Source organism: Limnospira indica PCC 8005 (assembly GCF_000973065.1).
In the GTDB taxonomy this organism is placed as follows: Bacteria; Cyanobacteriota; Cyanobacteriia; order Cyanobacteriales; family Microcoleaceae; genus Limnospira; species Limnospira fusiformis.
Map to the genome: position 1 here is coordinate 6136945 of NZ_FO818640.1, position 57671 is coordinate 6194615.

The 57671-nt window shown below is 44.8% G+C and carries 53 protein-coding genes and 2 pseudogenes (2 of these 55 only partly in view); 30 read left to right on the forward strand and 25 right to left on the reverse strand.

Features of this window, described 5'->3' with window-relative positions; translation table 11 throughout:
- On the reverse strand, positions 1-571 hold the start of the coding sequence (groL, locus tag XZ46_RS27225) for a chaperonin GroEL (RefSeq protein ID WP_006622402.1). Its footprint begins 1067 nt before the window's first position; the window shows 571 of its 1638 coding nt (coding positions 1-571); it begins with the start codon at positions 569-571; its stop codon lies beyond the left edge, outside the window.
- 110 nt (positions 572-681) lie between these two features.
- On the reverse strand, positions 682-993 hold the full coding sequence (groES, locus tag XZ46_RS27230; protein WP_006618364.1) for a co-chaperone GroES: 312 nt from the start codon (positions 991-993) through the stop codon (positions 682-684).
- A gap of 327 nt (positions 994-1320) precedes the next feature.
- Between groES and XZ46_RS27235 the strand changes: the two genes are divergently transcribed.
- From XZ46_RS27235 to XZ46_RS27255, 5 genes are all read left to right on the forward strand, one after another.
- Entirely contained in the window at positions 1321-1773 is a 453-nt protein-coding gene (locus tag XZ46_RS27235) for a (2Fe-2S) ferredoxin domain-containing protein (protein WP_008056470.1), read from the forward strand.
- A gap of 137 nt (positions 1774-1910) precedes the next feature.
- Positions 1911-2561 (forward strand): response regulator transcription factor, encoded by a 651-nt coding sequence (locus XZ46_RS27240; protein ID WP_008056468.1) that lies wholly within the window; start codon positions 1911-1913, stop codon positions 2559-2561.
- A gap of 682 nt (positions 2562-3243) precedes the next feature.
- A complete protein-coding gene (locus XZ46_RS27245) occupies positions 3244-3765 on the forward strand; it encodes a LabA-like NYN domain-containing protein (protein ID WP_006618367.1) in 522 nt (173 codons plus the stop codon).
- 33 nt (positions 3766-3798) lie between these two features.
- Complete coding sequence (locus XZ46_RS27250; protein ID WP_006622399.1) at positions 3799-5415, forward strand: 2-isopropylmalate synthase; 1617 nt, start codon at positions 3799-3801, stop codon at positions 5413-5415.
- A 137-nt stretch (positions 5416-5552) separates the two neighbouring features.
- The gene (locus XZ46_RS27255; RefSeq protein ID WP_008056464.1) at positions 5553-5942 is read left to right on the forward strand and encodes a hypothetical protein; all 390 of its coding nucleotides are present in this window, start codon (positions 5553-5555) and stop codon (positions 5940-5942) included.
- 593 nt (positions 5943-6535) lie between these two features.
- On the opposite strand, the gene XZ46_RS27265 is transcribed toward XZ46_RS27255, so the two are convergent.
- A complete protein-coding gene (locus tag XZ46_RS27265; RefSeq protein WP_008056460.1) occupies positions 6536-7576 on the reverse strand; it encodes a glycosyltransferase family 2 protein in 1041 nt (346 codons plus the stop codon).
- Between the two features lie 101 nt (positions 7577-7677).
- Here XZ46_RS27265 and tilS point away from each other — a divergent pair, with 101 nt between their 5' ends.
- The 9 genes from tilS to XZ46_RS27310 all read left to right on the forward strand — a co-directional run bounded on the left by tilS (position 7678) and on the right by XZ46_RS27310 (position 22313).
- Positions 7678-8712, forward strand: coding sequence for a tRNA lysidine(34) synthetase TilS (gene tilS, locus XZ46_RS27270; protein ID WP_008056458.1), 1035 nt, complete (start codon positions 7678-7680; stop codon positions 8710-8712).
- 25 nt (positions 8713-8737) lie between these two features.
- Positions 8738-10861 (forward strand): glycogen debranching protein GlgX, encoded by a 2124-nt coding sequence (glgX, locus tag XZ46_RS27275; protein WP_008056456.1) that lies wholly within the window; start codon positions 8738-8740, stop codon positions 10859-10861.
- A 31-nt stretch (positions 10862-10892) separates the two neighbouring features.
- Positions 10893-12176, forward strand: coding sequence for a MarR family transcriptional regulator (locus tag XZ46_RS27280; protein ID WP_008056454.1), 1284 nt, complete (start codon positions 10893-10895; stop codon positions 12174-12176).
- Positions 12170-13021 carry a mechanosensitive ion channel family protein gene (locus tag XZ46_RS27285; RefSeq protein WP_006622391.1) on the forward strand — a complete coding sequence of 284 codons (852 nt, stop codon included), beginning with the start codon at positions 12170-12172 and terminating at the stop codon, positions 13019-13021. Before XZ46_RS27280 ends, XZ46_RS27285 begins: the two co-directional genes overlap by 7 nt.
- A 117-nt stretch (positions 13022-13138) precedes the next feature.
- Positions 13139-14542, forward strand: coding sequence for a protein adenylyltransferase SelO (locus XZ46_RS27290; protein ID WP_008056451.1), 1404 nt, complete (start codon positions 13139-13141; stop codon positions 14540-14542).
- A 625-nt stretch (positions 14543-15167) separates the two neighbouring features.
- Entirely contained in the window at positions 15168-15584 is a 417-nt protein-coding gene (locus tag XZ46_RS27295; protein ID WP_008056450.1) for an AbrB family transcriptional regulator, read from the forward strand.
- A gap of 450 nt (positions 15585-16034) precedes the next feature.
- Entirely contained in the window at positions 16035-17747 is a 1713-nt protein-coding gene (locus XZ46_RS27300; RefSeq protein WP_008056449.1) for a CocE/NonD family hydrolase, read from the forward strand.
- Positions 17748-17766: 19 nt separating this feature from the next.
- Positions 17767-19029, forward strand: coding sequence for an L-lactate MFS transporter (locus XZ46_RS27305; protein ID WP_008056448.1), 1263 nt, complete (start codon positions 17767-17769; stop codon positions 19027-19029).
- 230 nt (positions 19030-19259) lie between these two features.
- Complete coding sequence (locus XZ46_RS27310) at positions 19260-22313, forward strand: HEAT repeat domain-containing protein (RefSeq protein WP_008056444.1); 3054 nt, start codon at positions 19260-19262, stop codon at positions 22311-22313.
- A 51-nt stretch (positions 22314-22364) separates the two neighbouring features.
- On the opposite strand, the gene sfsA is transcribed toward XZ46_RS27310, so the two are convergent.
- On the reverse strand, positions 22365-23096 hold the full coding sequence (gene sfsA, locus XZ46_RS27315; RefSeq protein WP_006622385.1) for a DNA/RNA nuclease SfsA: 732 nt from the start codon (positions 23094-23096) through the stop codon (positions 22365-22367).
- Between the two features lie 73 nt (positions 23097-23169).
- Between sfsA and XZ46_RS27320 the strand changes: the two genes are divergently transcribed.
- Positions 23170-24675 carry a polysaccharide deacetylase family protein gene (locus XZ46_RS27320; protein ID WP_006670740.1) on the forward strand — a complete coding sequence of 502 codons (1506 nt, stop codon included), beginning with the start codon at positions 23170-23172 and terminating at the stop codon, positions 24673-24675.
- Positions 24676-25345: 670 nt separating this feature from the next.
- Here XZ46_RS27320 and XZ46_RS27325 read toward each other — a convergent pair.
- The 8 genes from XZ46_RS27325 to XZ46_RS27360 form a co-directional block, all read right to left on the reverse strand.
- A complete protein-coding gene (locus tag XZ46_RS27325) occupies positions 25346-25996 on the reverse strand; it encodes a PEP-CTERM sorting domain-containing protein (RefSeq protein WP_008056436.1) in 651 nt (216 codons plus the stop codon).
- 268 nt (positions 25997-26264) lie between these two features.
- Complete coding sequence (locus XZ46_RS27330) at positions 26265-26915, reverse strand: hypothetical protein (RefSeq protein ID WP_008056435.1); 651 nt, start codon at positions 26913-26915, stop codon at positions 26265-26267.
- A 231-nt stretch (positions 26916-27146) separates the two neighbouring features.
- On the reverse strand, positions 27147-27935 hold the full coding sequence (locus tag XZ46_RS27335; protein WP_008056434.1) for a cistern family PEP-CTERM protein: 789 nt from the start codon (positions 27933-27935) through the stop codon (positions 27147-27149).
- Between the two features lie 228 nt (positions 27936-28163).
- On the reverse strand, positions 28164-29081 hold the full coding sequence (locus tag XZ46_RS27340) for a S66 peptidase family protein (RefSeq protein ID WP_008056433.1): 918 nt from the start codon (positions 29079-29081) through the stop codon (positions 28164-28166).
- The gene (locus tag XZ46_RS27345; RefSeq protein ID WP_006622376.1) at positions 29068-30234 is read right to left on the reverse strand and encodes an AI-2E family transporter; all 1167 of its coding nucleotides are present in this window, start codon (positions 30232-30234) and stop codon (positions 29068-29070) included. The genes XZ46_RS27340 and XZ46_RS27345 overlap by 14 nt, the downstream gene beginning before the upstream one ends.
- A gap of 29 nt (positions 30235-30263) precedes the next feature.
- The gene (locus XZ46_RS27350) at positions 30264-30836 is read right to left on the reverse strand and encodes a CPBP family glutamic-type intramembrane protease (protein ID WP_006622375.1); all 573 of its coding nucleotides are present in this window, start codon (positions 30834-30836) and stop codon (positions 30264-30266) included.
- A gap of 49 nt (positions 30837-30885) precedes the next feature.
- Positions 30886-33129 carry a protein-arginine deiminase family protein gene (locus XZ46_RS27355; RefSeq protein WP_228116434.1) on the reverse strand — a complete coding sequence of 748 codons (2244 nt, stop codon included), beginning with the start codon at positions 33127-33129 and terminating at the stop codon, positions 30886-30888.
- A gap of 74 nt (positions 33130-33203) precedes the next feature.
- On the reverse strand, positions 33204-33539 hold the full coding sequence (locus tag XZ46_RS27360) for an STAS domain-containing protein (RefSeq protein WP_006622372.1): 336 nt from the start codon (positions 33537-33539) through the stop codon (positions 33204-33206).
- Between the two features lie 301 nt (positions 33540-33840).
- Between XZ46_RS27360 and XZ46_RS27370 the strand changes: the two genes are divergently transcribed.
- The gene (locus XZ46_RS27370) at positions 33841-34461 is read left to right on the forward strand and encodes a DedA family protein (RefSeq protein ID WP_006622369.1); all 621 of its coding nucleotides are present in this window, start codon (positions 33841-33843) and stop codon (positions 34459-34461) included.
- A gap of 72 nt (positions 34462-34533) precedes the next feature.
- On the opposite strand, the gene XZ46_RS27375 is transcribed toward XZ46_RS27370, so the two are convergent.
- Positions 34534-37278, reverse strand: coding sequence for a phycobilisome rod-core linker polypeptide (locus XZ46_RS27375; protein ID WP_006622367.1), 2745 nt, complete (start codon positions 37276-37278; stop codon positions 34534-34536).
- Positions 37279-37419: 141 nt separating this feature from the next.
- Positions 37420-37812 (reverse strand): annotated as a pseudogene (locus XZ46_RS31180) (zinc ribbon domain-containing protein); the annotation flags it as partial.
- A 424-nt stretch (positions 37813-38236) separates the two neighbouring features.
- Here XZ46_RS31180 and XZ46_RS27380 point away from each other — a divergent pair.
- Positions 38237-39457 (forward strand): class I SAM-dependent methyltransferase, encoded by a 1221-nt coding sequence (locus tag XZ46_RS27380; RefSeq protein WP_008052208.1) that lies wholly within the window; start codon positions 38237-38239, stop codon positions 39455-39457.
- Positions 39458-39469: 12 nt separating this feature from the next.
- On the opposite strand, the pseudogene XZ46_RS27385 reads toward XZ46_RS27380, so the two are convergent.
- From XZ46_RS27385 to XZ46_RS27425, 9 genes and pseudogenes are all read right to left on the reverse strand, one after another.
- Positions 39470-40234: pseudogene (locus XZ46_RS27385) on the reverse strand (M28 family peptidase); the annotation flags it as partial.
- An 85-nt stretch (positions 40235-40319) separates the two neighbouring features.
- Positions 40320-41600 (reverse strand): IS110 family transposase, encoded by a 1281-nt coding sequence (locus XZ46_RS27390; RefSeq protein ID WP_048895332.1) that lies wholly within the window; start codon positions 41598-41600, stop codon positions 40320-40322.
- A gap of 273 nt (positions 41601-41873) precedes the next feature.
- Complete coding sequence (locus tag XZ46_RS27395) at positions 41874-42365, reverse strand: hypothetical protein (protein ID WP_228116400.1); 492 nt, start codon at positions 42363-42365, stop codon at positions 41874-41876.
- Positions 42355-42621, reverse strand: a complete 267-nt coding sequence (locus tag XZ46_RS27400; RefSeq protein ID WP_006623245.1) for a hypothetical protein — start codon at positions 42619-42621, stop codon at positions 42355-42357. Before XZ46_RS27400 ends, XZ46_RS27395 begins: the two co-directional genes overlap by 11 nt.
- Entirely contained in the window at positions 42618-42818 is a 201-nt protein-coding gene (locus tag XZ46_RS27405) for a hypothetical protein (RefSeq protein WP_006623244.1), read from the reverse strand. Before XZ46_RS27405 ends, XZ46_RS27400 begins: the two co-directional genes overlap by 4 nt.
- Positions 42799-43200: a hypothetical protein gene (locus XZ46_RS27410; RefSeq protein WP_008054202.1), complete on the reverse strand. Its 402-nt coding sequence runs from the start codon at positions 43198-43200 to the stop codon at positions 42799-42801. The genes XZ46_RS27405 and XZ46_RS27410 overlap by 20 nt, the downstream gene beginning before the upstream one ends.
- A 263-nt stretch (positions 43201-43463) precedes the next feature.
- Positions 43464-43685: a hypothetical protein gene (locus XZ46_RS27415; protein WP_008054200.1), complete on the reverse strand. Its 222-nt coding sequence runs from the start codon at positions 43683-43685 to the stop codon at positions 43464-43466.
- Positions 43675-43944 (reverse strand): hypothetical protein, encoded by a 270-nt coding sequence (locus XZ46_RS27420; RefSeq protein ID WP_006669629.1) that lies wholly within the window; start codon positions 43942-43944, stop codon positions 43675-43677. Before XZ46_RS27420 ends, XZ46_RS27415 begins: the two co-directional genes overlap by 11 nt.
- Before the next feature lie 235 nt (positions 43945-44179).
- On the reverse strand, positions 44180-44476 hold the full coding sequence (locus XZ46_RS27425; protein WP_048895333.1) for a hypothetical protein: 297 nt from the start codon (positions 44474-44476) through the stop codon (positions 44180-44182).
- A 341-nt stretch (positions 44477-44817) separates the two neighbouring features.
- Here XZ46_RS27425 and XZ46_RS27430 point away from each other — a divergent pair, with 341 nt between their 5' ends.
- The 4 genes from XZ46_RS27430 to XZ46_RS27445 all read left to right on the forward strand — a co-directional run bounded on the left by XZ46_RS27430 (position 44818) and on the right by XZ46_RS27445 (position 48847).
- Positions 44818-45210: a hypothetical protein gene (locus XZ46_RS27430; protein WP_006623237.1), complete on the forward strand. Its 393-nt coding sequence runs from the start codon at positions 44818-44820 to the stop codon at positions 45208-45210.
- A gap of 780 nt (positions 45211-45990) precedes the next feature.
- The gene (ltrA, locus tag XZ46_RS27435; RefSeq protein ID WP_048895012.1) at positions 45991-47802 is read left to right on the forward strand and encodes a group II intron reverse transcriptase/maturase; all 1812 of its coding nucleotides are present in this window, start codon (positions 45991-45993) and stop codon (positions 47800-47802) included.
- 47 nt (positions 47803-47849) lie between these two features.
- Complete coding sequence (locus XZ46_RS27440) at positions 47850-48305, forward strand: hypothetical protein (RefSeq protein WP_048895334.1); 456 nt, start codon at positions 47850-47852, stop codon at positions 48303-48305.
- Positions 48302-48847 (forward strand): winged helix-turn-helix domain-containing protein, encoded by a 546-nt coding sequence (locus XZ46_RS27445; protein ID WP_174447148.1) that lies wholly within the window; start codon positions 48302-48304, stop codon positions 48845-48847. The genes XZ46_RS27440 and XZ46_RS27445 overlap by 4 nt, the downstream gene beginning before the upstream one ends.
- 275 nt (positions 48848-49122) lie before the next feature.
- Here the strand turns inward: XZ46_RS27445 and XZ46_RS27450 are convergent, their stop codons facing one another.
- On the reverse strand, positions 49123-49710 hold the full coding sequence (locus tag XZ46_RS27450) for a tyrosine-type recombinase/integrase (RefSeq protein WP_008053265.1): 588 nt from the start codon (positions 49708-49710) through the stop codon (positions 49123-49125).
- A 39-nt stretch (positions 49711-49749) separates the two neighbouring features.
- Here XZ46_RS27450 and XZ46_RS35680 point away from each other — a divergent pair, with 39 nt between their 5' ends.
- Entirely contained in the window at positions 49750-49914 is a 165-nt protein-coding gene (locus tag XZ46_RS35680; protein WP_164468734.1) for a hypothetical protein, read from the forward strand.
- Positions 49915-49942: 28 nt separating this feature from the next.
- On the opposite strand, the gene XZ46_RS27455 is transcribed toward XZ46_RS35680, so the two are convergent.
- Positions 49943-50875 carry a hypothetical protein gene (locus XZ46_RS27455; RefSeq protein ID WP_048895335.1) on the reverse strand — a complete coding sequence of 311 codons (933 nt, stop codon included), beginning with the start codon at positions 50873-50875 and terminating at the stop codon, positions 49943-49945.
- A gap of 38 nt (positions 50876-50913) precedes the next feature.
- On the opposite strand from XZ46_RS27455, the gene XZ46_RS27460 reads away from it, so the two are divergent.
- The 8 genes from XZ46_RS27460 to XZ46_RS27495 all read left to right on the forward strand — a co-directional run.
- Positions 50914-51426: a hypothetical protein gene (locus XZ46_RS27460; protein ID WP_048895336.1), complete on the forward strand. Its 513-nt coding sequence runs from the start codon at positions 50914-50916 to the stop codon at positions 51424-51426.
- Positions 51427-51429: 3 nt separating this feature from the next.
- The gene (locus XZ46_RS27465; RefSeq protein WP_048895337.1) at positions 51430-52305 is read left to right on the forward strand and encodes a hypothetical protein; all 876 of its coding nucleotides are present in this window, start codon (positions 51430-51432) and stop codon (positions 52303-52305) included.
- The gene (locus XZ46_RS27470; RefSeq protein ID WP_048895338.1) at positions 52302-52883 is read left to right on the forward strand and encodes a hypothetical protein; all 582 of its coding nucleotides are present in this window, start codon (positions 52302-52304) and stop codon (positions 52881-52883) included. Before XZ46_RS27465 ends, XZ46_RS27470 begins: the two co-directional genes overlap by 4 nt.
- Entirely contained in the window at positions 52871-54715 is a 1845-nt protein-coding gene (locus XZ46_RS27475) for a hypothetical protein (protein WP_048895339.1), read from the forward strand. Before XZ46_RS27470 ends, XZ46_RS27475 begins: the two co-directional genes overlap by 13 nt.
- A gap of 7 nt (positions 54716-54722) precedes the next feature.
- On the forward strand, positions 54723-55160 hold the full coding sequence (locus XZ46_RS27480) for a hypothetical protein (RefSeq protein ID WP_006623227.1): 438 nt from the start codon (positions 54723-54725) through the stop codon (positions 55158-55160).
- A 6-nt stretch (positions 55161-55166) separates the two neighbouring features.
- Entirely contained in the window at positions 55167-56141 is a 975-nt protein-coding gene (locus XZ46_RS27485) for a hypothetical protein (protein WP_048895340.1), read from the forward strand.
- Positions 56142-56168: 27 nt separating this feature from the next.
- Positions 56169-57368, forward strand: a complete 1200-nt coding sequence (locus XZ46_RS27490; RefSeq protein WP_006623225.1) for a hypothetical protein — start codon at positions 56169-56171, stop codon at positions 57366-57368.
- A gap of 146 nt (positions 57369-57514) precedes the next feature.
- Positions 57515-57671, forward strand: the start of a protein-coding gene (locus XZ46_RS27495) for a hypothetical protein (protein ID WP_046319112.1). The gene runs 212 nt beyond the window's last position; the window shows 157 of its 369 coding nt (coding positions 1-157); it begins with the start codon at positions 57515-57517; its stop codon lies off the right edge, out of view.

Here is a 57671-nt window from a genome sequence, read left to right on the forward strand (position 1 = left end):
CTTCGGTGATTTCCAGTTCGGTAGTCATGGACTTACCTTCTTCGAGGGAAATCACACCCTCTTTACCCACTTTGTCCATGGCTTCAGCGATCATCTGACCAACTTCTTCGTCGTTACCAGCAGAGATGGTACCAACTTGAGCGATCGCTTTAGAATCTTCCACAGGGCGAGCGTGTTCAGCAATTCTGTCTACCAAGAAAGCTGTCGCCTTATCAATTCCCCGTTTCAGTTCAATGGGGTTAGCTCCGGCTGCTACGTTCCGCAGTCCTTCTTTAACCATGGCATGAGCTAGAACTGTTGCAGTGGTGGTTCCATCTCCCGCCGCATCATTGGTTTTAGAAGCCGCTTGACGAATCAGGGCTACACCAGTATTCTCAATGTTATCTTCGAGTTCGATTTCTTTGGCGATCGTCACCCCGTCGTTAACGATTTGGGGTGCGCCAAATTTCTTTTCTAGGACTACGTTACGGCCTTTGGGTCCGAGAGTAACGGCTACGGACTCAGCCAAGATGTCCATACCACGTTCGAGGGCGCGACGAGCATTTTCGTTGTATATAATACGTTTTGCCATAGGTTCCTATTTCAGTTGCTATTCGGATACTACAAAGGACTGTCAATCAGTTTTGACACGCTAGCGACCCACAGAAGAGTCAAAATGTGGGATAATGATTAGTTATCGGTTTAGTTGACGATCGCCAGGATGTCTTTTTCAGCCAACAGGACGTATTCATCGCCGCCGAGTTTGATGTCAGTTCCGGCGTATTTGGAATACAGAACTTTGTCCCCGACTTTGACTTCCATTTCGCAGCGGGAGCCATCATCATTGCGTCGTCCCGGTCCAGCGGCTACGATTTCGCCAACCTGGGGTTTTTCTTTAGCGGTGTCCGGCAGCAGAATTCCGCCTGCAGTTTTTTCTTCTGAAGCACTGACCTTAACGAACACACGCTCGCCAAGGGGTTTAACCGTAGAAACACTAAGAGAGACAGCAGCCATTCAATTACCTCCTATTTTCAAACACTGTGCTGAGAGTTAACAGCATTTAGACCCCACTTAGGGAAACTGTCTCAAGTTTGCCCATCTCGGTCGGATGTCCATCTGATGTTTTTAGCACTCTCAACCTCTGAGTGCTAATTTACCTAATCGAGTAAGGCGATCGCAACAGCATCAACTGTACGGGTTTCCGAACCGATCCGGTAGTGAAAAGTGAAAATAGCCAAAAACTTATGGGTGAGTGTGAACTTGCCAATGTTTCCCGTGTCTTCGGTATAATGGATGATTGGGTCTCAGGTATCATTATCCAAGCATATTATCCGTAACTTTATGATTGAACATCCCCAAAACCCAGAACCGGAAACTAACAACCCCGAGTATTGCGAGGGAGGGTCTCTAGCAGTCACGGTTAAGAACCTAGGTTTATCGCAAATTCAACGTCACATATTCCTATGCGCTGACCAAACCAACCCGAAATGCTGCTCGAAGCCAGCCAGTATCGAATCTTGGAATTATCTCAAAAATCGGCTCAAAGAACTAAACCTAGACCGTCCCACAGCGGACCATCCCGGTTGTATATTTAGAACCAAAGCCAATTGTTTGCGGGTGTGTTGTCAAGGGCCAATTTTAGTAGTATATCCAGATGGTGTTTGGTACAGATCCGCCACTCCCGAAGTGATTGAACGAATTATTCAAGAACACCTAATCGGGTCTACTGTTGTAGAGGAGTACGCCTTTCTCACCCACCCATTAAGTTTATCGGAATTAGAATCATCAACTTGATCATGATTATCGGGTCAGGAGTCCCATTCTAACTATAGTGGTTGAATTGTCGGATTTTATAAGTAAAAACACCTAAAAAGTTTGACTTAATTGTTAACAGTACCCCAACTAGATCAGATCTCCAAGGAAACAGTCAGATGAACGAAAATACTGTCGCACCGGAACCAAGGCGACTTATGCTAGTAGACGATGATCCTAACCTCGTGATTTTGATCAGCGATTATCTGGAATTGCGAGGATATCAAGTCACCATTGCCGAAAATGGTCAAAAAGCCCTCGAAAAACTGGAAGAGGAAGTGCCAGAATTAATAATTTGTGACATTATGATGCCGGAGATGGATGGCTATACCCTAGTCAAGCTAATCCGGGAAAATGCCCAATTTGGTTGGATTCCGGTAATTTTCCTATCTGCGAAAGGACAAAGCGAAGACCGGGTTAAAGGCCTGAATACCGGGGCTGATGTGTATATGGTCAAGCCTTTTGATCCAGAAGAACTAATGGCTCAGGTAGAGTCATCTCTGCGACAAACTGAACGTCTAACCCGATATCGTAAATCCGTAATCGAAGCCTCGCAAAAAATTAGAGTTCGCGAGGGGGTGGAGTTGACCCCAACTGAGTTAAGGGTGGTTGAGTTGGTAGCCAAGGGGAAGGGAAACCGGGAAATCTCCAAAATTATGGAAGTCAGCCAGCGGACTATTGAAAGCCATATCAGTAATATGTTAGGTAAAACTGGACTTCATAACCGCACCCAACTAGCTCGCTGGGCTTTGGAGAGTCAAGAAATGTAGGGGTTTTCTGCTTAGTAGGGCGATCGCCCGCGCCAGGAAAGCACACAACACTGTATACTATTATGAGGGTCATAATCGGACTTCTATATTTTAAATTGAGACCAGAAAACACTACTATTAGTCAGTTTCAGCCAAAGCGCCGCCCATGCTACGAATGTACCAGTTAGGTATTTCGTCAGTTAGTGGCGTTTGTGGTGTCCAGTCATCAGTCCAGTATGGCATTATTACCTACCACAGAAATCACTCGGTCGCACTGGCTATATCTTAGACCTTGATGGCTCGCTGACTAACTTTAGCAGTAAGATACTACTGTGGCTCGCTGTTGGTCTGGCTTTAACTAAACTCCTGAAGATCATAACCGTCATTGAAAGGAGGGTAAGATCGGCTAGTAGTGATTTCAATTGCAGCTAATATAATCAAAGGTGAAACTCAGGTAAAACTATCGTGAAATTAGGATATTGAACAGCCAATATGATATTTTTATATGGTTCTGACAACTCGAAAATTAGGGTTTTGTTAGCCTATTGGAGGATAGTAAAACCTAGGCATAGGTTGGATTATAGGCTCTGATATGACATATCAATTTTGTCATAAATTCGGGTTAAACTTAGTGAGTATTCACGTGCTAAGATAAAGTATCTAGTTTAAATTCTTTACTACAAATATTAGGTCTTTAGTTTGTATGCCTAACTTGAGAAACCGTCTATCTATTTTTGTGGACGGTAACAATATGTTCTACGCTCAACAAAAAAACGGCTGGTTTTTTGATCCCCGAAGGGTTTTGGACTATTTTAAACATGAACAAGCCGATCTGATTTTTATTAATGCTTTCTGGTACACGGGACTCAAAGACCCTCAAGACCAAAGGGGGTTTCGGGATGCCTTGATTAGCCTAGGATATACAGTCCGCACCAAAATCTTAAAAGAATACTATGATGATAGTTCAGGTAGGTATTCTCAAAAGGCAAATCTGGACATTGAAATTGTGGTCGATATGTTTAATACGGTAGATCAATACGATCGCGTAGTGTTGTTTAGCGGAGATGGTGATTTTGAGCGAGCTATTGAGTTGCTACGTTCTAAAAATACTCATATCACCGTAGTTTCCACAGAAGGAATGATTGCGAGGGAACTACGCAACGCTACCGATCGCTATATAGATCTTAACGACATCCGAGACCAGATTGAGAAAATCGACTATTAAGTTAAACTGTTGACTATGGGAGGATTTACACCAATGACCATTCAACCTCACCCAGATCGGGTAATTATTTTTGATACTACCCTACGGGACGGAGAACAATGCCCAGGAGCCACCTTAAACGTTGATGAAAAGCTAGTAATTGCTCGACAACTAGCGCGTTTAGGAGTAGATGTTATTGAAGCCGGGTTTGCGATCGCCAGTAGCGGAGACTTTGAAGCTGTACAACGCATTGCGGAAACCGTAGGAACCGAAAACGGTCCGATTATATGTAGTCTCGCTCGGTCTGTCAAAGCTGATATTGAAGCGGCGGCTAAGGCTCTGAAACCGGCGGCTCATCCCCGCATTCATACTTTTATTGCTACCTCTGATATTCACCTGAAATACAAACTCAAAAAAACTCGCCAGGAAGTCCTAGACATCACCAGCGAGATGGTAGCCTATGCTAAATCGTTATGTCAGGATATCGAATTTTCTCCAGAGGACGCTGGACGGTCTGACCCCGAATTTCTCTATCAAGTTTTAGAAAGAGCGATCGCGGCTGGTGCGACAACAGTTAATATTCCCGATACCGTTGGCTACACCACCCCCTCAGAATTTGGAGGTTTAATTCGCGGAATTAAGGAAAACGTCCCCAATATTGATCAAGCCATCATTTCCGTCCACGGTCACAACGACCTAGGGTTAGCGGTGGCTAACTTCCTAGAAGCCGTTAAAAATGGCGCACGACAACTCGAATGCACCATTAATGGTATCGGAGAACGCGCCGGAAATGCAGCCCTAGAAGAGCTAGTTATGGCCCTCCATGTGCGCCGACAATTCTTTAACCCCTTCTTTGGTCGTCCGGCTGACTCAGAAGCTCCCATCACCAATATTAATACCCGTGAGATTTACAAAACTTCCCGTTTGGTATCTAACCTAACGGGGATGTTAGTACAACCTAATAAGGCCATTGTCGGTGCTAATGCCTTCGCTCACGAGTCGGGAATTCACCAAGATGGGGTTCTCAAAAATAAGCTAACCTATGAAATCATGGATGCTCAATCCATTGGATTGAATGATAACCTGATTGTCTTAGGTAAACATTCCGGCCGCCATGCCTTCCAAAATCGTCTACAGGAGTTGGGTTTTGACCTGTCTGATGATGAGATTAATAAGGCTTTTGTCCGATTTAAAGATGTGGCTGACAAGAAAAAAGAAGTCACTAACTGGGATATTGAAGCCATTGTTAATGATGAAATTCAACAAACCCCGGAATTGTTCCGCCTGGAGTTAGTACAGGTATCCTGTGGAAATAATGCTCGTCCGACTGCGACTGTTACCCTCAGAACTCCTCAAGGCCAAGAGTTGACTGACGCGGCTACGGGAACTGGTCCGGTGGATGCGGTTTATAAAGCTATTAACCGCGTGGTTAATGTTCCTAATGAGTTGATTGAGTTTTCTGTACAGTCAGTAACTGCGGGAATTGATGCGATCGGAGAGGTTACTATTCGCTTACGCTATCAAGGACGAGTCTTTTCTGGTCATGCTGCTAATACGGATATTATCGTAGCTTCTGCTCAGGCCTACATTAATGCTCTCAACCGCCTACAATCTTCCCTAGAACCCAACGCTAATCAGGTGGGCGATCGCCAATCTGTTGTTAGTGTTTAAAGGGCTAATTTCCATGGGAGAGGGCTGGGGATTTGTCCCCAGCCCCCCTTCCTGTCTGAAATACATTTCGGCAGTCCGTAAGTAAATGTTAATCTAGTCAAAGTTCATTTATTGAAGTTGATATCGAAGAATCTAATATGTTATCTCAACCCATATTTGACGATCGCTCTCTCAGTCAGTCCTTTTATCAAACTCTGATTAAACGCTTCCCTAACTCTCTACACCAGTCAATTCAGGATATTTTAACCGAATGTCGCTTAGGTATGGCTCCGAGTCCAACGGGAGTTAAAACCTTTTTTATTATTGCTCCCTCTGTGTTAATTGGCGATCGACTTCTCCATCAAATTGATACTATTATCGACCGTGTGGCTGACCTCATGGGAGGTGTCGGACAAGTTGCTATTTGCATTCATCCCCCACAAGATATTAGCGATCAACCTACCACAGAAGTTAACTGCGATCGCTCTCCCCACACTCACCCACAATACATGATGTGTAAAATTTTCCCCGTCTTTATTAATAGTTAATAGGGAGGTCATGTAGGGGCGGGTTCCACCGTTAACTACATCTGGGGGTGAGAGTATTAATCAACCCGCCCTTAACCCAGGGTTTCAGTATTAACTAGGTCTGGGGGTGAGAGTATTAATCAACCCGCCCTCCGGCTATAGCCAAATCATCAATTTTGGCATTAAGAAAAGGAACCATCATAGCATCAGCTTATCAGGTTTTGGTTAAATCTGTCAACTGGCTGCTGAAAAATTCTCGAAAATTCCCCGATTTAGATAAGTTATACAAATATTTTTCCCCGAATAATTTTGATATTCAAAAAATTGTTAATAATTGTTGCAAAATTTATGACAAATTATTCTCAATACTTGACGAGAGAATGGGGGTTCTGGTAGTTTTAGGGGAATAATAATCCAGGGGTTATTATGCAAAATTCGCAAAATATCGGCTAGAACCATGATTATCTCGTGATTTTGGGTAAGTTTCTGGGGTAAATTGGAGTTAGCCGATGCACGGGTTTTGGGGTAAATTAACCCCAGCCCCGCAGCCTGGTATTGACAAAAATGACTTTTTGTGTATAGAGGTTTTGCCAAGGATAGGGGCTATGATGGTGTTATAGGTCAGGCCGACCCAAAGTAGGAGTATCAGGGGACTCAATTAACTCTCGTACTCGATAAATAGGGCGATCCTGAGACTCATGATAGGTCCGCATAAGTAACTCAGCCAATAGTCCAAAACACAATAATTGAATACCAGTTAATGTGAGCAAAACAGCCAACATTAATAGAGGTCTGTGTCCGATACTAGCGCCCAATACTAAGCGAAGGAAACTGAGATACCCTCCGGCGGTGATACCAAATAGTAAAAGCACAAAACCCAGCAGCCCAAAAACGTGCATAGGTCGGGTGAGAAAGGTTTTGATGAAAGCAATGGTAAATAAATCCATTAATACGCGAAAGGTGCGACCTAAACCGTACTTACTGCGACCATAGCGGCGAGGATGATGTCGCACAGGTAATTCAGTGACTCGCGCGCCTTCGATAAAAGCCAAAACGGGTAAAAAGCGGTGTAATTCTCCATAGAGTTTCAGATCATGGACGACTTCGGAACGATAGGCTTTGAGAGAACAGCCATAATCATGAAGTTGGACTCCGGTAATTTTACCGATTAACCAGTTGGCAATTTTGGAGGGAAGTAGGCGAGTTAAGAAGTCATCTTGACGATGTTTGCGCCAGCCACTTACTACGTCGTAACCCTTAGATAATTCTGTTAATAAATGGGGGATATCAGCGGGATCATTTTGTAGGTCTCCGTCTAGGGTGACAATGACTTGACCTTTGGCGTGGTTAAAACCGGCAGACATAGCGGGAGTTTGACCGTAGTTGCGACGGAGGATAATTACCCGTAGGTGAGGATTGGTTAAAACCTGTTGTTTGAGTAATTCGGCGGAACCGTCTGTAGAACCATCATCGATGCAAATTAATTCATAGGCGATCGCCGCATCGGTGAAACTCTGGTGAATAGAACTGATGAGAGTCGGTAAACTTTCCAATTCGTTATAAACAGGTACGACTACGGAAACGGTGAAGCTGGTGTGCTTGTCCGACCTATCATCAACCCTGACGCTGCCAGATTTTCCTGGTAAAATATCCATTGGGTATATATGAGCGTTTAGCAATTCCTAGAAATCCTACAACATTCGGGGTATAGTTGACAGGGGAGTAAACCAATTGGTGCGGCTTCGTGGTTCGGTTGATGGCTAGTCAAACACCCTGGACTGATGTTCATGCTAAGGTACATATATCTCTGAGAAGCAGAAATCTTTTACCGTCTGGAGAGGGCCTGTTGGTGGCTGTGTCTGGGGGTCAAGATTCGATGTGTTTAATCAGACTATTATTAGACTTGCAAGAGAAATGGAATTGGCGAATTGCGATCGCTCATTGTGATCATCAGTGGCGGCGCGACTCGGTAGCTAATGCTGATTATATAGAACAGTTGGGGAAAATTTGGCAAGTCCCCTGTTACCGATTAACAGCCCCACAGATCCCAAAAACAGAAGCGGCGGCGCGGGAGTGGCGTTATCAAGTGTTGGGGGAAATTGCCCAAACTGATAATTATGGTTATGTAGTAACAGGTCATACGAAAAGCGATCGGGCGGAGACGTTATTATATAATCTAATTCGTGGTAGTGGTGCCGATGGATTAAGTTCTTTGGTGTGGAGTCGTCCTATATTCGGGAGGGAGACAGAAACAAAGCCAATATTAGTGCGTCCTTTACTAGAGATAACTCGTAAGGAAACGGGAGAATTTTGTCAACAGCGAAATTTGCCAATTTGGGAAGATAGCACTAATACAGATGTGAGTTATGCTAGAAACCGTATTCGACATCAACTGATACCAGAGTTGGAAAATAAGTTTAACCCCAAGGTTGAACAAGCCCTAGCCCAAACGGCGGAATTATTGCGGGCTGATGTAGAATATTTGGAACAACAAGCGGATGAATTATATAGGGTGGCTATAGCATCTGCACCGTGTAATAATGGCTATAGAGTAAATCGCCACCAATTAAAATCAGCCCCCTTAGCCCTGCAACGTCGGGTGATGAGAAGGCTTTTAGAGGAGGTACTGAGAAAAGGGACTAACTTTGAACAAATTGAAAAGCTGACCCGCTTAATTTCTGCCCCAAACCGATCGCAAAGTGATCCTTTTCCTGGTGGTGCGATCGCTCAAGTTGAGGGAGAATGGATCTGGTTAAAATTTCCGCCCCAAGTGGGTGATGAAGCTAATTAATCATTCACAACAGGAATTTTTCACGATGTATATACCTATTTGGCCGGGTAATGCTAAGACTAATGGTGCTACCTGGGACGGTAAAGGGACTAACTTTGCATTATTCAGTGAAAATGCCACAGCAGTTGAACTGTGCTTATTTGATAGTAAAGACCAAGAGACTCGCATTCCCCTAACCGAAGTAGAAAACTTTGTCTGGCATGGTTATGTACCGGGAATAGCCCCCGGTCAACGATATGGTTTCCGGGTGCATGGTCCTTTTGCACCGAATGAAGGGCATCGTTTTAATCCTCATAAACTGCTGATTGATCCCTATGCCAAAGCCTTGGATGGTGAAATTGGTTATGGTGAGGAGATTTTTGGCTATCGATGGGAAGATCCCGAATTAGATTTAGGCTATTCGGAATTGGATGATGCTCATTTAGTGCCGAAAGCAGTGGTTGTAGATGAGTCCTTCGACTGGGAAGATGATCAGCCCCTGGATATTCCCCAACATGAGACAATTATTTATGAAATGCACGTGCGGGGATTTACCAAACTACACCCGGATATCCCGGAAGAGTTACGGGGAACTTATGCGGGTTTGGGACATCCGGCGGCGATCGCCTATTTACAATCCCTAGGAATTACAGCAGTCGAATTGATGCCTGTTCATCATTTCCTATCTCAACCGGGACACTTGGTAGATAAGGGGTTAAGAAATTATTGGGGTTATGACTCAATTGGCTATTTTGCGCCACAGTATAACTATAGTGCTGACCCCACCCCTGGCAACCAAGTCCGGGAATTTAAGGAAATGGTAAAAGCCCTCCATGCTGGGGGTATCGAGGTCATCTTAGATGTTGTCTATAACCACACCGGAGAAGGCAACCATTGCGGTCCTACTCTATCCCTGCGGGGGATTGATAATGCTAGTTATTATCGGTTAGTGGAAGACGATCGCCGCTATTATATGGACTTTACTGGCTGCGGTAATTCCCTCAATGTTAGCCACCCCCAAGTTCTGAAACTGATTATGGATAGCCTCCGCTATTGGGTTTTGGAAATGCACGTTGATGGCTTCCGCTTTGACTTGGCCTCCGCTTTGGCGCGAGAACTCTATGAGGTCAATAGTCTCGCCGCCTTTTTTGATATTATCCACCAAGATCCGGTGCTTTCTAATGTGAAGTTGATCGCCGAACCTTGGGACGTGGGAGAAGGTGGCTATCAGGTGGGTAAATTCCCCCTGTTATGGTCTGAATGGAATGGCAAATATAGGGATACAGTCAGGGACTTCTGGCGCGGTGAGGATAGTTCTTTGGCGGAATTTGCTTATCGGTTAACTGGGAGTTCTGACCTGTACGAGGATAATGGACGACAACCCCACGCTAGTATTAATTTTGTTACCGCCCATGATGGATTTACTCTCAATGACTTGGTGAGTTACAACGAAAAACACAACGAAGAGAATGGGGAGGATAACAACGACGGGGAAAGCCATAACCGATCTTGGAATTGTGGGGAAGAAGGCGAAACAGATGATCCTGATATTTTGGAGTTGCGAAACCGCCAACGCCGTAATTTCTTGGTGACATTAATGTTATCCCAAGGAGTGCCCATGATGGTGAGTGGTGATGAGTTGGGACGCACTCAAAAAGGGAATAATAATGCCTACTGTCAAGATAATGAGATTTCTTGGCTAGATTGGGATCTACCTAAGTCTAATGCGACTCTTTTGGATTTTACCCGCCAGTTGATTTATTTCCGTCGCCAACATCCTATTTTCCGCCGCCGTAAGTGGTTTCAAGGACAAGCTATTCACGGATCTGGGGTTAATGATCTGGGCTGGTTTAATCCAGACGGCGGCGAAATGACTGAGGAACAATGGAATGCTGGATATGCTAAGGCGATCGCTGTTTTTCTTAATGGTGAGGAAATTCCCGCCCGTGGTCCCCAGGGTGAACGGGTGATGGATGATAGCTTTATACTATTATTTAATGCTCACTATGAGGAAATCGAATTTTTGTTACCAGAAGGTTTACAGGCTCGACATTGGCAAGTTATTATTGATACCAAAGAATCTTTATTGCTGCCAGAAGGACCCTATTACTCTGGTAATCAACCTATCCTAACTGAAGCGCGATCGGTGATCGTTATGCAAATGCGTTAGGAGTTGATGGAAAATTCGGGAGGGACAATTGATGATTGATGATTGTCAATTGTCTTTTCCTTGTCTATTAGTCTGTTCCCGATTTACTAAACTACTCCTAATGGCGATCGCTCAAATTCTTAAACAGTTTGGGGCTTGGTTTCCCAGCGCACATCAAAAAATTAAAGCGCAGGCTGACGAGTTGGGGGACAAATTGAAGGGAATAGAACTTGACCCAATTCCACCTACCAATTTATTACGCCTCAAACAAGCTGTGGCTGAGTTGAAGACACCATTACCTCACCAGGAGTTATTGCACGCACAATTGTCAAAAGCGATTAATTCCTGGTCGGAGGGGGCAGAATGTGATAATGCTATGGTGGTTTTGGCGAGTCCAGTAGAAGCTATATCGACCGTGTTTTGGGATACTTTGAGTTCCTCAGAACCGATTGAGGGTTTGACTCGCCAATGGCTGCCTTGGTCAGAGCGATCTAAGAATTATACTATTATATCACAACTAGAAGAGAGTATTTTGCAGCCAAGTCAGGGTGAGCGATCGCTGGTGGTAATTCCTGATTTGAGTTGGTGTTTTTTGCGTTGTGTGGATGGTTTGCAGGGAATTGAAAGGCTAGGAGATGCGATTTTTAGCGATCGCTCAAGGTTTTGGCTGATTGGTTGTAACCATTGGACTTGGCTATATTTAGATCGAGTTTGTCAACTGGGAAATTTGGTCGGTGTGAAAACATCAATTCCGCCTCTCAGTGCGATCGAACTCAAGGAATGGTTAACTCCCGTATGGGAAACGGTAGATATACAATGGCGTGAAAAATCCGAGGGTGAGGAAGAAGAACCCCAGGAAAACTGGTGTTGTAGTGAGGAAAAACGATATTTTGAGCAGCTAGAAGATGTGTCTGAGGGTAATCGTGCGATCGCTGCTGAGGCTTGGCTAAATTCTTTGGGTATTTCCCCGCCGCCAGAAGAGGAAGAGGAGGAAGAAGGGGAAAACCAGACGCGAGAAAATCCTGATCAACCTTGGTTGGTCGATCGCCCTAGCATACCAGAATTGCCCAGTTTGACTAAAAGCGATCGCTTTTTGCTGTTTTCCTTAATATTACATGGTTCCATCTCTTTGCCTAACTTGTGTCTGACTTTAGGGGAGGGAGAGAGTGCAACTCAAACTCAGGTTCAGAAACTCATCCGTGATGGCTTAATTATCCGCCGTCCGGGAAACAGTGGCGCTGCGCCACGGTTTGCGATCAATGGTATTTACTACCCTCGTCTCAAGCGAGATCTCGATAACAATAAATTTCTGGTGGGTGGGGAGTATAAATGTTAATCGACATTTGGCTATATCAGTTATTGGCCGAAACTAACGGCGAAGCCGCCACTAACCCTAATCAAATTTTGGCCGATATCACCTTTGGGAAAATTATCTGGGGGGTCGTGATTGTTCTGCTGACCTATGGCGGTATTATACTTACCGAAAAGTCTCTTTACTGGCTTTCCGAACAGGTCCCGCTGCGGTTTCGTTTGGCGTTTAAACAGTCTGTACCCTTCTGGCGAGCCTTTATTTTTGGGTTAGCGGGGGTGATCTTGATTAATTTGTTTCTGGACTTATCCTCCACTAATCTGTTGGCGATAACTGGGACTGCTGCTGTGGCGGTAGGTTTTGCCTTTAAAGATTATGCCAGTTCTGTGATCTCTGGGATGATTGCTTTATTTGAAAGACCTTATCAAGTCGGCGATCGCGTCACTATTGATGGTCAGTATGGGGAAATCATCAGCTATGGACTGCGTGCGATCCAACTGCAAACCCCTGATGATGATATTGTCACCATTCCCCATAATAAAATGTGGACAGAGCCGATCATCAATGCTAATAAGGGTGAAGTAGAAGCACAGACCGCCGTTGATTTTTATTTTGCCCATGATGCCGATATCGATCGCATTATCCTTATACTATATAGAGTCGCTCAGACCAGCAAATATACACAACTTAACCTCCCCATTCTGGTTGTGGTAAATGAGAAGCCTTGGGGAACTTTGGTCAAGCTGAGATGCTATCCCATGGATGTTAGGGATGAGTTTATTTTTAAAACTGACCTAATTCGCCGCGCTAAAAAGACTTTTGGGGAGTTAGGCATTCCTTACCCGGTCTTACCCCCTAGAATCACTGATTAATCCCCAAATAGCCATCAGGCTGGAAAATTGGCGATCGCGATTATGCGATCGGATTAAGGGGGTTGTCAATTCCAATTTTTACCTATAAAATAATCGAGAATTGGAATTTTAGCCTTCATGTCCAATCCTTTTCTGTTTCTCGAATATGAACCCGCTTTTGAGAGCTTGGGGGATGATTATTATGATGTCGTAGCGGCCGCCTCCTTCCCGCTGCATATTTTGCGTTTCCGTAATGATGAATTGCTGCTCAAATTGGGAATTGACCCACAACCAACTCAGGATCAGGATTTTATAGAGGCTTTTGGTAAATTTGAAAGTGTGACGCAGTTTTTGGCGATGCGTTACCACGGCTATCAGTTTGGAGAATATAATCCCGGTTTAGGAGATGGTCGTGGGTTTCTGTATGGACAGATGCGCGGCCTAGATGGGGAATTGTATGATTTTGGTACTAAAGGATCTGGTACAACTCCTTACTCTCGCCATGCCGATGGCCGACTGACTTTAAAGGGGGGAGTCCGGGAAGTATTAGCAGCAGAAGCACTCCACAGACAAGGGGTGAGGACTTCTCGATGTTTAAGTTTAATTGAAACCGGAGAAAAGTTATGGCGGGGGGATGAACCTTCCCCTACCCGGTCTTCGGTAATGGTGCGAATGAGTCGATCGCATATTCGGTTCGGAACTTTTGAGCGATTGCACTATTTTGGTCGCGCAGATCTGATCAAAAAACTCTTAGATCATGTGGTTGAGATTTATTACCCCCATTTATTAGACTCTGGCGATCGCTTCGTCGCCTTTTATCGGGAATTGGTGCAACGGGTAGCCACTTTAGCCGCTCAGTGGATGGCTGCTGGGTTTTGTCATGGTGTCTTAAATACCGATAATATGTCGATTACAGGGGAAAGTTTTGATTATGGTCCTTACGCATTTATGCCGACTTATGATCGGACTTTCACCGCTGCCTATTTTGACTATGGTAGGCTTTACTGCTATGGTAATCAGCCTTTGATTTGTCGGGGTAATCTGGAATTGCTGCAAAGACCTCTATCTATGGTGGCAGACTCAGATAGCCTCAAACAGGCTTTAGACAATTTCTTTGACTACTATCGTCAGGCTTACCAGGAATTGATCTTAAAAAAATTGGGCTTTGCAGAAGGACAGGTCTCTGAACCGGAAGAATTGATTAAGTTGACTATTGATTTGCTCAAAGACAATACAGTGGGATATCATGACTTCTTCTCCCAACTCAGGGAAGGCTTTACTCCCCTCTGGCGAGATGATGAAACTGAGATTCTCAAGAATATAGGAGATCTCAAACACCTAGTCCCCTGGCGACATCTGTACTGTCACCATTTGCAGTCTTTGTCTGGGGCCGAAATGGAACAGATGAAACAGACCCTCCAACAATATAACCCCACTACCGTTTTGCTCAGAACAGCTATTGAGGCGGTTTGGGAACCCATTGCGGCCGCTGATGATTGGGAACCGTTTTATCAATTACTCAATCAGATTAGATCAGAGTGATTTGCTGGCAGGTGCGATCGCTTTTTAAGCTATAGCATTTCCCGACCGGAAAACAGTCAAAGGTATTGCTCCTGTCAGGCTGTCTATGATACTCTGATAGCCTGTCGCCTGAAATGGCTGTTTTCCGCTATTAGGTTTGGTTCATCATACCCCCATTGGCGATCGCTTAATTGTGGGAGTCGGGAATGCTCACAACCACCGGATATGGCATTTTGATCCTGGGTTTTGGTCTAGTTTATGTCAAATCTTGTCAAGTGGAGTTCCTAGAGACCACAGATGCCTTCTCCGTACTCTGATCATATCCACGGTAACTGTATTATTTCAAAGTAATATATTCTGCCTTGATTTGTGGGACAATATTTATTTTGTGGCGGGATCTTAGCAGTCAAATCTACCTAGATTCTGTTATGGATGGCTTCCCCAGGGAAAAGGAAAGATTTGGGAATTTGCTTTGTCCATTTTTAGGGGATTTTCAGTCCACTGGTTCTGATTTGAACTGTTTGACCAAGTCGATGTCAGGAGTTGCCATAAAAAAAATTACCCCGCCGCGACATTTAAGTTATATGATCTATAAAATATCCAACAAATATGTTAGGATTGACTAAATTAGAAATGGAGTACATCAATGCCAAAAACTACAGCAGAAAAACTTCCAGAAGAACCGATGACCGGAAAGACTTTATTGCATAAAGTCAAATCACTCGGACCCAACTACTCTCGTCGTGAGACTGCCAAGCAGTGTGGCTATTACACCCGCACAAAAGATAACCAAACTCGTGCGAACATGACCGAGTTTTATGATGCACTGCTGGCGGCTAAAGGAATTGCCTTAGATCCGGGTCGTTCTAAAGATGGACGAGGCCGAGAAGCTAGTTACCGCGCTTGCGTTCATAAAAATGGCTCCTTGGTGATTGGTGCTAACTATACCCAGGAAATGGGTTTGAAACCTGGTGATCAATTTGAGATTCGCCTGGGATCTAAACATATTCACCTGATTCAAGTTGAACCCAAGGGTATGGCTGATGAAGATGACGAAGAATAAGTAAATATCAGGCTCATCTGTCTTGATCACCAGTGAAGCATTACTCAGGTTGTCTATGGGCGCTTGGGTGTTTCTTGGGTGGCTTAATCAAAACGACGCGGCGAGAGTAAAATGCGGTTGGCATCAGTGTTTACCGCCCTCGGTTCTGCAAGGATGCCCTATGTTGATCGCCTACCAGATAGATGGCGATCAAAACCTAGCTAGGAATCAACATTAGTCCACCGCTGTGGGCTCCTCTATAATGCCTACAGTTGGCAACCTTTTCCACTATTTTAACTCGACGGAATGCGATCGCGACGGGTTCTGGTTCGAGGTAGTGGAAAATTCAACAAGGACTCATTAAATTTTGATATGTGGGGGTTTAGGATTGCTCACCGGGTGAAGTGGTGAATCATATTGTGTTGGGCATCCTCACCCCACAGGTTCTGCCATGGAGTTCTTGTCTTTATTATGATAGTTCAAGAAACAGCATCCATGCTCACCAGAGATGGGGTCCGCTTGGATGCTGATATTTATCGCCCTTCTGGGCCGGGGGAATTTCCGGTATTATTAATGCGACAACCCTATGGAAGGGCGATCGCATCTACCGTAGTTTACGCCCATCCCCAATGGTATGCCCAACAGGGTTATATCGTAGTGATTCAAGATGTGCGCGGAAGGGGAACCTCTGAGGGAGTGTTTCAACTATTCGCCCATGAATTAGAAGATGGCCTTGATACCGTCAACTGGGCTGCTAATTTATCCCATAGCAATGGCTATGTGGGGATGTATGGGTTTTCCTATCAGGGGATGACTCAAATTTATGCTGCCAGTGGCTACCCACAAGCCCTAAAAACCCTCTGTCCCGCCATGGTCGCCTGTGACCTGTATCAGGATTGGGCCTACGAAGGGGGGGCTTTTTGCTGGCAGCTTAACCTAGCTTGGGGAATTCAATTAGCCACCGAAACCGCGCGCTTGCGGGGGGATGAACTCAGCTATAGGGGTTTATATAATCTTTCCCGGCATCTGCCCTTATACGGCGAAATTCCTGCCTCTCCTGAAACCTTTAAAAACCTGGCTGCTGATTCTTTCTATCATGATTGGCTACAGCATGATCAGCCGGGGGACTATTGGCAACATCTTTCCCCCTCCACAGATAATCTCGATTTACCCATGCTGCACATTGGCGGATGGTTTGACACCTATCTGCGGGGGACAGTTCATTTCTATCAGGATATGGCTAATCGTAGTTCATCTCCCCAGTATTTGATTATTGGACCGTGGGGACATTTGCCCTGGGGCCGACAGGTAGGTGGTATTGATTATGGTCCAGAGGCTGTTAGTCCCATTGATGAGTTACAGATCCGCTGGTTTGACCATTTTCTTAAAGGTATTGATACCGGACTTTTGGAAGAAAAACCTGTAACTCTGTTTTCTATGGGGGATAATTGCTGGCGAGAGTTTGACCAATGGCCGCAAGGATCTAGTCAATCTTATTTTCTCACCAGTACAGGTCTGGCAGCAATTCGATCAGATTCTGGTTTGCTTTTACCAGAGGATATAATAGCCGTCGAGGACGAAGAGGAGGACCAAGACCCAGACGAACACATTTTACCCGATACCGTCGATGTGTTGGTTCATGATCCTTTCCGTCCCGTCCCAGCCCTTGGGGGTCATGCTACTTTAACTCCTGGATCTTTTGACCGTCGCGCTTTGGACTGTCGCGCTGATGTCCTGACTTACACTTCTGATGCTTTGGATGAGGATTTACATTTAGCCGGAAATGTATTTGTTGAGGTTTACGGAGAGGCTGATAGTCCTAGTTTTGACTTGTGTGCTATTTTGTCAGAAGTGCGATCGGATGGGAGTGTCTGGAATTTTACTCAGGGTTATATCAGAGTTAATCAGCCAACCACCCCGATCCGAATTGATTTACAGCCTACCTGCATTTGCATTCCTCAATCCCACCAAATTCGTTTAAGTTTAAGTGGGGCTTGTTTTCCCGCTTATCCTGTCAATCCAGGGACCGGACAGCCCCCCAGTCAAACTCGACTCATTGATGGTCGTATTATTACCATATCCCTGAAAAGCGGCAATAGTTTTATGTCCCGTATCGTTTTGTCAGTTGATGCTGATCAAGATAGGGTTTATGATTGCGATCGCCAAATTTTAGCGAAAATTTAGCTGGGCTGGGGAGAAAATTATGAAAGCTGACCATCAAAATCATTCAGAATTGCGGGTTTTAGGACTACCACCAGACCAAGGAAGATGGCTACTCATTCCTTTGGGTATAACCGTTTTACTGTGTTTGGGGACTGTTTACTCTTGGAGTATTTTTAGGACTCCCCTACAAAATGAGTTAAATCTCACCGCCACCGAAAGCCTGTTACCCTATACCGTGGCGCTGGTTTTTTATGCGCTGATGATGCCAATTACAGGTTTTTATATACCCAAATTTGGGACTCGCGCCACTACAGCAGTTGGTGGGTTTATTGTGGGTTTGGGCTATATTCTGTCTAGTTTTGCTGACAATATTATCACCATGACGATCGCCTATGGGGTCATTACGGGGACTGGTGTAGGTATTACTTACGGCGTTCCCATGGTCGTTTCCGCCCGCTGGTTTCCTGATAAAAAAGGATTAGCCGTCGGGTTAACAATTATTGGTTTTGGCTTGTCTCCCTTAATCACCGCCCCCCTCGCTAAAGCCTTGATTGATAGTTATACCGTGCGACCAACCTTGCTGGTTTTGGGTATCACTTTTATGGTGATTATTGTGGCGATTTCTAATATTATGAAATTGCCCCCCCAAGATTGGCAACCTACCCAAAAAATCTCCACAACATCAGTTATTCCTACCCCCGTTTTCTACCCGCCTAAGATGCTAAAAAGTCCTTCTTTTTATGGGCTATGGATATGCTATGTTATTGGCACTTTTGTCGGGTTAAGTGCTATTGGCATTTCTAGCCCCGTGGGAGAAGAAATTATTGAAATTGACCCAAGATTTGCTGCTGGTAGTGTTTCCCTTTTTGCCTTGTTTAATGGGGTGAGTCGTCCCCTGTTTGGCTGGTTAAGCGATCGCTTTCCTCCTCGGTATGTAGCGATCGCTTCTTATACCCTGATTTTAATCGCCTGCATTTTAATGATTAATGCTGAGTCAGGACAGATAGCGACCTATTTAATTGCTTTCTGTCTATTTTGGTTTTGCTTAGGAGGTTGGTTAGCCCTTGCGCCGACTACCACCCTGCGATTATTTAACCCTGATGACTACGCCCAAAATTACGGTATTGTCTTCACCGCCTACGGTGTAGGTGCTTTATTAGGAACTTTGGTTGCGGGTAGTATTCGGGACTGGTTTGGTAGCTATACTTATGCCTTTTATCCCATGGGAATATTAGCCGTTATCGGAATCATAGTAGCGAGTTTTCTCCTGAAACCAGACAAGGCGAAACCAACTGATAATTGATAATCAAACTCCCTCGGACTCCCTCTCTGTCTGGGAGAGGGTTGGGTAGCCGACTTAATTTTGTGTTAAATTTAACCAGATTAACTAATCGGGTAGGCTAAAATGCGATCGGCATCTACTTCGGGTCATATATGAGGCTAATTAGATTAATTAGACAAAAGCTGAGGCTGAGAAAGTCAGGATCTCAGACCAAATTGCTAATCCATTTTGTCCTGTTAGGATTTACCATAATGGTCGCCCAAGCCATTGGTATGACTTTAGGGCGATCGCTATTTTTAGCCAAAGCAGGCGCGGAAAGTCTGCCTTTATTTTTCATCATCATGCCATTAATTTTAATGGTAGTCTCCGGTGGTTTTACCGCCATTATAGACCGCTTCAACCGTCCGCGACTGTTTCGCATTGTCTTAGCGGTTGCTGCTGTCTTAATCATCGGTATTCGGCTATTTATAAACCTCGATTTAATCCCCATTTATTTCACCCTCTATATTGTCATTTGGTTAATCTATATCCTGCAATTCCGCATCGAGTTTTGGACACTTTTATCAGACTATTTCACTAACTTAGAACTCAAAGAATACACAGCAATTATCTACCTGGGAACCACCGCCGGATATTTATTGGGCAGTATTTTGGTAGCCCTCATATCTGATTTTGTTACCTTAGAGAATCAGCTATTATTGCTCCCTATTTGTTATGGGATATCCATCGGGCAAATCTATTATTTAGAAGCCCATCAAACTCCCCTACCTACCGAGTATCAAAAACCCAAAACCCAGAAGTCTAATTTATCAGAAACCTGGCAGACCTTAACCAAACTATCCCGCCACTATCCTATTATTATCTTTCTCATTGCTAACGTATTTGGAACCGCCCTAGTCCGAGGGATTGGGGAGTTTCAATATTCCACTATTTATAGACAAGAATTCCCCGATAAACAGGAACTCGCCACCTTTCTCGGATATATTACCGCCGCCCTAACCGCCATTCAATTTCTGATTATTTCTGTAGGGACAACTCCCCTGATTAAAAAATTAGGAGTTCCTCGGACTAACTTAGTCTATCCTGTCATGTTATTAGGCAGTTTTCTGGGACTTATATTTAGCTATAATCTCACCGCAGCCATGGGAATGCAGCTTACCTATAGAGCCTTATTTTATAGTATATTCCTACCTCTAACCAACCTTAATTATAATGCTGTTCCGGCTAGGTTTGGCGGTAGGTTGCGCGTGTGGGGAGAGGGTTTATTTTCCCCATTAGGGCAATCTATAGCTGGCATAATTTTAATGGTATTTTTGGGATGGATTAACCCCTATCAAGTCGTGTGGGTAGGAGTAATTCTCAGTGGTTTCTTAGTAGTTATTGGTTACTTCACCGGAAAAAGCTATGTCCAATCACTTTTGGGAATGTTACGGTCAGGGTCAGTTAACCTAAGTAGGGTGGGAGATGGCTTGTATCTCTCCAGTAAATATCGCCCAGAAGTGCGCCAGCTTCTTCAGGATAAGAACCCGCAAAATCAAGTATTAGGATTGGAGTTACTCCCTTATCTCGAAAACCCTAGGGATTTTTCATCTGATATTGAAAATATTTGGGTCAATGCTGATGACCAAGTGCGTCGGGCTGTCATTCGGTTATTTACTACTAAAAATATGGGTAATAACCTGGAATTTAAAAGCCTCCTATCTTCCCCTAAGCCTAAAGTCCGCAGCATGGCTTTAGAATTGTATATCGCCACAGGTTCCCCTCTGTCTGCGAGTCGCCTACAAACCTTATTACATGATGAAAGTCCCGAAGTGCGCGCCTTAGCTTGTGTCGCTATTTCTCAGACCGAAATTGATGGCTCAATTCAAGAACTTTATCACCAAGTTTGTCCGACTCAACCCGATATTACCACCCGGAGAGCATTATTAAGGGCGGCGGGGGAAAGTCGTAACCCTCAACTAATTCCTCTGTTAACAGAAGTCCTGAAAAATGCACCCCCAGATATTAAGCGTAAGGGTTTATTGGCTTTGGTGGAATTGTGCGATTATGAACCTATTAAATGCGGACAAATTGCCGCCTCTGAACTTAATCACGATCGCCCTACCGTCAGAATAGCAGCTTTACAGGTTATCCAACAAATTCATGATCAACAATGGTTGATCCAAGTTTCTCGTGCCTTGGAAGATGAGGATATCGCCGTCAGACAACAGGCGGCTAAAACTCTCAGTTTTTATGGTGATCAAGGATTAGCAGTATCGCAGGATTACCTGTTTTCCTCCCGTCCTGAAGTAGTGCGATCGGCGATTGTAGCTATTGGTTGGGTGCGGACAAAAACCGCTGAGAATATTCTTTATAATTTTATCCAGCCGGACTTAAAATTGATTAGTCGTACCCGGATATGGCAACTACATTTTGATGCTGATGACCCCCTCTTTGAAATGTTGCAAGTCGCTATCATAGACTACCAAAATTCTATGATTGAAAGAGTCTTTTATATCCTCTCTAGTTTGGGGCAAGAATCCACTGTAAATGCCGCTAAAGTCTTGTTATCAAGTTCCGATAAAAGGGCGCGTTCTCATGCCGTCGAAACTTTGGGTTCTTTGAGGCAAGGGCGGTTTATTCGTCCTTTAATGCCACTGTTAGAAACTATGGCAACCGGAGAAAATGTTAAGGCTTATAATGGGAGTTCTGAGATAAAAAAATACTCGGTTTTGTTGGAGGTTTTAGACACCCCAAATCATTGGTTAAAAATGGGGGCTTTGATGGCTTTTGCGGGTATTCCTGGGGCGATCGCTAAATCTGACCCTGACCCCATTATCCGTAAAATTGCCCAATCTTTAGTCTTCCAACCCCAGCAGTTATCAATTTCGGAGAATTTTATGATTGACCGCTTACTGTTACTCAAAAATGTTTCCCTATTTCAAACCTTGTCCTTAGATGAAATTTTGCTGATTGATAATGCTTTGGAGTCCGCCGAATATTTACCCGGAGAAATTATCTTTTCTGAGGGGACTATGGGGGAACGTTTTTATATTATCGTCAAGGGAAAAGTCCGCATTGTCCGAGAAGTTGAAGGGGAGGAAAAACAGTTAGCCCTATTAGAGGAAGGTCAACATTTTGGCGAGATTTCTTTGTTTGAAGACTTTTTGCGATCCGCTAATGCGATCGCTGCTGAACATTGTGTTTTACTCACCTTAGAAAAAACCCGTTTTGTCAGTCTAGTAACCCAGCGCCCCCAAATCCTTTGGGAAATCTGTAAATTTCTCAGCCAGCGTCTCCGGGATGTTAACTTAACCGCCCGTTAAATAGCCTTATCAGGGGTGATTATACATCAAAACCCCTGATAATTATCCCCTTTAATTAGCGGTCAATAACTCCGCTAATCCCAAATATTTAAACCCTTGGGGAGTCACATCAAAACGACAGGGCAGAATTTCGACTCCCGCCGCGATCGCCTCCTTAAATAAACTCCCATAAACCGGGTCTCCTGCATCTCCGGGCGCGAATTTCGGACAATCTCCACGATTAATAAAATACAACATTACCGCCCGATCGCCACCCTTCACAGTATCAATTAACTCCCTTAAATGTTTTTGTCCTCTCTCAGTTACCGTATCAGGAAATAAAGCCACATCCCCCTGACACCAGGTAGTATTTTTCACCTCCAGATAAATCAGTTGGTCGTCTCCTTCTAACAGAAAATCAACCCGACTTTTCCCCCCCACGCCATATTTAACTTCTCGCCTCACCTTTGTATATCCCCCCAACTGAGAAAATAAGCGTTTTTGCAAAGCGATCGCCACAATTCGATTAGGAAGACTCGTATTAATTCCCACCCAAGTAGGTTGATGATCTCCCACTTGGATTAATTCCCAAGTGTAGGCTAATTTGCGATTAGGGTTATCACTCTTCGACACCATCACCGGATTTTCGGGAATACAAACCCCCGTCATCGGGCCAGTATTGGGACAATGGGCGACAATCACCTCCCCAGAATTTAACTTAATATCTGCTATAAGTCGTTTATAGCGCTTAATTAACACCCCTTCATAAAGTTCCCCTAATGAATAAATCAAAGATTCGCTCATGATGACTTGCAAAATAATCCTAAACTGAGTTATAATTTTAACAGTAAATTGGCGAAATTAGGATAGACCCAATATGACCACTACCCCCCAGTCGCCCTCCCAGCCTAATCATTTCCCCACTTTAGAAGCCATCCGATATGGATTACCTAATATTTGCGGTTGGGAAGCAGATATCACCGCCGTAGTGAATCATAGCGATCGCCTTTTTCAACCCCTTAGCCACCTCAACCTAGACCAAATTACCGCCGGATTTGCTTGCGCCCTCCATATGCACCAACCCACCATTCCAGCGGGCGAAAATGGCGCATTAATTAGCAACCTGCAATATATGTTTGAACACCCCCACCAAGGCGATAATCATAACGCCGAACCCTTCGCCTGGTGTTATAAACGTATGGGGGAATTTATCCCGGAATTAGTAGCCAATGGCTGTCATCCTCGGATTATGTTAGACTATTCCGGTAACTTGCTATGGGGACTGCAACAAATCGGGCGAAATGATATCCTAGACACCCTCAAAAATATTACCTGTAACCCCCAATACTGGGTGAATGTGGAATGGTTGGGTACTATGTGGAGTCATGCAGTCATTCCCTCCACTCCAATTCGTGATATCAAATTACATATTCAGGCTTGGCAACATCATTTTGCCGCTATTTTTGGCAAGGATGCTTTAGCCAGAGTCAAAGGTTTTTCACCCCCAGAAATGCACCTACCCAACCATCCTGATACACTCTATGAATATATTAAATCCCTCAAAGAATGTGGTTATCAATGGTTAATGGTGCAGGAACATTCCGTAGAACGCCTAGACGGTTCCCCACTGCATCATGATGATAAATATATTCCCAATCGTTTAATCGCCCGCAATTCTCAGGGAGAAACAGTTAGTATAATTGCCTTAATTAAAACCCAGGGTTCTGATACTAAATTAGTCGCGCAAATGCAACCCTATCATGAAGCCAAGGGTCGGGGATTACAAAAATTAGGGGAATACATGGTTCCCAGTTGTGTGACTCAAATTGCTGACGGGGAAAATGGCGGGGTGATGATGAATGAATACCCTAGGGATTTTATCCCTCTCTGGTCTCAGATTAAAAATCATGGTCGGGGAACTCCTGGGGTTGTAGGTTTAAATGGTACGGAATATTTAGAATTGTTAGAAGCGGCGGGAGTGAAGCCAGAAGACTACCCGACTTGTCAGGCGATACAACAGCATCGAATTTGGGAAAAGGTAGACTCTGTTACGCCGGAAGCTGTGCAAAATGCGATCGCTCATTTACAGGAAACAGACCCCCAATTTCATATAGATGGTGCATCGTGGACTAATCATCTAAGCTGGGTAAAAGGATATGAAAACGTATTGGAACCCATGAACCAACTTAGTGCTGATTTTCACCGCAAATATGACCCCCTAGTTAACCAAGACCCGACCACAACCCGCCAACCAGACTATCAGCAAGCCTTATTATATAACCTACTATTACAAACGAGTTGTTTTCGCTATTGGGGACAGGGAATGTGGACGGACTACGCCCGAGCAATTTACGAAAGAGGTCAACAGTTAATTAATGGATAATGAAACTCCCTCTTAGTCTCCCCAACAGGGATAGGCACTCGGTAATTAATTATTAATTATTAATTATTAATTATTAATTATTAATTACATAAGAGGTCAACAGTTAATTAATGGATAATGAAACTCCCTCTTAGTCTCCCCAACAGGGATAGGCACTCGGTAATTAATTATTAATTATTAATTATTAATTATTAATTATTAATTACATAAGAGGTCAACAGTTAATTAATGGATAATGAAACTCCCTCTTAGTCTCCCCAACAGGGATAGGCACTCGGTAATTAATTATTAATTATTAATTATTAATTATTAATTATTAATTACATAAGAGGTCAACAGTTAATTAATGGATAATGAAACTCCCTCTTAGTCTCCCCAACAGGGATAGGCACTCGGTAATTAATTATTAATTATTAATTATTAATTATTAATTATTAATTACATAAGAGGTCAACAGTTAATTAATGGATAATGAAACTCCCTCTTAGTCTCCCCAACAGGGATAGGCACAATGTAGGGGCGGGTTCCACGGTCAATTAAATCTCGGACCAGAAGATGAAAAAACCCGCCCTCACCTCACCCACGGTCAATTAAATCTCGGACCAGAAGATGAAAAAACCCGCCCACTCGGCAAATAATTATTAATTATTAATTATTAATTATTAATTACTTAGCTTTTCTTTTTGTCGTATTCACGTTTGAGTAAGCCAGCGATACCGAAGGCTAAACCAGTTCCCAAAATAGTGAAAGGTTCTGGAACCGCAGTAGTCTCAAAATCAAATTGTGCAATGTTGTTGGTTTGGTCAATTATAATTAAGCCTTGAAAACCACCTGTCCCTCTAAGTTGATTATCGCTTTTAAATAGTGCTTCAGCGGCGATATTAACATACCTCATACTACCGAACATAGAGTCACTAACAATGCTAATTGATCTTAAATCCATAGACCATTCAGACAAACCGCCCAGACCGTCATCAAAGCGCAAGAAATCAATCACTTGATTGGTGTTCCCGAAGTCTGTATCTCTAATGATATAACGAGAGTCAATTCCTGAGCCAGTGGTATAGTCAACAAAAACCCCTGTAGCTGTATGGTTATCGATACCAAAATTACCAGTAGTACCTCCGGCATTACCAGCATGATCTAGGAAGTCGAAATTTAGGGAGGTGCTATTATCACCAATTACGGTAAAAATGGAGTTGGCGGTAAAGCGATCGCCAGGGGAAAAAGTCAAGGCTTGGGCGGGTGCAGCAGCTAGGAATGATAAACTAGCAATGGATAGAGAAACTGTGGCACATTGGACCTGATGTTGTAGTTTCATCTTCTGTCAACCCTATTTTCCTAAAAGAATTATGTTTTCAGTATGGCAACTCTCCGGGCTGATGTATAGCATAATTCGTGCATTTTATCAACACATTACAAAAAATTAGGGTCAACCTTTATATATGGGGGGGGTTTTGTGAAGCACCATCCGTGAAATCAGGGACGACCCCAAACCAAAAGCAAACCCGCCCCCAGGGTTGATGTTTCAGATAGGCAGGTTCACTATATGTTATGTGCTACAAAACCTTAACAAGCTATTGACAACCTTAGCTTTCCTTTTTGGAGGGTTGACGTTTCAGTAAGCCAGCCATCATTCCGAAAGCAACTCCAGCGCCAATAACGCCCATGGGTTCTGGAACAGAAGTAACCTCAAAATCAAATTGTGCGGTATTGAATTCGCGGTCAATTCGGATCAAGCCTTGGTAGCCGCCGCCACCTTGTGCCACATTATCACCTCTAAATAGGGCGGTGGCATAAATATCCACAAACCGCATATTATTAAAGGCAGTATCGCTGACGACATTGATGGATGTCAAATCCATAGACCACTCAGACAAACCGCCAGGACCATCATTAAAGGTCAAGAAGTTGGCTACTTGAGTGGCGCTACCAAAGTCAACGTTTTGAATGGTATATTCTGATCGAACTTGGGAACCTGTGGTGTAGTCAACAAAAGAACCCACAGCAGTAAAGTTATCAATGCCGAAGTTCCCCGGCCCACCAGTGTTGCCGTTTACGTCGAGGAAGTCAAAAAATAGAGATGTGGAAGAATCTCCGACTAATGTAAATTGAGCATTGGCGGTAAAGCGATCGCCAATATTAAAGGTAACAGCTTCAGCGGGTGAGCTAGTCAAAACAGATACACTGGCAATAGATGCAGCGACGGCAGCGAATTTAATTTGGTTCAGTAAAGTCATCTCTCTCTTTGTCCTATATTCATAACTTGCTATAACTGCATTCTACCAAGTGCCCACAGCTACTGTACTGTCTACCCCTAAAAGCTGATTTTACGAAGACATTACATAAAAATACGGTTCAGCTTTACATCAAAGGGTGTTTGGTAAAGCATGACCCGTAAAATTACTGATGTGCCTTAGTCTCTGTAGTCAAAAATGCCTAAATGACTAATGGCGACAACAGAGACGCGCTTAGGCTTTGAGGCTGGATTTATTTTTCTTCTTGTCGTATTCACGCTTGAACATACTGCCAAAACCCAAAGCCATACCTGTACCCAAAATAGTCAAAGGTTCGGGGACTTGTTCGACATTAGCTGCGCCAGCTAATTCAAAGCTACCGTCAGTAGTTTGGAATTTAACCGGAAAATCAAGGAGGTTCGCGCCAATGGTAGTAGTCCCGCTAGTAAAGTCGCCTCCAATCCTTAATCGTAGACTATCAGATGCACCAGCGGCTAAAGCACTATTCTGGGAACCACCATTACAACCCTGGGTGAAAATACAGATGTCAATTTGTTTAAAGCCACCAGGGAAAGTTTGTTGACCGGTCCTAACTTGAGCGCCAGTGAAGTTATTGCCACTTTGTAGCAGTTGAACACTGGTGGCGTTGGGGTCAATACCGAATCCAAAACTAACAATACCAGCCTCGGTAAATGTTTGGGTGAGTGCTGTGGTGTTGCTAATATTGATGGTCAGGTCAAGATAGCTACTGGTAAAGCTATCAACCTTAAAGGTAGAAAATGCACTCAGGTCTTGACTAAGGCCACCGGAAGGATCAAAGTTTCGATCCAGGAACCAGTCAACCTGAAAGGTTGATCCGATATCATTGGTGGAAACCCCCACCTGCCACAGGTCTTGTTTAGGATCTCCGGCTTGACTTCCGGTTTTGGTAATATTAAAAGCGGCAGCGGGTAAAAATGCGGAAGAAGCTATGGCTACAGTGGTAGCTAATAAAGCTGTCCCAAATAAAGAAGTTGTTTTCATGGGCGGGAATAGGTTTTAGTTAGAAGGATGTTTGTAGTAATCAAAAATATTAACTACATAAGTAATATATAGGTGGAATTGAAGGAAAACAGAAGATGATCGCAGGCAACTTGTCCATATTTTTACAAAGTCGATCGCTTATCTTTACATAATATAGTCAATTGTAAATCTTTGACAGGATGATTGACTAATCACTAAATATGTGGTAAGAAACGGCGGGGCAAGCTATCAGTATGAGGGGGGGTTTGTTGGCCAACTCAAAACACCGCGATCGCCATCTAATTCTACTTCTAAGCCGACAGGTAAAATAGGATTGGGGCCGTCATGACCAAAGGAAAGATTAGCAACAATGGGGATATTCAGGTCAAAAAGGCGATCGCGCAATACTTGTTGAACGGAAAAATCCCCAGGGGAGTTAAGGTCAGACCCGGACTGACTAAAGCGCCCCAAGGCGATACCAAGGACAGGCTGAAACGCGCCGATAGTGCGCCAGTAGGTCAACATTCTATCTAGGCGGTAGGGTTCCTCATTGACATCTTCAAAGGCGAGGATAGCATTAGTTAAATCAGGTTGATGGGGGGTTCCTAATAGATAAGTAGCGACAGTTAAATTCCCAGGAAATAGGCGACCGCGTACTTTACCGCCGCCCCACCCGTCTCCGTGGAGGGGTTGAAGGGGTTTACCTGCTAGATAGTCAAATAAACGAGCGATCGCCCAATCGGGTTCTTGGGCTAAAGTAGTTAAAACGGGACCATGAATGGCTAAAATATTTTCCTGTCCAGACAAAGCCCACAATAGGGCGGTAATATCAGAAAACCCGATTAAAAACTTAGGGTTAGTGGAGGGGGGAATATCAGCAATAGATAACCCTTCCAGGAGTCTAGTCGCGCCATAGCCCCCCCTAGCACAGAGAATACCTCGGCTGTAGTCATCGCCAATGGCATCTAAGAGTTGACGACGGCGATCGCTATCAGTTCCGGCTAAATAACCCCAACTGCGATCGTAACCAGAAGTGAGGCTAATTTGATATGCTTGCTCGCGCCAAATATCTAAACCTGTTTCTACAGATTTAAGTTCCCTAATTCTGCCACTGGGAGCAATGACACGCAAGCGATCGCCGGGTTTTAACTTCTCAAATTTCGCCATCGTCGCTATCATGCTCCTGAGTAGAATCATTAGGGGAACTATCGGGTAATTCTGGGGGGGTGTCTGCTGCTATTAACACCTGCTCAGATTCGGAAATATCAGAACTTTCGAGTAGAGGTTGACCCAAGGTCCAGTTATCAAAAATATCCTTTAATACGGCTTGTTCCAACCAAGTTTTGGTGACGACAGCCAAAGGGAGGGCGAGAACCAAACCCCCAAATCCCAGAAATCTGGCAAAAAACAATTGTGCCATCAAGGTAGCGGCTGGGAGTAGAGAAATTTGTCTCTGCATAATCATGGGACTGAACCAATAACTCTCCAAGTTCTGAATAATAATATATGCGACCAAGACTAAAAAGGCTTTACCGGGGGAGTCCAAAAGAGCGACGGAAACGGGAAATACGACACTCAAGGTAGGGCCGATATTCGGAACTAGGTTAAACACGCCTGCTAATAAGGCGTGAGCGAGAACAAATTCGACATTTAATATGGTTAAACTGATATAACTCAGAGTAGCGATAAACACAGAATTAATGACAATTCCGCGCATCCACTGCAAGAGGGAAATTTCACACAGACCCAAAATTTCATCGGCTCGGCGGCGATAAAAAGATGGAAATAAGCGCACCACTAGCCGTCTATATGAGGCGGGATTGGCGACTAACATTAGGGTAAAAACAAAAATTAATAGACCCTGTAGAAGTGTGTTAACGGAGAAGTTAAAGACGGCGAAGAAATTGCCGAGGATATTCTGAGCCAGCGGCCCAACTTGTCTAGCAATTTCGGTAAAGCCGGGGAGTCTCAAGTTAATTTCTGGGAGCCAAATCGGAGGTTGTTGGAGAATGAAATCAATCCAACGGGTGAATCTTTCATAGCCTCTAGGAACCAAGTTTAGCAGTTGTTGAAACTGGTCTAAAAATGGCGGCATAATTAGACTAAAAAACATAATGCCGACAAAGGACACTAAGCTGATAGCTAGGAAGACGGCTTGACCGCGACTCAGCCTAAATCGTTGTAGCCAACGCACCAAACCGTTAAGGGCGATCGCCAAGATGACGGAAGTAAATAACAATAATAGAATCTGTCGGAATTCCCATAAAATTATTAGGGAAATGACTAAAAAGAAAAAGGCGATCCAATCTCCAATTTTCACTATCGAACTCCCATTAATGCGCTTGCCAACTATGATGATGGTGTTAGATTATCTGATTTCGCCTGTAAATTGGCAGATAATTTATGTTCGCCATCTAACAGAAACAACCAAACCACTACTACCAACCAGTGAAACAAAACTGGAATTAACAAAGACCCGGTTAAAGTATAGGCGATCGTGCAAGCCAATCCCAAAATTGTAGCTAAACTTAAAAATGGGGTTTGGCAAAAGATAGGATTTCCGGCTGGATTATAAGTCAAGGCGGCAATGGGGTGGGAAATCACAAATAAAATGAGGCTGAAAGCCGCCCAAAATAGCCATATCAGGGGCGATAGAGCTTCTGTGGGGGGAGGTATTAACAGCACGCGAAAGAGGGTTTCCTCAAGCAGTGCGGGGGTGATAAATAGCCAAATCATAGCCCCTAGGAGTCGCAGGGGGTGAAAATGTATGGGGTTCCATTTGAGAAAATTCATGGAGAAGCCGAGGGGAAGGGCGATCGCACCATAAACCAGAAAGGTGGCGGCTAAAATCCACCAATCTGATGGGGTGGGAATCGCTGTAGCCATTACTAAACGGTTTAAGAGATTTGCCAAAATCGACATTTGTTTGTATTAGCATTATCTAAATTTGGGCGATCGCCATAGCTATTTGTTAGCGTTGGCTAAATTGTCCTAACTGTTGTGTGAAGGATTCCCAGAAGGCCTGTTCTTCGCCGATTCTGGTAGTATTTAAACCGGCGTTGAGACTACCTCGGAGGTTTTGGTAATAACTATCATCTAAAAATGTGATCTCAAGACCAGCGATCGCTAATCGTCGCTGCAAGTCTTCCTGGGTGTAATCTCGGCCATCAATCAAAGCCCCTCGCGGGTCAGACACCAATAATTTGCCATTGACAAACACAGAATTAACCGGGTTCGGCCACCAAGCATATCCGGTATAACCAAACATGGCTGGGACTTCCACAATTTGCTCATCATTAAGTTTAAATTCCTCTTTTAACTGATTAATTAAAGGGGTGATTTTGTCACGATGCAACCTCAAATTATGCTGAATTAATAGTTCATTATTCAGGGCTGCTCTCACTGTGGTTTGGGTGCTTAAACTGCGATTAATTGCTGCCCCTTCGTAACCGGTTTGGGCTAATTGCCGCAATAAATTAACGCCCTCTTGAGGACTAACGACTAGCATTAAGGGTCTACCTGATGCGGTGGGAACAAATGTGATTAGTTCATCTACTTGGCGAGTAATTAACCAAGAGGTGTCAATTTCTACGGGGGGCCACTGAACTTTTTGGGCTTCTAAAAAGGCTAAAATATCGGGATTTATAGTTTCCCCGTCAGCTTTTCCGTAGTATATACGCCCCATAGGATAGCCGGGAATAGGTGGGGTAACATTAAGGTTGCCATAGAAATCTAACCATTGATTTTTGGGGTCAAGTTCGCGGGGTTCTCCGATTTCAGCCCAACCAAAATTTCGCCCTAATAAAGAACTGGCATAATCACTGCCGCCGGGAGGGCTTAAAGCGACATTGTATTGACGCAAACCATCAGGACTGGGGAATTGTACATAGCCAATAGCAGCGCTATCTCGCATCCAGACGGTTTCTCCTGGGGTAATACGGGTGGGGGTTCCGGTGGGGGCGATCGCATCTTGTACGGCTTCTACTACGTCTTGATTCACACCGCGATCGCTTATATGTACCTGGGAAACGGGGGCGGTATTAGGAGACATAATCCAAGGTGCGACACCCATTTGGATTTGGTCAGAGGCGATTTCTGTATCATTTTTACGGGCGATCGCTTTGACATTGACTAAGCCACTCCATTGACCATCAGCGAATTGTTTAGCCTCAACACCCAGGATAATAGTAGGGCTAAATTCCAGGGGAGAAGCACCGGACAAATCAATATATTTCCAGCCGCCCAGGGTTTTTTGGAACATATTAATCCGGCGGCGGGAGGCTTCATCAACGCTAATATATATATCTGCGTCTTGATATTCTTCGGAAATCTTAAAATGAATTTGGGCTAAATCTGCCTCGTCATATTCGCCATTAACAATGCGATCGCTCCAGTCAGGAATACCACTGCGATCGTCATCATCATTATTAAACAGAATCAAAGGTCCAGCAGATAATGACCATTGAGTAGGGCGCATTTTGTCGCGCTCATCAATTACGCCATCCCGATTAACATCAGCATGGAGAGCAAAACCGGGAAACTTGGGTTCAGCGACGGAAAACTGAGCAATTTCTCCGGTAGTAGCCCTCGGTTCAGCTTCTGGTTGACTAGCCAAGGCTCGTTGATAGGTGACAATGGCTAAATAGCCCTGGTATTCAACAATTTTCTCAATAGCCTGGGGTTGAATCAAACTATCTGCGGGAATTTGTCGCAAGGAGTCTATCGCCGCTATCCATAACTGTTGTGCCATTTCCCAATCTTTAACGGTGGGGTTAGGATATTGACCGATTTCTACGGCTTCGAGTGCTAATTCGGCGGCTTGTTTCCAGTGTTGGCTGGCTTTTTCTTCGTTGCGAATGCGGCTTTCGGTTTGCCGTAGGGCTTTACGCCAACTATGATATTGTTGGAGTTGTAGTTCATATTGCCAGGCTTCCTGAACTACCAGGGGGTCAGGGGGGCCAGATACTTGGTCAAGTTGGGCTTGTAGGCGATCGCGTAATTCATATAATTGAGGGACAGATTGGGGATTTTCCCGCACTGTTTTTAGGCGATCTAAGCTAGAGGAAGTTCTGCCATATTCTGATAAGCGAGTTTCCGATTCCCAGATCTTATATTCTACTGGCTCCTCTGTCTCCGCTGCTAGTTGAGCCACTGCATGAGGGGCGGGTACTAAGATAATCCCCACCACAACGCCCAATGTATTGACTAATGCCATCGCTATGTACCGCATCCACCCCATAGTTAACTCCTCAAGCGACGACATTGATTTTACCAGAAAGGCAGTGGGATTTATGCAGAAAGCAAAGTTTGAGGATTGGCGGAAATTTGGTCGATGTTATCCACAATTTCAAGCACCCTATCTAGTTGGGTAATTTCCAAGACCATTTTAGCTACATCCCCTAGGTGGCAAACCACTAAACGACAACCCAATTTTTTAGCTGTTTTTTGAGCCACCACTAAAGCCCCCAAACCAGAACTATCGATAAATTCTACATGGCTCATATCTATGATCCAAAGTATGGGTGGTTCAGAAGTGATTGACAAAAACTGTTTTTTCAGTTCTTCTGAACCTTGGGAATCTAATTTATTCTGAGGCCGAATGATCCAGGGTTTGTTAGCACTCATGACTATTTCTCCTATGTGTAATGAATTTTGTCAAAATTTTTGGTCAACCTACCACACTTGCCTTTAGACGAGGTAGTTATAGGAAAGATTCCCCTGGTGACAACTACATGGTATCTGACCGGGGTGGTAAATATGTTGTCGTAGGTAACAAAAAATGTGTGTTGGCGATCGCCCCTGCCACACCCAGGGGAGAGTTACCCCGAGATTAACCACCACAGCTATGGCGGTTATCGAATGCAATATAGCTAAAAATATTATACGATTGTAAAGAATTGCGAAAAAAATATGAAGACACCATTGAATGTCCTTTGAAGTTGTATCACTGGAAACAATTAAGGCGATCGCCCATGAATATGGCTATTGGGCGGTTTTCGGCGGTATCGCCCTAGAAAATGCCGGGGTTCCTCTACCGGGAGAAACTATCACACTGGTGGGGGGATTCCTAGCCGGGAGTGGAGAACTTAACTATTGGTGGGTTCTCGGTTGTGCGATCGCAGGTGCCATCCTAGGGGATAACTGCGGTTACTGGGTAGGGCGCTGGGGTGGTTGGCCGTTTTTGTGTTTATTGGGTAAGTTATTCCGCATCAAGGAAGAACAACTAATTGAAGTCAAAGACCAATTCAGCCAAAATGCAGCTAAGGCCGTTTTTTTAGGTAGATTTGTGGCCCTCCTGCGAATTTTTGCTGGCCCCCTAGCCGGAATTGCTGGGATGAAATACTGGAAATTTTTTCTATGTAATGGTGCTGGGGCGATACTCTGGGCTTCTGTAATGGTTAGCCTTGCCTATTTTGTCGGTCAGGTTGTCCCTTTACCCCAATTAGTCTCTTGGGTGGGTGAATTTGCGATCATTGCTCTGTTATTGGTGGTGGCTTGGTTTGTGATTCCCATGTGGTGGGAGTCTCGCCAGGCGAAAAATCTTTAGGGATACAAAAAAAATCCCCGCTCTCGTATGAACGGGGAACCTAGGTAAAATTAACAGAGGCTCAAATTAGCTCTAGCTGCGATCGTTAGCCAAAACCGGCTCAAAACTAGGAACGACCAGTTCATCATTTTGTTTGGTCAACTGGTTGTAAAGCAGCTCTGTATTGGGGAAATTAGCAGCAGGAAGCGTGGGGAAACGGCGATAAGGAACAGTATCCTCGCCAAACACCTGAGCATACTCCATGCTGTTCACCATTGCGCCAATAAACGCCTTCAGACCCTGAGAAGCCAAGATTTGGTTATACTTGCGAATCTCCGCCTGATTAAGGGGAGCGCGACCCAAGAAGTGCTTAGTTCCCAACTCAATCACCTTAGTATTGGGATAGGGAGTGTAGAACTCGCGGATATACAAAGCAGAAGCTCCCAAGGCTTCGACGAACTCCTTAACGGTAATTTCGCCATTACCAAGTTTACTTTCCAGAGCGGTAAACTCTTTCTTAGTAACATAGGGGTCAATATCCCGCTCGAAAATCTGCCGATAGATAGCACCAATTGTAGTTTGGAGCGCCACCTTATCAGTCACATTGGTGAGTTTAAACACCTTAGACTGTTCGCGACGCTTGTTAACTCCCTGGTTAATGCGGTTATCGATTTCCAGTTCACCTTTCATCTGGTCAGTAGGAGTTCCCAACTCCACAAACCTGGGAGTAGGTTCGTCTTTAACCATAGTCATCTTCTCAGCCAGGGTTCCCACACGCATAGAACGCAGAGACAGACCACCCGGAGTCAGATAACGCTCATAGGGAATAGTATCTTCCCCAAAGGCTTCGTTATACTCGACGGAATCAATAATGGCATCCACCAGAGCATAGAAACCTTTTTTAGAGCAAAGGTCAAAGTAGGAATTCATTTCCTGTCGTCCATAGGTGGGTCGTCCCAACAGACGGCGGTGAATGTATTCGATCGCCTTACAAACATAAAGGGAAGTCCAATACATATTGCGGAACACATCAGACTTCGCCAGAATGCGGATAAACTCCCGAACTGTGATATCGCCATTTTCCAGCTTAATCTCAGCCACGGTTTGGCGCTGACCAGAATAGAGTTCCCGACCAAACACCTGCAAATAAGCGGCTCGGATCACCTTCTGAGTTGAACTCTCAGAGAACTTGACACTAGCGCCATTGCTCCCACCCTTGTTGCTAAATTTACTGGAAACATAACCACCGGGAAGCTGATCGAGCTTAAACACTTTGGGACCGAGAGAACCGGGAGCATTCCCACGAGCGCCAGGGTTGCTCAATTGGTTATCAATTCCGGCTCCATTGCGAATTAGAATCCGGCGAGTATCCTTACCAAAGGGAGCCGGACGATTTTGGGGAGAGCGGGTTTCTTTCGGGAAAATCGCCCCAAACTGAATTTCTAAAGGATCGTTACCGATACCATAGACGTGCTGATCCCGCAGAGGCTGTTTATAGTCACCAAACAAAGTGACAAACTGTGGAACTGTACGGAAAGGCGCACTGTAGTTAAACAGGTCAATTTGAGGGCCCCAGTTGCGGCACTCTTGCGCTTCTGTACCCAGACCCCGCAGATAAGGGACGGTTTCTTCACCAAAGTAATCAGCATACTCGGACGAATCAACCATAGCATCGACCAGGGCCGCCAAACCGCCTTTAGTGACGATCGCAAAATATTTGCTAAACTCCTCGGGAGAACTCAAACCCCGTCCCAAGAAGTGACGCGCCGCCAGTTCCACCACCCGGCTGTTGACAAAGCGGGAGTAGAACTGCTGGCGATACAGAGGAGACTTACCCAAACGACGGATAAACTCTTTAGTGCTGATTTCGCCATTTTTAAACTTAGATTCCAGGTCAGAAATCCCTTGGCTATAAGCGCGGGTAATATCACGCTCAAACACCTGTCTATAAGCAGCTTTCACCACATCCTGTTTTTCCGAGGAAGACAGACCCGGCTTCATCACAAACTTCTGACGAGCGATCGTCGCATTAAAGTAAATCTGAGGCAGTTCCAAGCCTTGCTGATCAACACTCTGACCTTGACGGACTTTGTTAGAAGGGGTTGCGCCTTCAAATTCGCTAATCAGAACATTGAAGTATTGCAGGGCAATTTCCTGACCTTCTTTGTCATTTTGCAGATATCCCAGAGCCGATCGCCGCATTTCCTGCAAAGCCACCAAAGTCGCCGCACTAGAACAGGCATTTTCGATAATTTCCCGCAAACCACGCACGTTAACGGCGATGATATTAGGATCACCCGCCACGATCGCGTAAGTGGTATAACGCAAGAACCAGCTCAAATCCCGCAGGGATTTAGTCATATTTCCCGGACCGTAGCGGGAGACGTTAATCGGTCGGAACCCCGGCGGCAGGAATACCGCAGGGCCACTGCCTGAATCTTTGAACAGGGACTTGATACCATCAAAGAAGCCGCCACCCCGGTTGTCAACATAGGAAATTGTTCCCAGCTTCATACCTTCGGCGACTTCCATATCCCCACTACCCGCCGCAGCCATAGCCATTTCTGGTTCTTCGGGTCTTTCCAAAAATGCCAAAGGGGAACCTCCGGTAAAAATCCGGTTAGCTGCCCTAGACACGATTAATTCTGCGTTTTGGGTGAGAACTTGGGCGATCTCCAGACGTTTTGCCCCAGAACTAAAGTAAGTTGCTAAATCACTAAGTTCAGTTTTCCCCAAGTAGCGATCTTGTTGTTCGGCTTGAGAAATTGTTGAAACTGGGACGGTTTTGTAAAGTTGCGGACGCGCAACTGAGCTGCCACCACTTGCCTTAACACTCATTCGATCTCTATCGCTCCCTATTCACAGTCATTACACTACGGGCGTATTACATACACCCTATAACAGGTTATTCTACTCAACCCCAAGGATCAGTTAGACTCCATCGCCCAGTTGGACTAGCCGGGGCTATTGCTGATACATTTACGCGACATTTTTCCGGTTGTTCCCGGACAATGCGACGATAGCACTATTACCCGTTAAGGTAACAGAGGCGGTATCCCGCAAAGCTTTTAGAAAGATTCCAAAAGCACCGTTCCAGTCCCGTGGTAGAGTGAACCCGCACTCAGGACATCGGAACACTTTTGAGCCACCTAGCTGGGAATGGACATGACCACAGTGAGTACAGGTTTTGCTGGTGTATTCTTCGGTCACATCTACAACTGTTCAGTTATTTCCGCGCTTATGTCTCAGGGTTAGTTTGAATCGATAATGCGCCCATGTCAGCATGGATCGGGCAGTCTTAGACCTGATTAGACGCTTCACCTTGGCAACCATATTGGAAGTCTCGAAGGTGGGCCAAAAAATCCGGCTGTGTTATGGGATGGCCAGGGATGCGACCCAATCAAGCAAGGGGTTGAAGTCCTCACCGGGTAGTCCCCACGCCCATTTCAGCTCTATTTCATACCCGAAGGTCTCGCACCATACTTGGTATTATACCGTATTGCCGTAAAATGTTAACCTAATTTGAGATTAAATCATGCTCCTTGAGTTGTTAACCTGGTTAATCTTTTTACAGATAATTACAGCTAAAATGTTTTTGGCTGCAATCCTCGCATTTTATTAAATCGCGTATCCAGACCTATTGTATAGACTTACCAGAACTTATCTGAGAAAAAACGATAAGTTTTGTTACATGACCAACACCCCACAGATTTATGGTCTACTGGGGGCAATTGTAAGGTATTCTGAAAAAGCACGTTCGCTTGCTTGCTTGGGTTGTTGTCTGTTGGTTTTGATCATGGAAGAAATTAGCGCTGCTGTCAAACGGCTTTACGATATTTACCCTTTTCCCCCTGACCCTTTGTTAAATGAACCGCCACCGGGTTATAACTGGCGCTGGTGTTGGTCAGCAGCCTATGGATTTTGTACGGGACAAAAACCCCAGAAAACTAAAATTCGGATTTTGGATGCGGGTTGCGGCACCGGTTCGAGTACCGAATATCTGATTCAGCTTAACCCAGAGGCTGAGGTTTTGGGTATTGATTTGAGTTCAGGAGCGATCGCTACGGCTCAAGAACGCTGTCGCCGCTCCGGGATATCTACTCCGGGAACTCCAGAGCCTCAATTTCAACAGATGAGTCTCTATGATGTGGGACAATTGGAGGGGGAGTTTGATTTTATTAACTGTGTGGGGGTACTCCATCACCTACCAGACCCCATTCGGGGTATCCAAGCCTTGGCTTCTAAGTTAACGCCGGGGGGATTATTACATATATTTGTTTATGCTGAGTTGGGTCGCTGGGAAGTGCGACTTATGCAGCAGGCGATCGCCTTATTACAAGGGGACAAACGTGGCGATTATCAGGACGGCGTAAATGTGGGGCGCAAAGTTTTTGAAGCCTTACCCGAAGATAACCGTTTGGTCCTGTATGAGTCCGAACGTTGGGCTCTGGAAAATCAGCGAGATGAGTGTTTTGCTGATATGTATGTCCATCCCCAAGAAATTGACTACAATATTGACACTCTGTTTGAGCTGATTGATAGCTCTCAATTGGAATTTGTCGGTTTTTCTAATCCTGAGTATTGGGATATTAATCGCCTGGTTGGTAAATCCCCCGAACTTATGGAAAGGGTCGAAAATTTAAGCGATCGCCAACTATATCGCCTCATTGAGTTATTAGACCCCAAGGTTAGCCATTATGAGTTTTTCCTGGCTCGTCCCCCTTTACCCAAGGCAGATTGGTCTGATGATAGCGCTTTATTAGCTGCCATTCCTGAGTTAACCTACTGTTTGAATGGTTGGCCGAGTCAAACAGTGTTTGATTGCAATTATCACCTGGTGACATTATCAGATGATGAGTTTGAGTTTCTCCAAGCCTGTGAAACTAATTCAACTGCTGATGGTACCGTAGAAAATCCCCGCACTGTCGGTGATATTCTGGCTGCTGTGAAACTGGACATTTCCGGAGTGCGATCGCTCCTATCTCGACAGTTTATCCTCCTAACTCCCACCTCTTAGCTGGGGGGTGAATCAATCAATATTAGCCAGATTCATAATCACTGCCTCCAAGCCAGAAACTACCCTAGCGAGGTGGTTATAGTTAACCATTGCTGGGGTATCTTCCTGGGTGTGATAGTAGGGATAGCGAAACATAGCCGTATCCGTGACCATAATTCCCGGATAACCCTCCTGCCAGAAAGACCAATGATCCGACCAACCCGCACCCGGAACCGTATTAGGCAAAATCGAGCCTTCTGAGGGAAACAGCGTATGGGTACGGAATGCCTTAACTACTTGCCGGACTAATCCCCCAGACGCGAAGTTACCAACAAATGCGATAAAGTTTCCAGTGATCGGGTAAATATTATTTAATAGCCCCAGGGGGTAGGTTTGACTTCCAGGAGTGTCCGAGTAGTAGCCCATTGTTTCTAAACTCAGCATCGCCACTATTTTCTCATTTCTTTCTCGCGATCGCTTTGCATAAACCCAACTTCCCATGTCTGGAGTCCAGCTAAAGGGTGGTTCTTCATTCACAAATTCCACAAATCTTAGAGTTTTTTGGGGATGGGTTGCCGCGAAATAATCGGCTAGTGCTAAGACCGCCGCCGCTCCTGATCCGTTATCATTAGCCCCAGGAGAGCCTACCACAGAATCATAGTGAGCCCCAATCACTATAATTTCTTCCCCCAGGGCTTCCCCTGGTATTTCTACCTCTAAATTGGTAAATTGGCGATCGCCAATCAGATATTCTTGGCGTTGGACTGTATAACCAGCTTGGGTCAGTCTACTTTCTATCCTACCCCCAAACTTTGAACAATAAAAAGCCCCGCCGAGACAATTAGTTAGCGGGGCTTTGTAATAAGACTATGAATGAAGTAGATTATCGCATATCCCACAGAGCCTTAAATAAAGTCTCAGCCAGCTTTCTGGATGTGGCATTCCTGGCAGCCTTGAGCGCCGCCCCGGAAACTTTGTTCCCTTTGTGGTATGCTCTAGTCACCCAGTAGAGTCTAAGAGACTGAGCCTCTGGTGATTTGGAAAGGCAATCGTAGGGGGTCGTCGCGATCGCACCTCCACCCGGTTTCTGTTCGCGATGAGTCCCCTTCTCGATTGCCCGTACAACAAACTGATGCAAGGTTGATCGCGCCTCTTTACTTCCGGTAAAACTGCTACGAGTGTCAGCCTGCCCAGATTGCACTTGAGTAGCCCCCAACCCGCACAACTGCCGGAATCGTCGCATGGCTTTAGACTTGGGAAGGCATTTAAACATCTCATCAAAGGGTACGATCCGAGTGAGCAGCCAGCCTCGTTCGCGGGAACCAAAACCGAACTTATCAAACACCCGGTGGTAACAATCAAATTCTGGAAGGTTCAGGTAGCCGAGCATCTCCTGCTCTACCATTGCCTCCGACTGATGCCACATACAAATCTGTTGGGCTAGTCGGGCAGTCACTACACTAATGCCAGTCCCTTCACCCGCCGCGATCGCTTTCGCGTATTCATTGTCAAACTTGGTTTTAACCCCTTTGGGAATTTCCCAACTACCTTGGGAAGTCCAGCCACAAGCCCAAGCCCACCAAGCTGGCAGTTTGTCCGGATCTAGGTTCCCAGCTTCTCTTTTTACGTGAACTTTAGCCCTAGCTGGGAATTCATAGACCAGCCGCGACTTGGCTTGGTTTATGACTTGAGTGCGCCGCTTGGTAAAGGACTGAATATCTCTCAGGCATTGCTCAATTTTGGCAACCGCTGGCGGCCGCTCCCGTACCCAATACCGGCGATCATAATTGGTTTGGTAGTGCTGAAAGTAAGTAATCACCATGATGAGAGCATCATAGGGGTCAGATTTGTTGGAAGTTCCCCCATAGCTTTTCCGACTGTCCTTGATCATGGTTTGATCCGCTTTCAAGACTGGGATTCCTTCCCGATGGAGAGAGTCAATCCAGAACCTGCTATAAGTTCCGGTCGGCTCTAATACCACGACAGACGGCTCCAAAGACACCAGAAACTGGATAGACTTCGCGTTCGCTTCCAGTTTTCGGTGACACTCAGCAAATGCTGGGGAGTCGAAAAAATCCCGCACAGCACCGGTTGGCATCGATTCCAACCACACGGCATCGCACCACGACGAACTAACGTCAAGGCCTACTATTAAACTATTCATTTTTCCTGTTAAGTATGGTGGAAAATCACTCCCAAGAAGCTGTTACGGCTTTCGCCCATTCTATCCGGGGGAGTAAACTCGCCTAAGATCTAGCCGGGGTTGGAACCCAGCTAGAAATGATTACTGACTTCTGCCCCCAGTAAAACTGTGGGGAGGGAAACCTCCCATTTCGTAGTAGGGGGGCTAGTCATCAATGCGGAGGGAATCACCCGGTTATCCGCGACTTCCCCCCAGCAGCGGGAGGAAGTTTCGTCCTTTACCGGTCAGGACTCATCAGGCGGTGAAATCTAGATCTTGTAATTCAGCAAGTACATTTTCCAAGTCTGTAGAAATTTGCTCATGGCAGTAGTTAAGGTGTGCTGCGTAAATGTCAACATCTTGGTATGGTTTAACGTTAGTGGCAAAATCGATAACTCTTAGATGAGCAATGGTGTTATCAATACTTGCCTTAGCTTTTAATAAACAGTCCATAAGCGAGGTTGCATCTACTGTCAAATCAACCCATTCGTAAGGGGAATGTTTATCCTCATCGTCGGGAAGATTCTCGCTGTAGTTGTTGGCTTCTACTTTCACAACCCGTGCTAGCTGTTCCAAGTAGTTACTGATGTTTTCCCTGGTTAAGGGTTCATCGGGATTCGGGACTTGAGCTTTTAACCACAAAGAGGAAACCTGTACGCTAATGTTTTCAATGGACTTTAAGACTTCCTCTTTTAGCTGTTTGGTGTATTGGGTTTGTGGGTTTTGCTGGTTTGTGCTAGTCATCATCAGAGCCTCCAATTTTTTCAATGAGTTGGGGAATGAGTTTCCCGGCTTCCTGGGTGTTGGTAACAAATTTCTCTAGTTTGTTGAGAAATTGCTTTTGGGCGTGGGGTTTAGTGAGTTTGTCGCTAAAGCAGTAGCCAAAAATCTGGTCGATATCATAGTAGAGTTTCCTCACCATGTAGCTGATATCTAAAGCCTCCTCCTTAAACCCTGGCAGTCGCCTCAATTGTTCGTCCAGATGGTCGCGGTCATTGGTCACAATTTTTTAGCCTCCTTTAATCCTTGAGTGGTTAGGTCTTTGATTAGTTGTAGATAACCAATCACTTCGGCTAGATGTTCTGGCTTTTCCCTCGAAAAACCATCAAGGCGAACATTAATCCTCTCGGCGTAATCTTCAATACTGGCGGCGATATCTAGCAGGCCGCCTAAGTAGATTTCATTCTCCAGATTCTCCATGGTCTTCGGTGATAAAGGTTTTGGCTATTTCTAAGAAAAACTTAGTTTTTTTCAGGGCAGCAACCGCGTAGGATGCAAGCGCTTGTCGGGTAAACTCATCAAAGTGAGTAAACTCCTGAACAGATGGACTAGCCGAGAACATCTGCCAAGCCATAGAAATGAGAAGGCGATCGCCCGCGCTTGATTCATGGTTAGCAACAACTTCCCCGTTCTCGATCGCATCAAGCATTTTTTTCACATACTGCTTTTGGGGGTTGACTGCAATCTCCTGATTAAACCGATCCAAAAACGATTTGTGCAATGTGTTTAAGGCTTTGGGTTCTAAGTGTTGCAGCAAGATACTAAGTTGAGCGACTTTCTGTTCGTTGGTTAATTTTTTCATCCTTTCTGTCTCCAGATTGCTGGTGTAACTGATTGGCGGACACCGGGGGGGGAAGCGATCGCCTATCTATCCAGATGGGGAGAGAGACGATCGCCTATATCCTCACGGCGCGCGCACGTCTAGCATTAACCAGTCAGATGGTGCTATGATTAAGCGCCAATGGTGAGTAAGAGAAAGCGATCGCTCGCATAACTCTCGCATCAGAAACTCCTGACTGGCTTGCTTGGGGAAGGCTTGAGATAAGCAGCCCCAAGCCCTTTTATTTACTGACCGAGACTAAAGCTGGCAGCATCGAGATGTCGCACTACTTCATAACTCAGGCAGGTAGCCCTAAGCAGTTGACTTCTAACTTCTCTGTAGTCGGGGTTTTGTGACTCCAGAACTTCAATCATTTGTTGTAGGCAACGGGTTAGCTCCTGATTGGAAGTAGCCGCAGCCTGAAGTTTGATCCGTGCAAACGGGTCGTTACTGGGGCTAGTTGACATCGTAGTTTTTCACCTCCTCGTTAGGGCGACCGCTTAAAACGATCGCTCTCAGTTCATCCCCATTACTCCTCTGGTAAGTTGCCAGCATTTCATTGGCGAGATACCAGCTTTCCTTTAGCAGCCGACCAACCTGCTGAGTTGTTAATGGCAACTCATAGACAAGGCTAGGATTTTGCAGCAATGCTAAAAGGACGGATTTTGCTGTGTCGGAAACGGCAGAATGGGAGAGCGGAATCTCTCTTCTGTCTGGTGTTTCCATAGGATTTCCTCCAATTCATCGGGTGTATATTCGAGCATTTTGCTGATTAAACTCAGGTAGGCAAAAACCTCCTCTGGTGTTAGTGATTCGGACAAGTTGAGTTGACCCGTAGCAGCATCAGATGTTATACTGATGACTGAACGGGGCGAATTAGGATCGCTCATATTCAAATTCCTCTTAGTCAAGGATGATGGGAGGTAGGGGGAAAAACCTGGTTTCCCCCTTCCTTTTGGAATTACGAGTTGTGAACTTTGAACACCAAACCAATGGGTCCGGCTAGTTGGGGATTCCGCTGTAGGGAATCCTCTATTTCTGCAATGTAGTAGGCTACCTCCTCATCAGATAGTTTGAACACAGTTGTTTGAGCAGTCCTTCTTAAATGCCGTCCGATTTGTTGCTGCCCGTTAGCCGCAACTTGTCGGTCTGCCAGCATCCAAGCTAAACAAGTAACCAAGAAGATCCGCTGATGTTTTTTGTCTAGGCGGTGAAACCCGCTAGGCAATTCTGCGGCCTTAGCTTTTCTATTCACCATAGGCTTTGACTTTATATATAGGGTTGACTGGTGCGATCGCTTAACCAACCTCATGGCGATCGCTTACATCTATCAACTTCCCCGCTCTCAATATCCGGCTTTTTATCTCTCTCGCTCGAATAGTGGCCGCAGGAAGTGAGTTAAAAGAGGCGCTCGTAGTTCGCAATTAATGCGATCGCTGTCCCAGATCCACCGGGAGAGCCGCCTACCCCCTTTTCCTCAGTTGGCCGCAGGTGATAGAGGTGCGACGCAATCTAAATATATTTAGGTTGCATGAATCTAAGATAACATGGTAAATATAAAAATGTAAATATATTTATGATATTTTTTTTGGAGAGGTTGTGGACAAGGAACATGAAAAAGAGCAAACCCTATCAGCATCGGACTCCCAACGTTTTGTACGGGGAGAAGAAGAAGGCTGTCACAATGACATTGACGGAAACAGCGGTCAAGTTGTTGGATCAGATGGCTACAGAGTTGACTCTGAACCGTTCAGAACTGATCGAGCAAATTGCCAGGGGGATTATTTCCAGCCAGGGGGGTGTCATCACCTCGGAACAGGCGGGAAAATCTTAGACCTGTTGGAGGAGCTGTTCGCTGGATTTGATTCTTATGTCAAAAGCCATGAAGCGCGACTAGAGCAACGGCTACTAGCGAACAGAGAGTATCAGTCTCAAATGAAAGAGCAGATGGAGAAAATCCGGCAGGAAGTTCTCCAGCAGGTGTCCGAATAATTTAAGCGCCCCTCATGCCAGTGGGGGGTGTTTTTTCTTTCGGCATTTGGCAAAACCCTCAAGCATTATATTAGCCATGAACGTGCGAGATGTTTAGGAGTCAAATAAGGCTGCAATGCCTGAAATAACCTCCTAGTGGGACTTTCACCCCTTGGTGAAATATAAGGGACTCGTACCCTGACCATCCCATAACTGTTTATATGTCCCAACGTTTGGTATAGAAATATACAAAACAAGGCAGGGAACTCAAGGTCAAAACGCTAAATTGGAAATCTTAATGATTCCTTAACAATTGCGTTGAGAGTAACGGCGATAGCCACCCCCAGTTTTAGGATTCACAACCCTAGGATTGAAGCGGGGAACGGAAGGCGTGAGGGAAAACCTATTCCCAATAATCCGACCACTGCCAACCATCCATGACTAAGGAAATCTGAATGTTCCGACTTGAACCATCGTAACTAATAAGTAGCGAAATAGGTTGACACGCTGCGCTCAAAAGAGCAAGGGGAAAAGTAGGAGTTTCTTCGTACTACCTACACAGACCTTTAAAAATACCCCGGTGGATAGGACAAGTCTAAAGATGGAAAGCCCATATAAACGGAACGTTTTAACCCCTTTTAGGCTCTGATAATCTGGTCGAGAGAGTCAGTAGTGAAAAGTGTAAGCGTAAGCCTACTAGGGGGTGAGATGTGACCAGAAGCTAATGCCCAACTATAATGGTTGGGATACGCAGACGGGTCACGGTTTGATTGTAAAGAATAGAGTCTAGTAGGAGTTACTATGGCGAATGCGAGTTTAAAGAAAGGATTTGGGAAACCAAAACCAATCAAGACTACGAATGTATGGAAACAAATCCCCTGGGCGAAAGTTCAGAGAAAAGTTTTCAAGCTCCAAAAGAGGATATTTCAAGCAGCTAAATCGGGACAGGACGCGAAAGCAAGAAGGTTGCAACGTCTATTGTGCAAATCATATTATGCCCGTCTACTAGCAGTACGGCGAGTGACCCAAGATAATCAAGGCAAGAAAACAGCTGGAGTCGATGGAATGAGAGCAATCTCATCAAGGCAAAGGTTTAAACTTGTTGAGAACATTAAAGGAAATCTCAAAGTAAAACCACTGCGAAGGGTGTGGATTCCAAAACCCGGTAGGGATGAAAAACGCCCTCTAGGAATACCCACAATCCAAGATAGAGCGAGGCAAGCCTTGGTTAAGTCGGCTCTCGAACCTGAATGGGAATCGAGATTTGAAGACACTAGCTATGGGTTTAGACCTGGCAGGTCAGCCCACGATGCAATATCCAGAATCTTTCAGAGTATCAACAAAGGAGGTTATTATGTTCTGGATGCAGATATAGCTAAATGTTTTGACCGAATAAACCATGATTACCTTCTGTCCAAAATTCATTGTCCAAGCAGTCTAAAAAGAGACCTGAAATCATGGCTCAAAGCAGGCGTGCTAGATAACGGTGTATTTGAGGATACAGAAGCAGGGACACCCCAAGGAGGGGTAATAAGTCCACTCCTAGCCAACATCGCACTGGATGGGATGGTTAGGCTCATAAAAACAATGTATCCTAAGAAGAAAAATGTGGTGCAAGCCACAGTAATCAGATACGCCGATGATTTTGTAGTAATATCTCCATCACTAGAAATCATTGAACAGTGCAAAACTGCAATCTCCGAATGGTTAAAACCTGTAGGATTAGAAATTAAACCCGAAAAGACTCGAATCTGCCATACACTCAATCCCATTGAGTACAACGGCAAAACAGAAGAGCCAGGTTTTGATTTTCTAGGATTCAATATCAGGCAATACCCAGTAGGAAAATATAAATCTGGAAAGAGTGGGGGAAGAAGAAAAGGAGGCTTCCTATGTAACAAGACCCCACATAAAATGTTGGGTTTCAAAACCCACATCAAACCCAGCAACAAAGCAGTTAAAGCCCACATTGAAGCGATAAAAGGTGTAATTAAACGATATAAAACATCACCTCAATCAGCCCTGATTAGCAAACTAAACCCGATTATTCGGGGATGGTCAAACTACTACTCAGGGGTCGTTTCATCTGAAACCTTCAACAAGCTAGATAACATAATCTGGCAAATGTTACGGGCATGGACAGCATCAAGATGCGGAAAGGCAAGTTACGAAAAGCTAGGAAACTACTTCCACAAAGGAACGGTTAAACTTAGCAATGGGAAAGAAAGACATGAATCCTGGTTATTCAAGACTAAGGATGGATTCACATTATGGCAACATAGTTGGACTCCAAATGTTAGACACACCCCAATACGCCCTGACGCAACACCATACGACGGAAACTGGACTTACTGGGCAACCAGGAAAGGACAAGCAATTGAAACGCCAACAAGAGTAGCCAAACTACTCAAAAAGCAAAAAGGTAGGTGTACCTGGTGTGGACAGTATTTCGCACCATCGGATTTAGTTGAAGTAGACCACATTATACCTCAAAGCCAAGGTGGAAAGGATGAATATAAGAATCTTCAACTATTACACCGCCACTGTCACGATGATAAAACGGCGTTAGACAACGCCAATGCTGTATCCTTAACAATGGAGCAATCAGACTAGGAGCCGGATGAGGTGAAAGTCTCACGTCCGGTTTTGAATGGGAGGGGATGGAGGCGACTCCATTCTCGACCCCTAATAGACAGAACTCTAATCCCCAAACTATCACCGGTGACAAAACCGCCGCGCATCAAGCCACCAATTCCGTCACCCAGGGTGACGAAAAAGTTAAAAAATCACCTGCCCCGGTGTCGGCGATCGCTCATCAGATTACTGATACCATCCCGACCGTTCCCCCAGAAGTGCTGGAACTTGAGTCTAAAGTGCGGGAACTTGAGTCCGAAGTGCTGGAACTTCGAGACCTGGTTAAAAAGGATTACGCCGCTTTTTCCCGAATCGCCTGTGATATTGATATAGTAAGCGCCCTAATTTATGACAATCGTCCTTTTGTGACAAGGCTTTTCCTGGTTCGCAGCATAGCCAAAAACTCACAATTGGCAATTTTGGCTATAAATACTCGAGCTATCACCACCGGAGATGATGATGGCAGGGGGTCCGGCCGATGAAAAGACAATCCACACCGGGGCAGCTTTCCTTAGCAATTTCGTCACCCAGGGTGACGGAACTTGAAAATCCAGAGCCGTTTGATCCAGGCTGGGATGATCAGGATGTCTTGAGATGTCTCAGAAGTTGCCCGAATCAGGATATAAAGCAAATTAGCCAAGCTACTGGACTCCTACAATCCCGCGTGATTAAGTCTCTGGAAAGGTTGCGCGAACAGGGCAAGGTTAAATATCTAGGATGGGTAGCCGTCACCCAGGGTGACGAAAATTTATCACCGGTGAAAACTTCCCAGAGCGATCGCCTAACCGTTCGCTGGAAAACCAAATCAGCATCCCAAGACACAAACGGCAATAAGTACGCTTATCTTTATCAGGGGAAAAAGCAGGTTTGTTATCTGGCAGGTCCTCATCTCAGCGAAAAAGCGAAGGCGATCGCCAACCAGGTAGAACAGTGGATCGAGTTGGACTGGTCTCTGGAAACTATCCTAGAGAAACTTCCAGCACTTAAATCGGGTGGTGGAAATTTCCCCGGCGGCGCGTCCTAAGATTTCCCCCAAAGGAGATTTTATACCCCCAAAAATTTTGTGATTTCACAGAAAAATCAAGGAGCGTTTCCCAACCTAAAACGGCGCTAAGTGCTACTGTACACTGGTTAGCGTCGTTTGCCGTGTGTAAGAATATTTGATGTTTTGTCCAAAATACCAAAGTGCCAAGTTTAGCGCTAAAATTGGAAGTATCTAAGGCGGTGTGTGGCGTTCGGCCCTCCAAAGCATAGCAGCAACCCATTTCTCCCTGGATAACACTGATAGCGATCGCCGCCTTAGATTTCATCAATCGCGTCTCGGATTTTTTGAGGATCGGCATCAATGTAGCGCTGTAAAGATGCCATAGATTTGTGACCTGTGATAGCCATGATGGTTCTGGTATTGACTCCCTTGTTATAGAGCTTGGTAATGAAAGTGCGGCGGTAGCTGTGGAGCGAGTAGCCCTCGCTTTCTAATCCCAGACGAGCGATCGCCGACCGGTGGAACTTATCGATCGCCTGAACGGTAACGGGCTTGGATATATCAGATGGGCTAGGAAACAGAAACTCGCCGCCACCGATGCGGTAGGTTCCGAGAATCTCTCTAAGTTTTTGGGAAATGGGAACTTGGCGGACTCCCCCATCTTTCCCGCCCGCGCGCTTACGAGTTTCGGATCGAAAAGTTATTTCTGGCAGGACAACACGGGAAGCTGAGGAAACATAAACGTCAGGGATTCGCAGTAACCTCACAGCTCCCACTCGTTCGCCGGTGTACATCAAGATTGCTAGTAAGGTTCGCTGCCAGTCATATTTGCACTGCTTCTGAATTCTGTAGGCGATCGCGTCGGGGATAATGGAAGCCTGACCGATTCGGTTTTTCTTCATAGGTTTGTAATTGGCTATGGTTTCTCCCCAGTTGCCCAGATGGTCGGATTAAGCGATCGCCCTTCCTGTTTACCTATTGTAGTGGACGGACTGAGCCAGATGGAATCAACTCGGAGACTTGGGGGATTGGCGGCGGGCGATCGGATCAGCCTCTCCTATATTTGTTCGCCAGCCGGTAATGCGATCGCTTCCCCCCCATCTTAGGAAAACTCAGATTAAGGCGATCGTTTATCTACCAGTCTTCGTAATCGATAAACTCATTGATAGTAAATTCTCCCCCCTCTTTGGGGTTCGCTAGGTTGGGCGTATAACTACAAGTACACAATGGCCTAGTAGAACTCCAAGGGGATGGCATATCAAAAAATAATAGTTGACGGCTCATTGTAGGTACAACAGAAAACCCGCGTGCTGGTGATTCTACTGTCGCAACTTCACTATGTTCTTTAATCCAATTCGTTAGATTTATTAGTGTATCGTAGTTATAAAACTGCCAGGTATAGACGGCTATTTGAGTCATGACCATCGCCATAATTTCTCGCGGAATCAGGAAGACTTTAATCACTTCTCCAGGCGGCAGCCAAGAATCGTTAGAGGGATTAATGGTAAAGTTGTACATTTGACCAGGGAAAAACACATCAAACTGAAAAATTAAAACTCCATGTTCACTAGAAAAGGTGTTATACCAAAGATAGTCATATATTCTGTTATTATCCGAATCTGCGTTGTCAGCTATAAAATTGGGTACGTGAACGGATTGATTTCCTGTACCCATAAAAGGTCTAATAGATAAATTCGGCATTGGCATATCGTCTATTTCTCCTGATTCTTGTCCTAAGTCATAATCAATTTCCGTTTCCTGTCTAACCCAGAGTTCTACCGTCTGGGTGGTGGCGGATGTCGCAAAAAGAGAGATTCCCCCGTCGCTGCTATCAAAATAGGTCGCATCTTCAAATACTGGCAATGAGCGATCGCTACCATCCCATCTGATGGAGAATGGATTTTCCCCCTTGATGGAAATTTCTCGCCTCACCGGGGACGATGTGGAGGGGATAATTTCCACCTCTTCCCCTGCCGCCAGTTGAACCGTCCCCGACTTGGAAAATCTATAATAAGCGCCCCCGCCGCCCCCGCCACCGGTAGGACGCATTGCAAATCGAATAGGCATTTATCGTAGAATGGAAGTAACCACTTCTATTTTCTCACATGAACATCACGCCGGGAGTCTATCCCGATTTTTCCGAAACCACACTAGAAGCCTTAACCTTAGCCATGGGGCGGCGATTGCTACAAAGGCAAAAAAACCTGACGATTAACGTCACAGGAAAAGACATTATGGATTTAACTCTCAATGAAGAGGATTCTGTTGTCAACCTGGATATTGACGAGCTAGAGGCTTATATAGAAGATGGCGCGATTAAAATAGTAGATCCGTTTTTTGGTAGTTTTCAACCCGGTATAGGCAGTTACCCCTTTGACCAAGCCAATTTAGCCAGTGCTTTACTGCATTTAGTTGTACATCAACACATCGCAGAATTTAGTCCCGCATTAAACCCCGAACCTGCCAAAAAACATTGTGATTTTTCTATCCGACCTAACGTTAGAGGGGATGGACAATATCCGTTAATATGCACCATCAGTTTAACCGACTACCCAGTAATTGTTGACTACACCAATGGCATGACTTCTGCCGCCAAACCATACTTATTAAATCCTTAACCTATGGCAGAAAATCGCTTATCAGAAACCGACACTTTTTCATTTGAAATTAATCAGAGTAATGTCAGTGATTATGCAAGCAATCCGTTAACACTGTGGAATATTTCTGATGCTATTACTGCCATTTCTGCCCATATTGACCCCAGGTGGCTATGGCGAGCTAATGCTTTTTTAGAAAGTCTCACTGCATCAGTTTGGTGTCCGAGTTTTACTCGTTCTCCTTATCCCGAATTTTACCCAGAGGATTCAGCGGCGGAAAGGGCAGCTAAATTAATGAAATTAGAGAGCAATCACCCTAAGTTTGGTTTGCAATTACTGAGAAGAAAAGGCTCGTTAAATCCTTGGGTTGAGGCAGCTTGTCCGGTTATCCAAAACCGAGGGCGGCGGTTTTATGTGCCTCTAATCAACCCTTATTTAACTGCCAATGAGGTAAAAATATTTGGAGTAGATGACCAGTTAGGTTTAAGTTTTAAGGATTACGGTAACGGTATATTAGGCGGCGGTTCAATAAGTGCTAATCGCGGCTATGATACCATTTATATAGAGGGTGAATATCGGGTCGAATTAGATTTGATACTGATGGCTAAACGCCCGGCTAATACCTTGATGAACACAATAACAGTCGGACTTAATCCTATATTAATCGCCCCCGCTAATCCCAACCGTGCTTATTTTGAAATTCAGAACCAGGGAGAAACTCAATTGCTTTGGGGGTTGGGTGCATCGGGAAATAATGCAACTACTCACCCATTCAGAATGCCACCCGGTCAGATTTATTATCCCGGTAATGTATCAGGATTTATTCCGACTGACGCGATATGGGGTAAAGTAGTAGAAGGTTCGACAACTGTTTTAATTATGGAGAGTTCTTACACATGATGATAGCTTTTTATGGATTAGATGACTTAGAAAATTATCCGGTAGATTTATCCTTAGAATCTGCGGTTAATCCTGTTCATCTATGGGATAAGCGGTTAGAGATTCTTATAGCTACAAATAAGGATGTGTTTAACCGCCATTTTTTGCTACCCGGTCGCCCCGCCGATGGATATTTGATTTATAGAGAATTAAAAGCATTGGCTCATGTTCCCCAAGAATATAAAACCATTGTTGATTTTCCTTCCCCAGAAGAGAGACAAAGAAGGCTCTCTCAAGCCCAAGACGAAAATTATCGATTTGTCCTTGAGCAATGGCTGGAAAGAATAGAGTATTTGTGCCATATCTTTCCATTTTTGGAAGTGTTGCCAATTGCAGCTTTTTTGTCTGATTCTGTTAGTCCCTATCGCCCCCTGTCTGTTCCCACGCTAAAACAACGGAAAACCATTAAACTTGTCTCCTTGGAACCCATAGAAACAATGGAACGGGAATGGGTTGTTGGCGGACGAAAATTGACCAAAGAGGGATGGCTGCAACTATTTCCTGAGTTGAGGCAGGAGTGCGAACCATGCGAGAAGTAGAGGAACGTAGCCGAAGGACAAGAGACATTGTAAGGAATCGCAACTATAGGCAAGCTATAGATGTCATAGAAAGAGAGGTTAAAAGACTAGAAGCGGACGACAAACCCAGAGCGCGAGTAAGATTTCCCCGCGACGATGGAGACATTGAGATAGACGTGAGGGGGATAATTGAATTTGCCCAGGCAATGAAGCCAAAAATAAGCGCAGAGGCTGAAGATTTACAAGATGGTAGAACTAGGATAGGCATAAAAGCTGAGAAGATAGGCAGCACTGCTCACGGATTTGTAGACCTTGATGAGGATGGCAACCCCAAAGGTTTTGGGGGAACAATTGACAGCATTAATGATGCCAATGTCTCGGTTTATCTTGGGGAATGTGAGCAAACCATGAGCGTAACCATGTTTGGCAAAACTGTCACTTTTGCTCGGAATGTTTGCGAGGATGATATAGAAGAACCATCGGAGACAGATGAAAATGAAACAAGTGATGATACAGATAATATTTTACCTCCCAGTGTTGGTAATCCTCCTTTTCCTCTAGGTTTCTCAGGGAGGTTAGCGGATTTTTTTTTAGTCCATAGAGCAGGTCACATAGGTGGGCGGTTTGCATCCGCAAAAGAAAACTTTTTTGACCATTTTTCTAACGGAGGTGGTGCTATTACCTCTTCCAGAGAGTTTTTCTCATCAATAGAGTTTTCCAGTTCTAGCAGTGAAGTTATATCTGTGCAAAAAATAGGAACTTTTCCTTTTCTATTGGGCTACCAATATTATCGTGATTTACACATAAGTCAAGGTTGGGGTTACCATCCCGTTTATTTTAGCTACTATCTGGCTAAATATACAGGTACAATCCATAACTTCGATGGCCCATATCCCTATTTGGCAACAAGAACTTGTCGTGTCACTAATGGTCGCACGTGGTCGAAGCCTAACTTATTCGGAACAGCCACTATAAGGGTGTGTCCTGTTCATGTGCCGTATAGAAATCCTGAAACTGGCACGATGCAGTCTTATTTTGTTGATTATACGACTAGGGGTTGGGTAGTCGAGTGGAGTCCTTTACCAATAACAATCAACAATCATCAACCAGAACCGCCGCCAAGTTTACCAATATTGAGGGACATGAATAAAGAATGTTGTGAAGATTTGATTAAAATGACTAGGGAAATCCATAAAGCCCTAGGGGTAAGGAAGTTGCTAGATAAGAGTTTCCAGGTTCCAGCTAATATGATGATGCCAGAGGGGCGCGGAAATCATATAAACAAAGATTATTTGGAAATAATGTCTGACCTGTTCAAAACCATAGATAATTATGGTTTTGACGCTCCGGTTACCGTGAAGGTTCAGGATACTAACAAAGCTCAAGAAGGCGACCAGACTATTGAGTTAAAGTTTAATTCATTGGGGGCAATATTAAAGGCTCAGACTGAACTTTTGATTGAGTTAAAAGGTGATAGCGCCAACCGGCTAAATATCCAGATTCGTTTAGCCTATATAATGACGAGAATGTATAGAACTTTGGCTAAGTTGTATTATCGAACGTCGGCGATTTTAGACGGGTTGGGAATTCCCATTATCTCGAAGGTGGTTACACTGCCAATTGAGTTTAATGTGTTTGGTAAAAAACACTGGGGGGCTGGAAAGGGTTTTGGAAAGGATAACAAGAAAGGTCAGGAGCCTAAACTTGATTTGAATGATGAAGACACGACGGAAGCCATGCTGCCAGATTTGTTGGAGATTCACGACTATGAAATAGAGGTTGATGAGTTTAGGGCTAAAAGTAATGACCTCTATGAGGTTTTAATAGGGATAGCGGCAAAATTAAGGTCATAGTTTTATCATGAGTAAAAGAAGAGCGCCAAGGGGTTCGGGTAATTCCCAGCCGGATTCGGGTGGTGGGAAAAAACCGCCATCGGCAGGACAGGAAAAGGCTAAGTTGAAAAATGACACTAAGAGCAGAGTTGAAGAAGCGATCGCTGTGTTAGATTTCCGGCTGCATCTGGAATATTTAAATGTAGCATCAGCAGTTGGGGGCGGCGACTTTGAAGAGTTTAAACGTTCTTGGTTGATGAATTACTATAACGCCATGACAGCATCTGGGTTTAAGGATAAACCCAAGACAGCCCCCAGTCGGGAACAGCAGCCCCGCCTCATCAAAACTAATGACGAGTTAATGGAGATTCGTGATATTAAATCTGACAACTTGTCTACTGGAAAGTCGCCAAGCCAACGCCGCCGAGAAAGATTGTTGCCCAACAATGACCACGAAATAGGTTAATAAATTATGTCTAATGTTGTAGGTGTAGACCTGAAAGAACTAACTTCAACCGCTGTAGCTGGCAAGGAAATCGCAGCACAATGGTTTAATGCTTTTTCATCTCAACTGTATAAAGAGGTTCAGATTTTAAAATCTTTTGATTTTAAGAAATGGGCCGGAAGTCTTAAAGGTGGTGCCTTAGCTATTGGAGAAAACATCAAAAAAGGCAACTGGGGATTTTTCAAAGATTGGCTATTAGAAGCCCCTATGATTCCTAAAGTAGCAGGGCTTCTAGCGGGTGGTGTAATTGCCGGGACTGTGCTGCTTGTTGGTGGAAAAGCTGTAGGGCTTGTTGGTGCGGGTGTGGGGAGTTTAGTAGCAGCCCACCCGGCTTTTGTAGGCGGTTTTTTGGGGGTAACAGTGCCTACACTAATGGGCACATTAACCCAAGGAGTTTCTCAAGCGTATAATTTTGATTGGGCAGCATCTGACCAAAAAATGATGGATGATTTAAAACAAGCAGCTAACGCTTTATATGTTCCCTTGGGAGAGACAGTCGGAAAATCTCTGGCTGCTTTAGTTGCAGGCAAGGTAGGAAGCACGGCGACAACAACTCTAAGAATTAGAGAAGGCGCGATCGCCGCCATGTGTATGATTAACCCAACCATTAAGGATACTTTGGTAGAAGCCTTGTCGTCGCTTAGATATGCGGTTCAAGAGGTTGCTAAAAAAGCACTGTTTGTCATAACTTATATTAACACCAGGAAAGTAGCAGCTAGGTTGTTAGATAAAGAGGAGACTTGGGGGAAAGAAGGACAATCGCCTTTTATCGTTTCTGAAAAGGTAGAGGAAACCTGGTCTAAGATTAAAGCAGACGAATATTTTGACTGGGTAAATGAACAACAGTGGGAGGGTATGGAATCATTAGCCTCTACTTTCTTTGAAACATTAGGGGATTTACTAACAGACCAGGGAACTTATGAAGAGTGGATTCCTGTATAAATTAATCGGCTGAGAGAGGGAGTATTTATGGCAAATGTTGGAAGGCTAACCCAACAAACTTATATCATGATGGCTCGCCAAAGGCGCATCACGAAACTCTCGGATAAGCGCCCGGAACGAGTCCGAATAGAATTGCAACCCAACTGGGATGTTTACCAACTGCAGCCTGACAGAAAAAACCCAGATTACAAGCTGCTGATGGCGGGTTCCGAGTCAGCTTTGGCATTGCAGTTGTCTCAGCTCGGATGGATGGAGAAGATGATCGATCATCTCCTCAATGCCAGCGACCTAAAATTTGACGACTGGTTTGATGCTTGGGCGGCGGGTTATCCAGAGCTGCGTTATAGATCCAACCCAAAACTCCCCAATTTAAGCACCAACTATCCGGCGCGCAATCTAAGAAACAGCGACGGAGATACCATCCCCAGATGGAGAGGAGACGCGAGTTCTCGCCCGGCTTATATTGAGTGGCATCCTTCCGACAGAAAAACATCTAAGGAGGTTGGGCTTCACCGAACAATAGAATATTTTCCAGATCGCTCCGAAAACAAATCAGTTGTCTTGACCGGGAACGATAAGGAACTAATTAGGCAAATCCTGCAAATCCACTACGAGGGCAGCGGCAGTAGCGAAAAATCCGATAGCACAGTCTCAACGGGTATCAGTTACCGGGGCGCTCCTAAAGTTGTGCTGTACTTTTTGGAAAGAATTGAGGATGTGGAGAAAGGCTACCGACAACTGGAAGCGAGAGTCGGTTTCCGTTTGGTGGGAAAAACGGAAAATCCAAACGGAGTCGGGGACTTGCTGACGAAAGCCAATATCAGAAGTTTGGCACAAAGAATTTTCCAGCACTTTCTACAGCCCCAGCAGTTCCGGTTCCGCAAAGGAAGGGAATCGGTTAGTTATCGGGACAAATCCTCCGGGTTAGAATCGTTTGTTTTTGCGACCAGCACGGCGGAAGGTGTCAATCTCTACCAGCGCATCTGCCAGGTGATGCAGATCGAGTTTGACAACTCCAAAGTATTTACATCGACCAACCAAAATCCAGCCCAAGCGTTCCCTATCACATCTCCAGAAGTGACGATATTGGGTAACAAAATCAAACCGCCGCGCCGCCGTCCGGTCGGGTACGTCTACTTTAGGGAAGCAAAATTGTTTTTAGAGATGCTCAATGAGCCTATCCTGCTCTGTGACTACAACGGTCATCTATATAGAAATCCCGATTAGAAGACAACCCCAACACTTTTTTTAGACCAAACAAAACTCCTTGCATATCCGGAAACCCTATAGGTTTCCGTATATGTTCCACCTCCTAAAAATGTCTGCTATGAATGAAGTAGTAAGCAGTTTTGAAGCAACAAGGCGGGTATTGGATGCCAAGTTTAGCAGATACGAAAATTTATAGTTGGACTGCGCCCACCCCAGGCGGAACGGGAACCATGACAGTAGCGGCTCGGCTTTCTAATAGATACGATGGCATTGCTACTGACTTGGGAATGACAGCCCACGCAGACGCTAGTGGAGTCACCG

Bases quoted from the DNA above. Each gene is read 5' to 3' on its own strand.
- groES (WP_006618364.1), bottom strand. From the start codon at position 993: ATGGCTGCTGTCTCTCTTAGTGTTTCTACGGTTAAACCCCTTGGCGAG.
- XZ46_RS27235 (WP_008056470.1), top strand. From the start codon at position 1,321: ATGATTGAACATCCCCAAAACCCAGAACCGGAAACTAACAACCCCGAG.
- XZ46_RS27240 (WP_008056468.1), top strand. From the start codon at position 1,911: ATGAACGAAAATACTGTCGCACCGGAACCAAGGCGACTTATGCTAGTA.
- XZ46_RS27245 (WP_006618367.1), top strand. From the start codon at position 3,244: ATGCCTAACTTGAGAAACCGTCTATCTATTTTTGTGGACGGTAACAAT.
- XZ46_RS27250 (WP_006622399.1), top strand. From the start codon at position 3,799: ATGACCATTCAACCTCACCCAGATCGGGTAATTATTTTTGATACTACC.
- XZ46_RS27255 (WP_008056464.1), top strand. From the start codon at position 5,553: ATGTTATCTCAACCCATATTTGACGATCGCTCTCTCAGTCAGTCCTTT.
- XZ46_RS27265 (WP_008056460.1), bottom strand. From the start codon at position 7,576: ATGGATATTTTACCAGGAAAATCTGGCAGCGTCAGGGTTGATGATAGG.
- tilS (WP_008056458.1), top strand. From the start codon at position 7,678: ATGGCTAGTCAAACACCCTGGACTGATGTTCATGCTAAGGTACATATA.
- glgX (WP_008056456.1), top strand. From the start codon at position 8,738: ATGTATATACCTATTTGGCCGGGTAATGCTAAGACTAATGGTGCTACC.
- XZ46_RS27280 (WP_008056454.1), top strand. From the start codon at position 10,893: ATGATTGATGATTGTCAATTGTCTTTTCCTTGTCTATTAGTCTGTTCC.
- XZ46_RS27285 (WP_006622391.1), top strand. From the start codon at position 12,170: ATGTTAATCGACATTTGGCTATATCAGTTATTGGCCGAAACTAACGGC.
- XZ46_RS27290 (WP_008056451.1), top strand. From the start codon at position 13,139: ATGTCCAATCCTTTTCTGTTTCTCGAATATGAACCCGCTTTTGAGAGC.
- XZ46_RS27295 (WP_008056450.1), top strand. From the start codon at position 15,168: ATGCCAAAAACTACAGCAGAAAAACTTCCAGAAGAACCGATGACCGGA.
- XZ46_RS27300 (WP_008056449.1), top strand. From the start codon at position 16,035: ATGATAGTTCAAGAAACAGCATCCATGCTCACCAGAGATGGGGTCCGC.
- XZ46_RS27305 (WP_008056448.1), top strand. From the start codon at position 17,767: ATGAAAGCTGACCATCAAAATCATTCAGAATTGCGGGTTTTAGGACTA.
- XZ46_RS27310 (WP_008056444.1), top strand. From the start codon at position 19,260: ATGGTCGCCCAAGCCATTGGTATGACTTTAGGGCGATCGCTATTTTTA.
- sfsA (WP_006622385.1), bottom strand. From the start codon at position 23,096: ATGAGCGAATCTTTGATTTATTCATTAGGGGAACTTTATGAAGGGGTG.
- XZ46_RS27320 (WP_006670740.1), top strand. From the start codon at position 23,170: ATGACCACTACCCCCCAGTCGCCCTCCCAGCCTAATCATTTCCCCACT.
- XZ46_RS27325 (WP_008056436.1), bottom strand. From the start codon at position 25,996: ATGAAACTACAACATCAGGTCCAATGTGCCACAGTTTCTCTATCCATT.
- XZ46_RS27330 (WP_008056435.1), bottom strand. From the start codon at position 26,915: ATGACTTTACTGAACCAAATTAAATTCGCTGCCGTCGCTGCATCTATT.
- XZ46_RS27335 (WP_008056434.1), bottom strand. From the start codon at position 27,935: ATGAAAACAACTTCTTTATTTGGGACAGCTTTATTAGCTACCACTGTA.
- XZ46_RS27340 (WP_008056433.1), bottom strand. From the start codon at position 29,081: ATGGCGAAATTTGAGAAGTTAAAACCCGGCGATCGCTTGCGTGTCATT.
- XZ46_RS27350 (WP_006622375.1), bottom strand. From the start codon at position 30,836: ATGTCGATTTTGGCAAATCTCTTAAACCGTTTAGTAATGGCTACAGCG.
- XZ46_RS27355 (WP_228116434.1), bottom strand. From the start codon at position 33,129: ATGGCATTAGTCAATACATTGGGCGTTGTGGTGGGGATTATCTTAGTA.
- XZ46_RS27360 (WP_006622372.1), bottom strand. From the start codon at position 33,539: ATGAGTGCTAACAAACCCTGGATCATTCGGCCTCAGAATAAATTAGAT.
- XZ46_RS27370 (WP_006622369.1), top strand. From the start codon at position 33,841: ATGTCCTTTGAAGTTGTATCACTGGAAACAATTAAGGCGATCGCCCAT.
- XZ46_RS27375 (WP_006622367.1), bottom strand. From the start codon at position 37,278: ATGAGTGTTAAGGCAAGTGGTGGCAGCTCAGTTGCGCGTCCGCAACTT.
- XZ46_RS27380 (WP_008052208.1), top strand. From the start codon at position 38,237: ATGGAAGAAATTAGCGCTGCTGTCAAACGGCTTTACGATATTTACCCT.
- XZ46_RS27390 (WP_048895332.1), bottom strand. From the start codon at position 41,600: ATGAATAGTTTAATAGTAGGCCTTGACGTTAGTTCGTCGTGGTGCGAT.
- XZ46_RS27395 (WP_228116400.1), bottom strand. From the start codon at position 42,365: ATGATGACTAGCACAAACCAGCAAAACCCACAAACCCAATACACCAAA.
- XZ46_RS27405 (WP_006623244.1), bottom strand. From the start codon at position 42,818: ATGGAGAATCTGGAGAATGAAATCTACTTAGGCGGCCTGCTAGATATC.
- XZ46_RS27410 (WP_008054202.1), bottom strand. From the start codon at position 43,200: ATGAAAAAATTAACCAACGAACAGAAAGTCGCTCAACTTAGTATCTTG.
- XZ46_RS27415 (WP_008054200.1), bottom strand. From the start codon at position 43,685: ATGTCAACTAGCCCCAGTAACGACCCGTTTGCACGGATCAAACTTCAG.
- XZ46_RS27420 (WP_006669629.1), bottom strand. From the start codon at position 43,944: ATGGAAACACCAGACAGAAGAGAGATTCCGCTCTCCCATTCTGCCGTT.
- XZ46_RS27425 (WP_048895333.1), bottom strand. From the start codon at position 44,476: ATGGTGAATAGAAAAGCTAAGGCCGCAGAATTGCCTAGCGGGTTTCAC.
- ltrA (WP_048895012.1), top strand. From the start codon at position 45,991: ATGGCGAATGCGAGTTTAAAGAAAGGATTTGGGAAACCAAAACCAATC.
- XZ46_RS27440 (WP_048895334.1), top strand. From the start codon at position 47,850: ATGGAGGCGACTCCATTCTCGACCCCTAATAGACAGAACTCTAATCCC.
- XZ46_RS27445 (WP_174447148.1), top strand. From the start codon at position 48,302: ATGAAAAGACAATCCACACCGGGGCAGCTTTCCTTAGCAATTTCGTCA.
- XZ46_RS27450 (WP_008053265.1), bottom strand. From the start codon at position 49,710: ATGAAGAAAAACCGAATCGGTCAGGCTTCCATTATCCCCGACGCGATC.
- XZ46_RS35680 (WP_164468734.1), top strand. From the start codon at position 49,750: ATGGTCGGATTAAGCGATCGCCCTTCCTGTTTACCTATTGTAGTGGAC.
- XZ46_RS27455 (WP_048895335.1), bottom strand. From the start codon at position 50,875: ATGCCTATTCGATTTGCAATGCGTCCTACCGGTGGCGGGGGCGGCGGG.
- XZ46_RS27460 (WP_048895336.1), top strand. From the start codon at position 50,914: ATGAACATCACGCCGGGAGTCTATCCCGATTTTTCCGAAACCACACTA.
- XZ46_RS27465 (WP_048895337.1), top strand. From the start codon at position 51,430: ATGGCAGAAAATCGCTTATCAGAAACCGACACTTTTTCATTTGAAATT.
- XZ46_RS27470 (WP_048895338.1), top strand. From the start codon at position 52,302: ATGATGATAGCTTTTTATGGATTAGATGACTTAGAAAATTATCCGGTA.
- XZ46_RS27475 (WP_048895339.1), top strand. From the start codon at position 52,871: ATGCGAGAAGTAGAGGAACGTAGCCGAAGGACAAGAGACATTGTAAGG.
- XZ46_RS27480 (WP_006623227.1), top strand. From the start codon at position 54,723: ATGAGTAAAAGAAGAGCGCCAAGGGGTTCGGGTAATTCCCAGCCGGAT.
- XZ46_RS27485 (WP_048895340.1), top strand. From the start codon at position 55,167: ATGTCTAATGTTGTAGGTGTAGACCTGAAAGAACTAACTTCAACCGCT.
- XZ46_RS27490 (WP_006623225.1), top strand. From the start codon at position 56,169: ATGGCAAATGTTGGAAGGCTAACCCAACAAACTTATATCATGATGGCT.